The organism is Paenibacillus sp. FSL H7-0942, from assembly GCF_045040715.1.
In the GTDB taxonomy this organism is placed as follows: domain Bacteria; phylum Bacillota; class Bacilli; order Paenibacillales; family Paenibacillaceae; genus Paenibacillus; species Paenibacillus amylolyticus.
This window is the reverse complement of sequence record NZ_CP150279.1, coordinates 5,363,439-5,421,109: the sequence shown is the minus strand read 5'-3', so window position 1 is coordinate 5,421,109 and position 57,671 is coordinate 5,363,439. Positions and strand designations below refer to the sequence as shown.

Genomic DNA, 57,671 nt, shown 5'->3' with positions numbered 1-57,671 from the left:
CAAGACCGGAGTGGATGGGACGTCAATCGTCTATGATAGCCGAACTGTATTCCTGATTAATGTCAGAGTTACGTCATGTACTTCAAAGTCAAAACCGTGTATGATATTCACTGCTGCGCGAAATGATGATACATACATAATGAATTTGCGGCTACAGAGAGGGGAATAGAACAAAATGAAACACGGATGGATGACCAGACGTCTTGGCATGGAGCCAGGAGACCAGTGGAAGAAGGAAGTTGTGGCGGGAGCCATTTCCTATTTTGCCGTGGTCTATATCGTTATGGTCAATGCTACAATTCTTTCCGATGCCGGGATGCCATTACAGGCAGCCATGGTTGGAACACTACTAACGTCCATTGCAGGCTGTTTGCTCATGGCATTTGGCGGAAAATCACCGATTATCGTAGTACCCGGAATGGGGATTAATGCATTTTTCACGTATACACTTGTACATTCCATGAAATTAAGCTGGCAAGAAGCGCTGGCCGTTGTAACCGTTACAGGTATACTGTTTGCCATTGTTGCGTTTACGTCACTATACAAAATGATCAGCGAAGCAATCCCGAAAAATCTGCAGCATGGCATTACGGTCGGGATTGGTTTGTTTCTGACATTTATCGGTTTGCAAAAAAGTGGAATCGTTATCGCACATCAGACCACGTTTGTTGCGATTGGGCATTTCAATGATCCCAATGTCATTACAGCCTGCGTTACGCTGGTGCTTGCCTTGATTTTATTTATACGTAACGTACAGGGTGGACTTCTGATCAGTATTCTGGTCGGGACAGGCCTTGCCTATGTACTTGGTGCAGTGAGCCCAGGTGAATCCGTATCAGCGATGGATGCGCTGCGTCAATACGGTGGGTTGTTTGGCGAATTATCTTTGATGAAACTGGCTGATGTTGCGTTCTGGATCGCGGTATTTTTGCTACTGCTAATTGTGGTGTTCGAAAATATCGGATTAATTACCGCTCAGACACAGATGATTGGTCGTCCAGAGCGGTTCAAAGGAAGTCTACGCGCACTATCCATTAGTACCGTATTGGCAGGCGTATTCGGAAGCAGCCCTCCAGTTGCTGCAGCCGAGACTACAGCCGGAATTGCAGCAGGCGGTCGCACAGGTTTGACTCCGCTCGTTACAGCCGTGTTATTCGGAGCTACTTTTTTCTTCATCCCGCTCCTCGGTTACATTCCGGACAGTGCAATTGCGCCCATTTTGATCATTATTGGTGGCCTGATGGTACAAGGTGTGAAAGATATGGATTTTGGTGACTTCACAGAGGCATTTCCAGCATTTCTGATCATGGTCATGATTCCATTTACATATAGCATCGTGGACGGTATGGCGTTTGGATTTATTGCCTATCCATTAGCGAAGCTGGCAGCAGGTCAAGGTAAACAGGTGCCTGTGGTCATGTATGGCATTTCCATCCTCTTTTTAGCCAACTTTGTGTTGCATGGAGTTTTGTAATAACAAAAGGCAACGTCATGTAAGTTCATACGTATGATCTCTGGTGAGCAGATGGAGAACGGGAGGAACGGGAATGGAAGAGCAGCAACAAGCAGGGCAGAATGAACCGAAGGTAGGAAAAAAGGGATTTAAGGACTTCGTCAAGCTTATCGCCTCCACGAACCCGCCAAAACTGATCTTGATTCTGGCCCTCATCTTAACCCTGATTCAAACAACAGCCGGACTGATCGTGCCATTGATGACCAAAGGTCTGATTGATGGATTAACCACTTCGGCATTGAACAAATCTGTTATTTTGTTATTGCTTGGGGCATTTGTGATTCAGGCGATTGCCTCGGGTATTAGCATTTATATGTTAAATTACGCCGGACAACGGGTGGTCGCAACACTTCGCACCAAGCTGTGGAACAAGGTATTGTCGCTGCGAATGCCGTATTTCGATCGGAATCGTACAGGCGATACGATGAGCCGGATTACGAATGATACAAGCCAGATCATGACGTTGATCGCGGATTATCTGGTTTCCTTTGTATCCAACATCGTTGCTGTTGTGGGTGGCGTGGCATTACTATTTTACTTGGATTGGGTGATGTCGCTCATTATTCTGAGTCTGGTGCCGCTTACGCTGTTGATTCTGTTGCCGGTCGGGAAGAAAATGTACAAGATCTCCAAGAAGCAGCAGGATGAGATGGCTGGTCTTACGTCCGTGCTCAGTCAGGTTATTGGCGAGATCCGTTTGGTGAAAGCTTACGGAACGGAGAAACAGGAAGTGGAAGCAGGAGATTCCCGGATTCGTAAAATGTTTGCTTTTGGCTTGCAGGAAGCGCGCATTCTTGCTCTGATCGGTCCTTTGTTTACATTTGTCATGACTGCCGTTCTAGTCGTTATTCTGGGTGTGGGGGGAATGCGCGTAGCGTCTGGACTGTTGTCGCCTGGTGAACTGGTTGCGTTCATTTTACTGTTGTTCCAGGTCATTATGCCAATGGGACAATTCACGACGTTATACTCTCGTTTGCAAAAAGTCGTAGGTGCAACGGAGCGCATACAAGCGATCCTTGCCGATGAGGAAGAGCCACATGACAGCACTAAGGTAGCGCCAAAAGGAAATGAGACGATTGCATTCCATGATGTACATTTTTCCTATGTTACAGGTGAGGAAGTGTTGCACGGAATCAATTTGACGGTACCTACACAAAAAGTGACAGCCATTGTCGGTCCAAGCGGTAGCGGCAAATCAACACTGTTCTCTTTGATGGAGCAGTTTTATATGCCCGATTCAGGCCATATTTCATATGGAGGACAAGCCATAACGGATTATTCTTTAGCCTCCTGGCGCAGCAAGATTGGGTATGTATCTCAGGAAAGTCCACTTATGGCGGGTACGATCAAAGACAACATCACGTACGGATTAGGTCGTGAGGCCACGATGGATGAGATCCGACGAGCTGCTGAGATGGCCTATTCTGCCGACTTTATCAACAAGCTTCCACAGGGCTATGATACGGAAGTGGGCGAGAGGGGAATCAAGTTATCCGGGGGCCAACGTCAGCGGATTGCTATTGCTCGTGCCTTACTGCGCAGTCCGGATATTCTTATGTTGGATGAAGCGACATCCAGTCTGGACAGCACCTCGGAGTATGAAGTACAGCAAGCATTGTCCAATCTGATGGAAGGAAGAACTACGATCGTGATCGCGCACCGATTGTCCACAGTGGTGGATTCCGATCAGATTGTTGTATTGGAGCATGGGCATGTTACCGGAACAGGAACGCATACGGAATTAATTAGCAATCATCCGGTATACCGTGAATTAGCGCAGAAACAGTTTGTGGCACAGGAAGGCAATGCAACTACAGTACAAAACGAAGAGTAATTCTCATTAATGCAGGGTCTCCGTAATACCCATGAGGTATTTCAACGGAGATCCTTTTTCTTTTTCTAAAATTCCTCATATTGACAGTAAGACCAACATACTCTATATTATAGATACCGACCGTTGGTATGTATAAGGAGGAACTTATGGCCAGAAATAAATATCCTGAGCAGACACTGGACCTGATTCTGACTGTCTCAACTCAAATGTTTACCGAAAAGGGATATGAAAAAACCAGTATTCAAGACATTATAGATGAATTAGGTATGTCTAAAGGTGCGATATATCATCATTTCAAATCCAAGGAGGATATCCTTAGTGCAGTGATGGAGAAGGAGCTCGGGCGGGCAGAAGACATGTTTATGGAACTCATCCAGAACACGCATGCTCCGAATGCCAGACAGAAGCTCATCAGTATTTTGGAAAATATTATCGTTGATCCTGGAATCCAGTCTAACTCAATAGATCAGGTTCTTAGCACTCAGATCAAGAATCCGCAGTTTGTACTCGGTGGAATCAGAAAAGGTGTTCTGAAGGATGCACGAATTATTGCCAATATTATGGAACAAGGCAAGGAAGATGGGTCCATTTCAGTCGAATATCCGCTGGAGTGTGCTGAAATCTTCATGCTGCTTGTTAACATTTGGATCAACCCTCTTCTATTTGGCAGAGATCAGGAGCAGACATTGGAAAGGCTTAAGTTTTTGCAACACATGATGAAGCTCTTGGGAGCAGATATCGTTAGCGAACAGCTCATTCAGCGAATTACGAATCGCCATGCCGGCACAGGAGGCTATGCGGAGGCGGAATAAACATACACCTGATTGTTTGAAATGGAGAGGGAGAAGATGTTGAAAAGTAGTGAGCTTGCCATATGCAAGAGCATAGACATTGATCAATCCATTCATGATATACAGTTAAATTGGTTGTCAGGAGATATCAGAGTTCTTCCGAGTGTGGATGAACTGATCCACGTCATACAATTTGCGGATGCGTGCTTTTCCAAGCGGAGGCTGATGCAAGTTAACATACGAGGGGATACCTTAATCATTGTGGACGGGAGAAAAAGGAGAGGCCTCGTTGGAATAAATATTGGTAGAACAGCATTGGAGATTCAGCTTCCTGATCGGGTTTTTGATCGTATTTTACTAAACTCCACAGGAGGACACCTCCGGTTGAATCGGCTTCTGGCCACTCGCTGTCAATGTAAGATCACCTCAGGTCGTGTAGACCTATCAGGGAGGATGGATGAGCTTGAACTGTGCGCATTGGCATCGATAGTGAAAGGGCAGCACCTTAGTGCAGATAAATTCAATCTTCAATCCAGTTCAGCCAAGATCGACATATCAGGGGAATTCCGTCACTTGCAGTATACAACTACAGGCAGAGGATTGAATATGGATTGTCTCAAGATGCCGGAGAGCTTGCATTCCGTATCCACAGGATCAAAAGTAGTGGTTTCCATTCCAGATAACGAAGGTTTCCGAATTTTACTTAAAAGAAGATCAGGAGCGTTAAAAAGCGAATTTGATTTAACTCCCCTTCATGGGGACAGCAACTGTCTAATACACAAAAGTGGAAAAAGTGAATTCCAAGTGGATATTCGAGGAGGAGCTTTTCATCTAAAATCCAGGAAATGAGAGACTGTTCGTGTGTACTGAAAACAAAGGGGGGCGGTAGGTATAATGGCTGGTTGGATTGTAGGGATTAGTTTTTCCACCATCGTACTGCTAATCGGGATTTACGGCGCATTAAACAGCAGGCGCAGGCTGGCCAGAAACAATTGGGCCTGGTGGTTTATTCTGTTTGGTTGTTGTGCGCTTGTCAGTGCCATCATTAATTATCAATTCAGATGAGCCTCATATAATACAAAAGTAAGCCTACAAAAACGGATGTGGCTTTCAATTGCCCTATGTGATATAGTAAGTATCCTTTTGTATTTCCAGATCTAGGAGATACAGAGCAAAACATATTCTTAGGAGGTAACTGAAACATGTCAGACAGCTTTCAAAGTGCCTATCAAGAAGAAGAGTACAGGTTAGAGCGAACGATGGAGGAAGTGGATAGTCAGCTGGAACGACTGCAGAACATTCCGGTGTATACCGGCCACGACTTCACAGAACAAGTGCTGGAAGCTGGACGCGAAGAGCGCCGCACCGCCTTGTCCAAGAGCGCGCAGCAACCCTATTTCGGACGCTTGGATTTCGAAGAACAGGGCAGTGGTGCACGGAAACCGCTGTATATTGGCAAAATCGGCGTAGACCGCGAAGAGGTGGGAGAGCATCCGCTTGTCATCGACTGGCGTGCTCCTGTCGCGAGCCTGTTTTACTCATTTACCGGAGGGGAAGCCTCCGCTACGTATGAAGCCCCGGAAGGGCTTATTGAAGGTCTCGTATATCTGAAACGAAACGTTGTCATTCGGCAGCGGATATTGGAACGTGTGGCGGATACATATAACCGTGACAGCGACCAGCCAGCGGTATCTGATGAATTCCTCGTTTATCGTCTGGGAGAGAACAAGGATAACAAACTGCGTGACATCGTATCCACGATTCAGGCGGAGCAGGATCTAATCATTCGTGCGGCGCGAAATACCGCATTAATCATTCAAGGTGTGGCCGGATCAGGGAAAACAACGGTTGCCCTGCATCGGCTTGCCTTTTTGCTATATCAGTATAAGGAGCAGGTATCTGCAGAGAAAATGGTTATTTTTGCACCCAACCACATGTTTCTGGATTACATCTCGGATGTGCTTCCGGAACTCGGAGTAGGTGATATCCAGCAACGGACATTCCCGGATTGGGCGATGAACCTGCTGGGGTTGGATATGCCTTTGGCGAATACGTCGGATACATTGAACACCTGGTTCGAAACTCCAGATGCACGACCTGAATTGAATGATGATGTACCTGGACGTTACAAAGGATCCATCCGTTTCATGGAGCTTATTCGAGAGTGGCTCTCGGGCATGGAAGCGGATTCCGTACCGGATATGGACTTCAGTCCATGGGACGGTAAGGTGCTCAGCAAGACGGAGATCGAGAACTGGTTCGGTGAGGAATATAAACATTATCCGCTGGCCAAACGCAAAGAACGGGTCATGGCGAGAGTTCACCGCTGGATTGAGATGGAACTTAAGAAACCGATGCCAGAAGCTGTGCGCAAAGAACGCAAGAAAAAAGCGTCTACTCGTGAGAAAGCCTATGCCAAAAAATGGCCTCAATACGAGCCGCTTACGTTATATAAACAGTTGTTCAAAGCTGCAAAGGGTGGCTCTGTGCCAGCCTCGCTCAGCGGGCTTATTCCAAAACTAGTCATGAAACAAACGGCAGCAGATCTGAAGCAGGATATCGTCCGTGAAGAGGATCTGCCTGCATTGGTATACATTCATACATTGGTCCATGATATTGAGGGTTCGGAGCGGTTTGATCATGTCGTGATTGATGAAGCGCAGGACTTTTCCCCTTTTCATGTGGCGTTATTGGATCAGTTCGTCAAAGGGCATTCCTTCACCATACTGGGTGACTTGTCTCAAGGCATTCATGAGTACCGTGGTGTTCATGCGTGGGAAGAGATGAGTTCTCTATTTCCTGAGGAACAGAATGCATACTTTGCATTGACCCGAAGTTATCGTTCGACGATGGAAATTATCGATTATGCCAATACGATTCTGGAACGTGGCGTCAAGAGCGGAATTACGGCGATTCCTGTTTTCCGTAGTGGTGATCCGGTTCGGACGTTGGCTTATGGAGGCGAAGGGCGGACGGCGAGTCTGGAGCAGGCTTTGAAGTTGTTAACAGTCAAAGACTACCGAACCGTCTCCATCCTGACCCGTACACTGCATGAAGCAGAGGTACTTCACCGTGACCTACAGGCCGCAGGATGGGATCTGAACCTGATCGATGGTGGCAAAAAGCAGTACACGGGTGGACACTCCGTTTTGCCGGTCTATCTGTCCAAAGGGTTGGAGTTTGATGCCGTTATTGTGGCAGACGTAGACCAGAAGCATTATTTGCCAAATGCGGGTGATGCAAAGCTGTTGTACGTTGGTTGTACACGGGCCTTGCACGAGTTGTGGTTGTTCCATGACGGTGTACTGCCGATCTATGCGGCTGCAACACATAATCCCGATGGCGAACCCGTAACCATTCAGGGTTGGCCAGAGCTTGGTTAGATAGAGTTTACTTATACAACAAAAGGCATGACGTTCATGGGAAAGTCCCATAAGCGCATGCCTTTTGTTGCTTTTGTGCGAAAATCGCTTGAGTTTCCAAGGAAGAACGATGGGGGAGTTCAAGTTTATGTTACGCTATTTCTCATTCTGGATGAGCGACGGTTCACCAGGAATATGCCAATACCAATAAATAAACCGCCTGCTAATGCAAACCACTGAACGTGTTCTCCTAGTAAAATCCAACTCGATAATACACCAAAGAACGGTGCCAGAAACAGATACGAACTGGTCTGGGCTGGGTCACTATTCTGCAGCAGATAAAACCAGAGTGAGAACTGAATGATGGAGCAAACAAGCGTTAACCAGAGCAGCGCCATAACCGAGGTGGTATTGATCGTAAAGTGAGGCTGTTCAGTCCATACGCTCAGCAGAAGCAACGCAGCACCTCCAGCAAGCATCTGATAGGCTGTTAAGACAAAAGTATCGTAGCCATTGCCCCAGCGTTTGATGAGCAATGTGGACACGGCAAAGGAGATCGCACCACCAAATCCAATCCAGGTTCCAGGACTAAAGCTCATCTGCCATCCAAAAGTTAACATTATCCCGATGAAACCGAGTATAACACCGATCCACTGACTGAAACGGTAGGTCACTCTATATAAAAGAGCACTGAGGATAATGACCAGCAGCGGATTGGTAAACGTAATAATGGCGGATTCACCGGATGTAATCCAGTTCATGCTGTAGTAGGCGCAGCCCATCACTCCTGCGGATTGGAACAGGCCAATGAGGATTATTTTCAACCAAGACTGCCATCCAGTAGGCAAAGGACGTTTACGAAGGAACAAGGCCATCAAGCCACCTGCCAGTATATAACGTATGCCCATGAGCAGGAAAGGTGGGGCATATAACATGCCGATCTTGCCAACTGGAAAAGAAGTACCCATGATTAGCGTTGTCAAAATGATCAATAGTGTATATTTCAATGGTTTGATGATCCGGGTATCTTTATCATGAATGGAGCTCATAACGTCTGTCCGCTATCTATAGTAATTAGCTGCCCGGTCATAGATTGCTGTTCCAGCGCAGCACAGATCATGTGTGCGATATCTTCAGGTGAGGCAATATGCTGTAATAACACTTCTCCGCCGAGACGATACATTCGCTCCTCGTTTCCAGCCCACCACCTTGTAGCAACTGCGCCAGGGACGACGGCATTCACCCGAATGTGTGGTGAGAGTGCGTGCGCAAGTGATAAAGTTAGACCGTGAACGGCCGCTTTGGAGACGGCGTAAGGGAGGGAGGAACCCGAGCCCGTACTGCCTGCGATGCTGCCCAAATTCACGATAGAACCACCGCCAGCCTGTCTCATGCCTTCCGTCACTGCACGAGCGCAATGAAACATGCCTTTCACATTCACATCAAGCAGCTCATTCCAGACGTCATCTGTAACAGACTCCAGATCGTGCATGGGGATATGGTGCGTGATTCCAGCGTTATTTACAAGTGAAGTGATCGGGCCATAGGTTTCAGTTATTGTAGTGACCATCCGCCGGACATCAAGATCATTGGCAACATTAGCTTGAACGGCGAATGCATGGCCTCCCGTATCCAAAATGTGTTGAACAGTCTCGTTTGCTGCATCTTGTGAGCGGGAATAGTTGACAGCGACCAAGGCTCCGCGTTCAGCGAGCAACTCACTTACAGCACGTCCTATACCTGTTCCACCACCTGTGATCAGAGCAACTCTATTTTTCCAGTATGTCATGCTGAACACTCCTTATCATCATCCAGTCAGATGACTGGTTTGGGATCTACATGAATTGTAGTCCGGTTTACACATGAAGTATAATGATTGGTAATGAAGCGGATATCATTTTGAATGATGTCAGAGTGGGGGGACCATGGAGAGCGGGGATCTTAGAATATTTCAGTGTGTTGCACAGGAAGGGAATCTGACCAAAGCTGCTTCTAAACTGGGGTATGTTCAATCCAACGTAACGGCACGAATCCGGCATCTGGAAGCAGAAGTAGGTACAACGTTGTTCATTCGTCATAACCGAGGTATGACGTTATCTCCAGCCGGAGAAATGTTGCTGACCTACGCAGATAAAATTATTGGTTTGCTGAATGATGCTTCCAAGGCACTTCGGGCGACGAGCACACCATCGGGTCCAATGCGAATAGGGTCTACACAAACTGCAGCGGCCGTGCGACTACCTGAACTTTTCGTCAGATATTATAAACAGTATCCAGATGTCTCCTTGTCACTGGTTACTGGCAATTCGCAGATGCTTATGGATCAGGTTATTGGGTATGAATTGGAGGGAGCATTTATAGGCTGTCCCTGTGATCATCCTGATATCGTTTCTATTCCCGTATTTGATGAGGAACTATTTGTTGTCTATTCTGGTATGGGTCCTACGGATGAAGATCTAAAGAGTAAACCTATTCTTGTCTACAGCATGGGGTGTTCCTATCGTCAGGTTTTGGAGGAATGGTTAGAGGTGGGTGGTGTTACCCGTCCAGTAATTATGGAATTCGGAACCCTTGAAGCGATTATTAGTGGAGTTACGTCCGGTATGGGAATTTCCTTATTACCAGAGATTGTGATTAGGCATCAGATCAAAAATGGATTATTGCGCACGCATACACTCCCCGTAGGTATGAATCGCATGATGACTCATTTTATTACTCGCAAGGATGCCTTTGTCAGCAGTGCGCTTCATGCATTTATGGCTATGTTACCGCGAGAGTATGATATGATAGAGAGTGGAGAACCATCAGAAGTATAATTGTATGCAAGGCAAGGCAATCCGTTAAGGAAGTGATGAGCAATGGATTTATTTTCGTTTCAACAGGACTCAAAACCACAAGCTAGACTGCTCGCGGACCGCTTGCGGCCAGAGCATCTGGATGAATATATTGGACAGGAACATATTATTGGACCGGGGAAATTACTCCGGCGCGCCATCGAGGCTGATCAGATTTCGTCCATCTTGTTATACGGCCCTCCGGGATGTGGCAAGACAACCTTGGCACATATTATTTCCCAGCAAACGCAAGGACAGTTCGTACGTCTGAATGCAGTGGAAGCTTCCGTCAAGGATGTGCGTGAAGTCATCGAACAGGCCCAAACGAACAAACAGCTGTATGGAACCAAAACCATTTTGTTCCTCGACGAGGTACATCGATTTAACAGTTCACGTCAGGATGCGCTATTGCCAGCGGTAGAGAAGGGCACGATTATTTTTATCGGCGCAACAACAGAGAATCCCTTTCATTATGTCAATGGAGCCTTGATGAGCCGTTCCACCCTGTTCCAGCTAGAATCGCTAAATAAGGATCATTCCCTAATTGCAATGCGCAGAGCATTGAGTGATGCGGACAAAGGTCTGGGGTTCATGGAGCTGCAGGCGGACGATGAGGCGCTTGAACATATTGCTACGATGGCCAACGGGGATATTCGGCGTGCGCTTAATGCGCTTGAACTGGCTGCTTTGACCACGCCACCGGAGAAGGATGGGTCCATTCATATTACGCTTGGTGTGGCTGAAGAGTCTATTCGACGCCCCATTGTGAAGGCGGATGAATCCACCCAGTATGATGTGCTGTCTGCATTTCACAAGAGTATTCGGGGTTCCAGTGATGCGGCGCTGTTCTGGTTTCTATACGCGGTGGAGAAGCTCGGCATGGACCCGATGACCTTCATTCGGCGCCTGATTGCAGCAAGCAGTGAAGATATTGGACTTGCGAACCCGCAAGCCATGACTCAGGCGATTGGAGCACTTGATGCGTACCGGAATAACGGCTGGCCCGAAGCCAAGCTGAACATTGCACAAGCGATTTTGTTCGCGGTCGAAAGTCCAAAATCCAATGCGGTGTACACCGCCATTTCCAAAGCCATGAACGCGATTGATGAGGTAAAATCGGCAGAAGTTCCGCTTCACTTGCGAGATACGCATTACTCGGGTGCCGTGAAGCTTGGACATGAGGGTTATCAATATCCACACAACTATCCGGGGCATTACGTGAAACAAGAATATTTGCCAAAGCAGCTCTCACGGAGAGTATTCTATGAGGCAACGGAGCAGGGTAACGAATCGAAGATCAGGCTGAACCAACAGCGGCGCAGAGATCTATAAGATCAGTCAGATTACTCGGGAGATGCACACAACATGAAAGAGCTTTTGTATATAGGGGCGGGTGGATTTCTCGGCACATTAACCCGATATGCTATACAGTTAGCGATACCAACTGTCCATGGGGGGTTCCCATGGGCAGTGCTGTTAATCAATGCGATGGGCAGCCTTTTTTTGGGTTGGTTCTTTACCATAGCTGTTCCAGGCAAAATAACACCACAACTTCGACTGGCGATTGGTACAGGTTTTACTGGCGCATTTACGACATTCTCCACGTTTACACTGGATATTGTTCGTTTATCCGAAGGGGGCGAATGGATCAGTGCCGCTATTTATATGATCGTGAGTCTGTTGGCAGGATTGTTGCTCTGTGCGCTGGGAATGAGCCTTGGACATCGTATGTTGGGAGCACAAAAACAAGAGGGTGATGCCTCATGATCCTGTGGATTGGTTTTGCAGGTGTGCTGGGTGCGGTACTGCGTTACAGTCTGGGAAAATGGGTCTCTGGCTTGCTGGGAGCGGCTTTTCCGTGGGGAACATGGATTATCAACATCAGTGGTTCACTGCTGCTTGGGTTGTTATACGGGTGGCACCAATCTGCAATGATCTCAGATGGAATCTGGGTGATTTGGGGAACCGGATTTTGCGGTGCGTACACCACGTTCTCTACCTTTGGTTATGAGACGTTAGGACTTATGAGTCGACAACGATATGCAAGCGGGGCACTCTACGTTGTCAGTTCGGTTCTAGTTGGGGTGTTGGCCGCCTGGGCAGGAGTCTGGTTGACTGCATAACGAACTATTTTTTATTTTTTTGCAAAAATAAGCAGGAAAAAAGCCATCCTTCATGGTATACATGAAAGACGGCTTTTTTTATAGGGATACACGGTATTGTGTATAATCCGCATTTTAATGGACAAGCTCTATTATTGCATTGCGGGTACAGGTACTTTTTGCACCTGATCGATCGTACCCCCACCCAGGCAAACCTCTCCGTCGTAGAAAACAACGGCTTGTCCTGGCGTAATGGCTTTTTGCTGCTGGTCAAATTGTACATCCACACTTCCATCTTCTTGCCAGGTCAATGTTACACCTTGATCCGGCTGACGATAGCGGAACTTGGCAGTACAACGGTATGGTACATTAGGCATGTGCTCTGCACCAGCAATCCAGTTCACACCCGTTGCGGTTAGACCTGTGGAGTACAGGCTTGCATGGGCATCGCCCTGAACAACAAGCAGTTGATTCTCCTCCAGATTCTTGTCTGCAACGAACCAGGGTTCACCATTGCCGGAACCACCAATGCCAAGACCTTGGCGCTGTCCAAGTGTGTAGTACATCAGACCGTCGTGGCGACCTTTGACTTCACCGGTTGCGATATCAACCATGTCTCCGCCTTTGGCAGGCAGATAGTTACTCAGGAACTCTTTGAAATTACGCTCACCGATGAAGCAGACACCTGTGCTGTCTTTTTTCTTGGCGGTATACAAACCAGCCGCTTCTGCGATTTTGCGTACTTCCGGTTTGGGCAGATGACCAATCGGGAACATGGCTTTGGACAGCTGGTTCTGATTGAGTGCGTTAAGGAAATAGGTCTGATCCTTATTGTTGTCCACACCACGAAGCAACTTGAGTGTGCCATCTTCTTCAATCAGGCGAGCATAGTGTCCTGTAGCTACATAATCTGCGCCGAGATCCAGAGCTTTGTTCAGGAATTCACCAAATTTGATCTCACGATTACACATGACATCCGGATTTGGCGTGCGACCCGACTTATATTCATCAAGGAAATAGGTAAATACTTTATCAAAATATTCTTTCTCGAAGTTGACAGTGTAGTAAGGAATGCCGATCTGTTCACATACGCGGCGTACATCCTCTGAATCTTCTTCAGCGGTACAGTGGCCGAACTCGTCGGTGTCATCCCAGTTTTTCATGAAAATGCCGATGACATCGTACCCTTGCTCTTTCAGCAGCAGTGCGGTAACGGAAGAATCGACACCTCCGGACATGCCAACGACGACCCGTGTATTTTCAATTGTTTTGGACATCGTTATCACCATTTCTATATATAAATGTGTTTCGTTTCTTATTCTAGCATAACCGGACTCAAGATACGATACACCCGGCCAATTTTGGATAGTGTCCACCACAGACGCACATTTTGGAATATCGTCAATCTTTCTTTTCCATAAAGCATGCAGATATGTTAACATTAGCTGAGGGTTATGATCGGAATACGGAGGATTAGAAGGTTTATGCTAATCTCAATGCATCTCCGCTGTGGACAGATCGTGAAACAGACGGTCATGGACCATAGGATTAAATATAAAGTTTCCAATCGTTTCTGAAAATTGAAAGAGGTGACTCCTTTGAAAATATCGACAAAAGGCCGTTACGGCCTCACAATCATGATGGAGCTTGCTGCCAGAATAGGCGAAGGCCCTACATCACTTAAAAGCATTGCTGAGCGCAACCAGCTCTCGGAGCATTACTTGGAGCAACTGATTGCTCCACTGCGTAATGCAGGACTGGTGAAAAGCATTAGAGGTGCTTACGGCGGTTATATCCTTGCGGGTGATCCTGCAACCGTGACTGCAGGCGATGTAATCCGTGTACTGGAAGGGCCAATCTCTCCAGTAGACTTCACGGAGGAAGATGATCCAGCGAAGCGTGATCTGTGGTTGCGTATTCGTGACGGGATTGCGGAAGTATTGGATTCCACAACACTGAAAGACCTGATTACCTTCCAGGATCAGGACAAAAAAGACAGCTACATGTTTTACATTTAACAATGACTGCGATGAGCATGACATGGTAACATACTTGAGCCCCCATTTGGGGGCTTTATCCATGCCATAACAGAAAAATAAGATAATTTAACATATAACGGGGTGAAGATAAATGAAACGAATTTATTTGGATCACGCCGCATCGACACCTATGCATCCACAAGTCGCAGAAGCGATGATGAACGTCATGACAGGACAATTTGGCAATGCATCAAGTATCCATGCCTTTGGGCGTGAGGCCAAACGGACTGTCAGCGGAGCAAGGGATGTCATTGCGGCGTCTTTGGGCTGTTTCCCGGACGAATTGGTATTCACCGGAGGCGGCACGGAGAGCGACAATCTGGCAATCTTTGGAGCAGTCTCATCCAGGCAGGATAAGGGGAAACACGTCATTACAACCGCAATTGAGCACCACGCTGTCTTGCATACGTGTCAGGAATTGGAGCGGCAAGGTTATGAAGTAACCTATCTATCTGTGGATCGTCATGGACGAATAAATCTGGATGAGTTGCGAGAGGCCATTCGACCGGATACGGTGTTAATCACCATGATGTATGCCAACAATGAAGTAGGCACGATTCAGCCGATCCGCGAGGTGGGTGAGCTTGCCCGTCAGCATAATATCCTTTTCCATACCGATGCAGTTCAGGCTCTGGGCAGTCAGAATATTTCCTGTAAGGATCTGCCTGTGGATCTGATCAGCTTCTCTGCGCATAAAATCAACGGACCTCAGGGCGTGGGTGCACTCTATGTACGGCGAGGAATTGTGCTGGAAGCAAGAGCTCACGGTGGGTTGCAAGAGCGTCAGCGTCGCGCTGGTACGGAAAATATCGCAGGTATTACCGGATTTGCAGAGGCTCTCAAGATTGCATCAGCACAGACGGAGGCGCATCGCCAGCATGATTTGGAATTGCGTAAACTTTTGTTGGAACAGCTTGAAATTCATGTGGGGACGGAGCACTTTCACGTGAATGGACACCTGGAGCATACGCTGCCAAACATCCTGAATATCAGCTTTCCGGAAGTGTCCACAGAGACGATGTTAATGAATCTGGATATGGAAGGGATTGCTGTTGCAAGCGGTTCTGCCTGCACTTCCGGTTCACTTGAAGTCTCTCATGTGCTCAAAGCGATGAAACTGCCTGAAACATTTTTACACTCTGCGATTCGATTTAGCTGGGGATTGGGTAATACTACGGAAGAAATCATGATAACCGCCGAAAAAATTGGAACCATTCTTGGACGACTGCGTAATAGACCCTAAGGGGAACTTTACACATGGAACAGAAGGAGGGAAGAAGTTCCATTTCATCGGTTGGATAGAAGCGGTTTTGATGAACGGCGTCTGATTGCCACTCATCAACTTTGGGCATACCTAGCAATAGCGCCGCGCCTATTTAATGATAAGAAGATGAGGGGGACCCAGCGATGAAGCTTCAGGAAATGATCGGACTTGCCGTTTTTGATGTTGAGGACGGGAAGCAGGTCGGTAAAATCCAGGATTTCATTGTGAATGATGATTGGGAGATCGAAGGCATTGAGCTTGAGAACAAAGGTCTGTTTACCAATCATGTCAAAATCGTGCAGTGGCAAGATATCGTTGCCTACGGCGAAGATGCCGTCATGATCCGTAATCAACAGGCTGTCCGCAAGACGGGAGCCGACGACATAAAATACACGTACCTCCTCGGTCGGTCTAAATTGAAGGAGATGTCCGTGCTCACCGAAGAAGGTTTGCTGCTCGGGCGTGTCTCCGATGTTTATTTTGACCAAGAGTTGGGAAATACAATAATAGGGATTGAAATTACGGACGGTTTTGTGTCCGATCTGATCGAGGGCCGCAAATGGCTGCCATGTACAAGCGATATGTCCATCGGGGAAAGTGCCATTATGGTGCCGTCTCTGAGTGAACAACGCTTGGAAAATGCCATTCATTCTGTTAATGGATAGGTGAATGAATATGAAATGTCCAAACTGTAGTTCCAAAGATATCGGGAAAATTGGTTCCCACCAGTTTTATTGCTGGGGATGCTTTATCGAATTAACGGTGAACGGTGAGAAAATGTCTGTATATCAGGTGGAAGAAGACGGTACGCTGAGTTCCCTGGATGATCTGTTTTTCGGGGACGAGCTGCCACAAGACTTCCCTCATCTTCACGCTTCTTCTTAATAAGCAGAATAACTTCCTCTATATGCGGTTTCATGACAATGTCTGTCATGGGAGGCTGTCGTTAATTGTTGGCAGATGTATATAGATGCGGTTACATAGTGGTTCGGCTGGTGTATGGTTGATTATATGCTAACCCGTACTGCAAAATGCGCTTCCTTTTCTGATGAAGGAGGCGTTTTTTTTGGTTTAAGAAAAAATGTTCGGATTACTCCTTTCCACTTTTGCGCTGGGTTAATAAATATTACCTTTCCTACATATACTGACTCTCAGAGCCAGTCCAAAAGGAGAGATGCAAGTGGAGCAATTAACCAAAAACAAGCTGTTCCGTTACGCGATCTGGCTGCTGCTCGGATTGATCATTTTATATTTTATCTGGCTGCTGCGGCCTTTACTGCTTCACATATATGTGTTCCTGAAAACAGTGCTGGCACCCTTTATCGTAGCCCTTATCATATCCTATGTACTTAATCCGATTGTCAGCATGCTGGGAGGGCGCAAGGTGCCGCGTACGATTGCGGTACTACTCATATATGCCTTTTTCCTGACCTGCCTCGGTGTCATTCTGATGAATGTCATTCCGGTATTGATTGAACAGCTAGGGGAACTCAACGAGCATATGCCGGAACTGTCCATGCGTGCCCAGAGCCTGATGAACAATATGGATCACAAATTAATGCCGCCAAGTGTGCGAACAGGCATGAACAGTTGGTTTTTTCAGATGGAGGATCGACTAACTCAGGGAATTACTGTGCTCATGGACAATATCGGGGCGACCATTAATGTGTTATTCAATGTGTTTATCGTGCCATTTCTGATCTTTTATATGTTAAAAGACTTTGAGGTATTTGAGCGCACCATTGTGGCGTATCTGCCGCGTTCACGTCGTAAAGCGATTGTCTCGGTGATGAAAGAGATCGATACTGCACTGGGGAACTACATTCGGGGACAGTTTATTGTCTGTGTCATTGTTGGTATCTTTGCCTACATTGGTTATATCATCATTGATATGCCGTATGCCCTGCTACTTGCAAGCATTGTAGCTGTGTTTAACATTGTGCCCTACTTGGGGCCGTTCCTTGGAGCTGCTCCTGCTGTGGTCATGGCATCAACTGTATCGTTTAAAATGGTACTACTTGTTGTCATTGTGAACACACTGTGCCAGGTGTTGGAGAGTAATGTTATTTCTCCTCAGGTGGTGGGACGTACGTTGCATCTGCATCCACTTTCGATTATATTTGCACTGCTCGTCGGAGGTGAACTGGCAGGCATTGTAGGTTTAATTTTGGCAGTACCCGTTTTTGCCGTGCTGAAGGTGATTGTGCAACACTTTTTCGCCTATTACATCAAACGAAGGACCGACTAAATAGCAGGGTTAAAACATCAACGAGGCCGCGTTGACACCCGCTTGTGCTACCGATATAATGAGTGTGTATGTTGAGAACATGAAATCGATGATGAAATAAAGTACGCCGAGGGTTCCTTTCCTCAGAGAATAGACTTCATCGGATCAGGGTGAGCCTGAACTGATGGCTGGAAGAGTCTTGAAAGATGAAGCGGCGGAAAGCTAATTTCGGAGTGCAGGACAACCCTGCCGGGAGCGACCGTTATTTCGCATGAACGAGGAGATTGTTTGTTTGTCCGGGCAGCAAGGGATGAACAGCAATAACCAGGGTGGTACCGCGATAACATCGTCCCTGATTATTCAGGGGCGTTTTTTGTGTTTATTTTTACAAAAACAATGTTGACCAACCGGAGCGAATACGCAACGGACTATTATAATTTAATGGGGGCATCCAGTATGAAAGCCAGTGAAATCCGGTCCAAATGGATAGAGTTTTTTGCAAGTAAAGGTCACAAAATCGAGCCAAGCGCATCGCTCGTACCTCACAACGATCCTTCCCTTCTGTGGATCAATGCAGGTATGGCACCGCTCAAACCATATTTTGACGGACGTGAGAAGCCGGAGAACCCGCGTCTAGCGAACTCCCAAAAATGTATCCGTACCAATGATATTGAGAATGTTGGTAAAACGCGTCGTCACCATACGTTCTTCGAAATGCTCGGCAACTTCTCTATTGGAGATTACTTCAAGGAAGAGACCGTAACATGGGCTTGGGAATTCTTGACCAGCAAAGAGTGGATCGGATTCGATCCGGAACGTCTTTCCGTAACGGTATATCCGGAAGATGAAGAAGCTTTCAAACTGTGGAACGAAAAAGTAGGACTGCCTGCTGAGCGTATCATTAAATTGGATGAAAACTTCTGGGATATCGGCGAAGGCCCATGTGGACCTTGTACCGAGATCTTCTATGACCGCGGCGAAGCTTACGGAAACGACATGAGCGATCCTGAAATGTATCCAGGTGGGGAAAACGAACGTTACCTGGAAGTATGGAATCTGGTATTCTCCCAGTTCAACCATAACAAGGACGGCAGCTACACACCGCTTCCTAACAAAAACATTGATACAGGTGCAGGTTTGGAGCGTTTTGCTTCCATTCTGCAAAATGTGGATTCCAACTTCGACACAGACCTGTTCCAACCGATGATTCAAAGAACAGCCGCTCTTGCGGGTGTGAAATATAACGACAGCGTAGAGATTGATGTTGCATTGAAAGTCATTGCCGATCATATCCGTACGGTTGCTTTTGCAGTAGGTGATGGCGTTCTGCCAAGTAATGAAGGACGTGGATATGTCATCCGTCGCTTGCTTCGCCGTGCAGTTCGTTATGGAAAAGTGCTTGGACTTGACCGTCCATTCCTGTATGAATTGACAACAACCGTTGGTGAAGTGATGGGCATGTACTACCCTGAGGTAGTAGACAAACAGGAGTTCATCGCCAAAGTAATCAAAACCGAGGAAGAGCGTTTCCACGAAACACTAACAGATGGTCTGGCTATTCTGGCTGATATCAGCGGCACAGCCAAATCCGAAGGACGCACCGTTATTAGCGGACCTGAAGCTTTCAAGCTGTATGATACGTACGGTTTCCCGTTTGACCTGACAGAAGATTATGCAGCAGAGCATGGTCTGACTGTGGACCGAGAAGGATTTGATGCTTCCATGCAGAAACAACGTGAGCTTGGACGTGCTGGGCGTCAAGAGAACGAGAGCATGAAAGTTCAAGGCGGACCACTTGCTGATCTGGAGGTTAAAAGCGAGTTTGTTGGTTATACTGACCTGTTGACGGAAGCAAAAGTGGTAGCCATCGTAGCCGGTGATGCCCTTGTTGAATCTGTAGGCGAAGGACAGACGTGTCAGGTTGTTCTGGACAAGACTCCGTTCTACGCGGAAAGTGGCGGTCAAGTGAGTGATCAGGGCTTGCTGCGAGGTGCTGGTGTATCAGCGAAAGTACAAGGTTTATTCAAAGCTCCACTTGGACAACATGTACATCTGGTGAATGTGGAGTCTGGTGAACTGCGTGTAGGCGATGTGATTAATGCCGAAGTAGACTCAGCGAAACGTGGCGACATTATCAAAAACCATACGGCTACCCACTTGCTGCACAAGGCACTCAAAGATGTGCTCGGAACACACGTAAACCAGGCAGGATCGCTCGTAGAGCCACAGCGTCTGCGGTTTGACTTCTCTCACTTCGGTAGTATTACGCCGGAAGAGTTGACAGAGATTGAACGTCAGGTGAATGAACAGATCTGGAATCGTCTGAACGTGAACATCGAGCTGAAAGCTATTGATGAAGCTAAAGAAATGGGTGCAATGGCCCTGTTTGGCGAAAAATATGGAGATATTGTACGTGTTGTTCAAGTCGGAGACTACAGTTTGGAACTTTGTGGCGGCTGTCACGTAAATAATACTTCAGAGATTGGAATCTTCAAACTGGTGAGCGAGAGCGGAATTGGCTCCGGCGTACGCCGGATCGAAGCTGTAACTGGTCGCGGCGCATATCTGTATGTGGAAAGCCAGTTGGAACTGCTTAAACAATCAGCAGCACTGCTCAAAGCAAATGTGGCTGATGTACCTAAACGGATTGAAGGTCTGAACCAACAACTGAAAGAAGCAGCCAGAGAGACTGAATCCCTGCAAAGCAAGCTCAGTGCCATGGAAGCGGGTCAATTGACCGATCAAGTGGTACAAGCAGGAAATACACAATTGCTGGCAGCACGCGTAGATGCTCCGAACATGGATGCGCTGCGTACAGTGGCAGATGAGTTGAAAGTAAAATTGCCTAACGCGGTACTCGTATTGGGTGCTCCAGCGGACGGCAAAGTGAATTTTGTTGTAGCAGTACCTGCTGAACAAGTGAAACAAGGATTACACGCAGGCAAAATCGTCAAAGAAGTCGCAGCAGTATGCGGCGGCGGTGGCGGTGGACGTCCAGATATGGCGCAAGCCGGAGGTAAGGATGCGACCAAGCTGGATGAAGCGCTGAAACTGGCGGTTTCGCTGGTTAGCGGGCATAATGCATAAATCCATTGAACGGCTTTCAATCGTCAAAAAATAAATCGAAATGGTTCTGTTCGTTTATTTTTTGTACCCGAGAGCGTGTGGAATCGAATGATGCAATATGCTGAAGCCAGTAAAGGACAAGCAAAAAACACAATTGCCTTATCCTTTGTTTACTTGTGGCAGTCAGAATATGTTATTATATAAACAGAAATCAATTCGGCAGGACATGGTCCCCATGTTCATGCAGGAGCGAGGTGTCATCAATGGACTCCATGGATAAGACGGTTAAATTTAATGTGAAAGGTGACGAACAGGAAGCATCATCCAAAGAGATTCTTCTCACGGTATATGATGCATTGGTCGATAAGGAGTATAATCCGATTAACCAGATTGTTGGGTATCTGATTTCCGGAGACCCGGCATACATTCCTCGTCACAACAACGCACGTAGTCTGGTCCGTAAAAAGGAGCGCGATGAGCTGATTGAAGAGCTTGTACGTTCCTATCTGGCCAATCACCGGTAATGTACGCCGCTTCCGCTGTGTTGCAGCCTTGCAGGCAGCGGGAAATGAACCGACAGAAGACAGCCTGAAGCTTGAGAAGGCGATTATTCGTAATCGACCTGAGCAGGCCCCAGGATGGGAGAGCATGGATGAAAATATTAGGTTTGGACTATGGGGACCGAAGAATCGGAGTTGCCGCGAGTGACGCCTTCGGTTGGACTGCCCAGGGATTGGAAGTGCTAGAACGCCGCCGTGATGAAGGCGAGTTCGCTCGGATTGCCGAACTTGTGCGTGAGCATGAGATTAGTGAGATCGTAGTCGGACTTCCCAAAAACATGAACGGCACCGTAGGACCGCGCGGTGAGATATGCATTGCTTTTGCCGATCGCCTGCGGGATGAACTGAATTTACCTGTTCACCTTTGGGATGAACGGCTGACAACCATGGCAGCAGAACGTACGCTGATTGAAGCGGATGTCAGTCGGAAAAAACGCAAGCAGGTTGTGGACAAAATGGCCGCAAGCTTGATTTTGCAAAATTATTTGGATGCCAATAGTAGAAGGTGAGGGGGATCAACAATGGCTGAAGATCAACTGGGTATGGAAGAAGAAGCGGAAATTATTTACATTGCGGATGACGAGGGTAATGAAGAGGAATTTGAAGTCATCATGAAGTTTGAAGTAGATGGTTCGGAGGCCAAGTACATGATGGTTGCTCCGGTTGAACCTGAAGATGGCGAAACGGATGTATATGCATTCCGTTATGAAGAAGAGGGCGACGATATTAAACTTTTCGTCATCCAAGATGATGCCGAATGGGATATCGTCGAGGAGACGTTTAATACATTTCTTGCTGAAGATGAAGAGGAAGCGAACTAAATGACGGAATATAGCCGCAAAGACCTGAAATGGACAGATTCACTGCGTCTGGCATTCGGTGCTCATGTTGAGCTCGAGGAAGAGAACGGTAAATCACAACCGTATGACTTGTTGGCTGAGTTCGAAGTGAACGGTCAGCAGTACGCGGTGCTCCGCAGTTCGTTGCGACCTTATGACGAGGTTGAACTTCTGCGGGTATCACCTGGAAGTGAAGACCAGATCATGCCAGAGTTAGTTACGATCGACGATGACGATGAGTGGGAGAACATCTCGGAACTGTATGATGAGTGTACACTCCCCATTGACGAAGATTAAATCAGCTTCAAATTGAAGAAACCGGGAGGGCGGAGAAGTCCGCTCTTTTTGGTTGTGTAAAGGAGTTGTTTCTTTTTTGAAAGGGAAAGCAATTGTAGTCATACTGCTTATCATTGTAGTTCTTGTCGGAGGCGCAGGCGGTTACGTGTGGAGTATGATGCGTCCTGTGGAAGCTTCTACAGAACCGGTCGTATTCGAGATTAAGAGCGGATCGGGAACTTCGAAAATCGCGGATCAGCTTCAAGAAGAAGGCCTTATCCGAAGCGGGTTAACCTTCAAAGGGTATTTAAAGTGGAAGAAACTAGGTTCTAATTTCATGGCGGGTACATATTCAATGAATCCTGGCGTGACATATGATGAGATTGTTAGCAAGCTGAGTAGTGGTGAAGTTGTACCGGAAGAAATGGTGAAATTTACGATTCCGGAGGGTTATAACGTTCTGCAAATGGCGGGTAAGCTTTCTTATGAGCATGTTGTAGATCGGGATGAATTCATCAAGCTGGCCAATGATCCTTCGGCCTTTGATGTAGATATCATCAAAGACATTCCAGTGGATGAAGAACTTCGCTACGTATTGGAAGGGTATCTATTCCCGGAGACGTATGAGCTGAAAAAGGGAAGTTCCACGCATGATGTGATGCAACGGATGCTGGAAGAATTCCAGACCAAGATTAATTCCATTCCTGATTTGGAAGCCAAGCTCCAGGAAAAGAACCTTTCCCTACATGAACTGCTGACGATCGCGTCACTCGTGGAGAAAGAAGTTGTAGTGGACGAGGAACGTGCTCTGGTTGCAGGTGTAATCTACAATCGGATCAATCAGGATATGAAGCTGGAGATTGATGCTACCGTGCAATATCTGCTCGACAGACCGAAGGAACGATTGTTTTTCAAGGATCTAAAGGTGAAAAGTCCCTATAATACGTATCTGAACAAAGGCTTGCCACCCGGTCCAATTGCCAGTCCAAGTCTTCCGTCCATTGAGGCAGCGCTAAATCCGGAAGCTTCGGAGTATCTGTTCTATGTGACAAAAAAGGATGGCTCGTCTGGACATCTATTTGCCAAAACGTATAAGGAACACCAGCAAAATATAGCCAAAAGTAAGGCTGCGCAATAAGCGGAGGGGATTATATGAGTAAGAAACATGAACTGCTCGTTACAGCAGCGAATGTGAAAGAGGCAGAAGTGCTGCTCCAGGCTGGAGCAGATGCTCTGGTCATTGGAGATGATCGATTCGGCATGCGTCTTCCAGGCAACTTTAGCGTGGAAGAGACAGCAGAGGTGGTTGCCATTGCAGCCAAACATCAGGCGCGTGTGTATGTATCCATGACTAATCTGATGTCCAACGAACTGTTGAAAGAATTGCCTGAATATGTTCAAGCACTTGGCAGAATCGGTATTGATGGTGTGGAGTTTAATGATCCATCCGTGCTGGCTACCATGAAGGAATACGCTCCACATGTGAAGCTGCACTGGAATGCGGAGATGACTTCAACGAACTATGCGACGGCTAACTATTGGGGAACCAAGGGAGCTAGTCGAGTTGTACTTGCCCGAGAGTTGAATATGGACGAGTTGACGGAAATGGTTCCTTTTTTGAAGGTGGAAGCTCAGGTTCAGGTGCATGGCATGACGAATATTTATCATTCCAAGCGCAGTCTGGTACAAAGTTACATGGCTCATCAAGGGCGGCCGGTTGAGGGACATCTGGGGAAAGAGCGGGGATTGTTCCTGATCGAGGCTGAACGTCGGGATGAGAAATTCCCGATCTACGAGGATATTAACGGTACACACATTATGAGCTCAGAGGATATATGTATCCTCGAAGATCTTCATCTGTTGATGGAGGCGGGTGTGCACAGTTTCAAAATTGAAGGTATGTTAAAATCACTCACCTACAATGAAGCTGTTGTACGTGCATATCGGACAGCGATTGACAGTTATGTAGCCGATGCTGATGCATATGCGTTCTCTGAAGAGTGGCTCGCTGAGGTGCGGAAGTTACAGGACCCTGAACGTGAATTGTCGTTTGGATTTTTCTATAAAGAACAAGTGTATTAATAGACGAGGTGAACAGAATGGAAACAGTGGCGGTACAGCGGAAGTTCTCGGGGAAACGTAACCGTCTGGACAAACCGGAGCTGCTAGCTCCGGCGGGTAATCTGGAAAAACTGAAATTTGCAATCCATTATGGTGCAGATGCCGTATATATCGGTGGACAGGCCTATGGACTGCGTTCCAACGCGGATAACTTTAGCTTTGAAGAGATGCGTGAAGGTGTGGAGTTTGCCAAAAAGTATGGAGCCAAAGTGTTCGTAGCGACGAACATCTATGCACATAATGAGGATGTTGAGGGTATCGAAACGTACCTGCAAAACCTCTATAATGCGGGGATCTCTGCGATCATCGTAGCCGATCCGGCTATCATTGAAGTAGCCCTTCGTGCTGTGCCAGGTCTTGAGGTACATCTAAGTACTCAACAATCCACACTTAACTGGCAAGCCGTGAAGTTCTGGAAAGATGAAGGACTTCCACGTGTTGTTCTCGGACGTGAGACCAGCTTTGAAGAGATCGAAGAGATCAAGGCCAATGTGGATATCGAAATTGAAGCCTTTATTCACGGGGCGATGTGCTCCTCGTATTCCGGACGTTGTGTGCTCTCCAATCACTTTACGGATCGGGACTCCAACCGCGGCGGCTGTTGCCAATCTTGTCGCTGGAAGTATGATCTGTTTGAGGATGCGAGAGAAGATACGGTGTGGGTCAGCGAAGAGGACATGCAGATGAAGGCCCCTGCGCCATTCAAACTAGGTGAGAACCAGCTTCCCCTTTTCCAGGAACAAGATAATTCATTCTCCATGGGATCTAAGGATCTGTGCATGATTGGCCATATTCCCGAGTTGATTGATGTGGGTGTGGACAGTTTCAAGATCGAAGGACGTATGAAATCGATCCACTACGTGGCAACTGTGGTTAACGTCTACCGTCAAGCTATTGATGCCTATATGGCGGACCCGGAAAATTATGTTCTGAAACCTGAATGGGTTGAAGAAATGAACAAAGCGGCAAATCGCCCGCTGAATACCGGATTTTTCTATGATACACCAGACCATGAAGATCATATCTATGAACCGGAAGAAAAGGCCGTACCTTTTGACTTTGCTGGATTGGTCATGGGGTATGATGCTGAAACAGGAATGGCAACCATTCAACAGCGCAATCACTTCAAACCAGGACAGGAAATCGAATTTTTCGGTCCGGGAGGTCACTTTTTCAAACAGGTCGTCGGTGAAATACAGGATGAAGAAGGCAATGTTCTAGATGCTGCTCGTCACCCGTTGCAACTGATTAAAATGAAGGTAGATCAACCGGTTTCGTACTTCGATATGATGAGAAAAAAGAAGTAGGCTCAAATACCTACAATGTGTCAATATTGTATTATGATTTAACAACATAGTGTTATGAAATTTACATGGGGACCTCCGTTTATCGGCAGATGGGGGTCTTTTTTTTATAGAAAAATAGGAATAAAGTTGTAAAATATTTCTGGAAAGTGAAAGGGGAACGAAGAAAGCTGTCGAATACTACATATTTATAGGGGAGAGAAAGAAAAATCCAACAAGTAAATAACTGGCAGGTGAATGGGAATGGTTCAAAAGAAGCAGAAAGACAGTGGGGAGCAAGTGATAAAATCCGAGCAGGTTAACCCTGAGCAGGTTCAGAAAGTGAAGAAAGAAAAAGTAGGTAAAAGTAAAATTACAGGGAATGGGAAAAAATTACTTAAGTTTGACCGTAGTAAATTGAAGCTGGGCTGGATCAAGACTGATTGGGTGAAGAAACAATTTAAAAACCGGGATTGGAAAAACCTTGGAGGGTCTTCTTTCCAACAGATTAAGAAGGCAAATCCGGTTAAATCCGTAGGGGTTAAACTGTTTTTAATCTTTTTTGCGGGAATTATGATTTTTGTAGTAAGTTTAGGTCTATTATCCTATTCGAAGGCGAAAGGTACGATAGAGAAAAATGCCTCGCGTGCCAATCAGGAGACCATTGATCAGACCAAACAAAAAATGGACATTATTTTGGAGAGGTTTGTGGATACATCCACACAGATTTTCTTTGATCCGGAAATGCAGTCCTTGCTACAAAAAATGTCAGATACGAATTTGACTGCGTATGATACATTCGTGAACTCAAGTTCAATCAACAAGCAACTGTCCAATGTTGCATTTACAAATAAATCTATGGAAGCGATTTATTTGGTACCTACGGACGATACAAAGTCCATTATGGGTACCGGCAGCAACAGTTCATCCATGGGCAGCATTCGCCAGGAAGCATGGTACAGTGAGTTAATTGAGGCGGGCGGTTATCGCTGGCTTCCAACAGAGGTCAAAGAAGATGGCTCAACGCCAACGTTTAAAATTGCACGTTCCATGAAAAACTTGCAGGGGACGACTCAGTCGTATGTTCTGGTTATTGAACTGAAACTGGAAGTTTTGGAGGAACAATTGAAATCGCTTGATCTTGGGCCAGGAGCTATTCTTCAACTAATTGCTCCGGATAATAAAGTGGTTGCATCCTCCATCTCGGATCGTACAGGACAAGAAACAGAGCTTGCATTTGTCAAAGAGTTGACCGAACCAGCAGGTAGTACAAATACGGAGTATACGGTAGATGGCAAATCTACGGAAATGCTGGCTGTATACAGTACGATGGATACATCCAGTTGGAAACTGGTTGGTATGATACCTACCTCTGTTTTGGTTCAGGACGCAAAAGGCATTCTGACTCTGACCCTGTGGATGGCGCTGATTGATGCGGGGATTGCAGTATTGATCGGGATCTGGATGGTGCGTATGATCGCTCGTCCACTCGGCAAATTGAAAGACCTGATGCAGGAAGGTGCGAAAGGTAATCTTAAAGTTCGTACACCATATAGCTCCCAAGATGAAATTGGTCAGCTCTCGACCGCCTTCAATCTGATGATGGAGCAGATCACTAAGCTGGTTGAACAAACCAATCGTTCTGCACAGGAAGTATTGGATACGGCCACTGAGCTGAGCAGTGCATCCAAGAAAACGGCTGTGTCTGCTTCGGAGATTGCTGTAGCTACAGAAGAGATCGCAGGCGGTGCAGGCAGTTTGGCAACCGAAGCGGAACGTGGCAATGAATTAACTGACAATATCTCTCGTCAGATGCAGAGTGTAATCGCTGCTAATGAACAGATGGGTGATTCTGCTCGTCATGTAGAGAAGTCCAGTCAGACAGGAACACAACATCTGAATCAGTTGATGACCAAAACCCAGAAGACAGAAGAAATGATTGGTGCACTGGTGAATAAGGTTGATTCGCTGAAAGAGAGCACTTCCTCTGTTCTGAAAGTGCTTGAAGTGCTGCAAAACATAACGAAACAGACAAATATCCTTTCCTTGAATGCAACCATTGAAGCAGCACGTGCCGGTGCAGCCGGACGCGGATTCATGGTGGTTGCTGATGAGGTTCGTCAGCTCGCGGCTCAATCCAGACAATCCATTGAGATGGTTGGAGAGATTACAGACAAAATCATGACTGAAATGAATGAGACCGTGGATGCTTTGTCGGCAGCCTATCCGTTATTCAAAGAACAGATGGATGCGGTTAAAGACACCAACGTCATCTTTGCTTCCGTACAGGAACAGATGGGTGCCTTTGTGGAACGTCTGGGCATGGTGACAGGTTCTATTGGAGATTTGAACAAATCTCAAGGTACGTTGTCTGAAGCCATGAGCAATGTCAGCGCTGTAGCTGAAGAATCTTCTGCAACGTCCCAAGAAGTAGCTTCCTTGAGCAGTGAACAGCAAAATATCAGTAACCAGCTGGTCAATCTGTCTGGCAAACTGGAGAATGTTTCTACTGAACTGAAAGAAACTTTGTCACGCTTTACGGTGTAACAAGCCAAGGTTGAAATGAGGAGAACCTGTCCCGCACATGGGACAGGTTTTCTTTTTGTTTACCGGATAATTCCAAGCCATATCAGCAATAATATGTCAAAACGACAAAAGGTGAGATTGGGATGCATCTCCTTGCGAAACGGCGAATCTATATAACTTGTATTCTTCTAACTCTTGTCTTTGGATTGCTTATATTACGATTGGGATGGGTTCAGATCGTTCAGGTGAATCAGACGATGCCTGGATTTCACCGAACGGTACGTGAAATGTCTGTATTGCAGCGTGAACGCGGGGTGATACTTGACCCGGGGCGGGGACAATTTACGGATTACAAGGGTGAGGCGTTGACCGGTAAGCTGCAATGGGGACTGGTTCTTTTTCCAAAGGCAAGTCCATTAGAGAAATTACGCAAGGATGGGGCATTAGAAGGCTCCGAGATGATAAAGTTGGCAGCTATATTACATACCGATCCGGATCAATTGAAGAAGGAATGGAATCAGGAAAGTATACCTCATTTTTGGACAGCAGGTACACATCAGCCTGTTCATTTGACCGCTGCTCAGGTGGAGCGCCTACGTAGTTTGCACCTGCAAGGAGCGGGCATCTATCCGATGATGACAAGGTACCTTCAGGGGCATACAGGAATGCAGTGGATGGGTTATCTGGCTGAACAGCCTGAGTCCTCCAAAATTCTGACTGGGCATCAGGATGAAGTGAAACAGCCATTTGCCATGAAATCAGGAGCAGCTGGACTGGAGAGGACACTTGAACCCCTTTTAAGGGGAATTGGTCCTACGCTTGTATCACGCATGGTTTCGGGTGGTGGGGAGATTATCCCTGATATTCAGCCGCACGTCATTGCACCGGCCAATAGCCATTATCCTTTACGTGTAGAAACCACAGTGGATGCTGAGTTACAGCGTGGGTTGGAGGAGTTGACGCAAGAATCTGGATTACAAGAAGGGGCCATTGTTGTGTTAGATGCTGCTAACGCAGATGTTCGCGCCATGATCTCCCGTCCTTTCTATCAGCCACAACATGTGGACCCCAAGCAATCGGCCTGGGGGAATCGTGCAGTACAGGGAGCCGTACCGGGTTCCATTTTCAAAATTGTCACTGCGGCTGCTGCTTTGGAGTATCATGCGGTTTCTAACGGAGAAGAATTCCATTGCGGTGGTGAGTACGGAAGATACGGGTTGTCTTGCTGGAAGGAGCATGGGCATGGAGACCTGAATCTGGAGCAAGGATTCGCTGAGTCTTGCAACATCGTATTTGCGGAAACGGCGCGCAGGCTGAGTATGGAACAACTGGAGAACACGGCTGATCGTCTGGGACTCGCGCGTCCGATTGGCTGGGAGGGGAAGCAGATGGCAGGAATGCCTGTGTTACGACACTTTGATCATGAGGATCACGGGCGTGTGAGAACAGAGGCTGTTTCTTCTGCTGATGAAGGTGCGAAAATACAGACAGCAATCGGCCAGCGCGATGTCTTGGTCACGCCGCTGCAAGCTGCCAATCTGATCGTTACACTGTTACATGATGGAAAAGTTAGTGCCCCACGTCTCGTTAAGCGCATTCGATATGCGGATGGTGGCACCATGCTGGAGATGCCCTTGCATGATTCACCTTCAGCATCAGGACAGATTGCTCCCGCAACAGCGCATAAACTGTTATCCTGGATGAATAAGGTAGTCCGTGAGGGAACAGGAAAATCCCTGCAGCGTGCACGGTGGCATGTTGCAGGGAAATCAGGTACAGCTCAAGTACAGAAACATGGAGAGAAGCGCAACAATCAATGGTTCATTGGTTATGGACCGGTCGAACAACCCAAATATGCTGTAGCTGTTCTTGTCCAAAATGTCTCTCCTGACAGCCAACATCAGGCGACGGCTCTCTTCAGGAAGGTGATGGACTATCTGGCGGAGTCCTCATGATCCTTCGCAGGAACGGTACGTTGTACAGTAGACTCGGCAGAATTCGCTGAAGCCTTACTAACGGGTGGGTCCATGACCAATGGAGAGGATTCAAATTCATCTTTTGGCAGGTGAATCCACTTTTGCAAGTATCCTTGTTGTAACAGTTCTTTCAGAAGGATCAGAAGCACTGGAGATAACACTACACCAGCCAGGCCAAAGATCGAAAGGGAGATCAGCATAAACGAAAGCATCAAGTACGCCGAGGATACACCAATCGAGTTACCCGATATTTTTGGTTCCAGCAACTGCCGTGTCAGCATCGTTACTGCCAGAATCACAATCAGGCCAATCGCCAGGCTACTATTGCCAATAATGAATAAGTAGACGATCCATGGAATAAACACAACAGGAACGCCAAGCAAGGGTACCAGATCAAAAACCGCACAGACTGCTGCGATGGTAAAGGCGTTAGAGGTTCCCAAAATCAACAAACCTGCATAAATCAATACAAACGTAATGAGCATCATGATCATCTGTGCCTTCAGATACGAGCGGATTGTCTTGAACACGTGATTACGCATGAATTCAATAGCTAACTTTAATGTTTTGGGCGTTTTCGCACGGGCGAACTTGCGCCAGGATTCAATCTCGATACTGAGGAAAAATGCCAGAATAATCGCAATTCCGAAGTTCGTAATAAACGAAGAGAATGAACTGAGGAAACCTACGACGAATTGCGCTCCGCTAGTTACCCATTTGGACAGGAACCCGGTCAGTGTTGCAAAATAATCATTCGCTTTTTCCATAACTCCATCAGGGAGAGCGTCTGACTTGTCCTGAATGAATAACACCAGATTGGTGAATTCACGTTGTATCATTTCAATGTATACGGGAAAATTATCTTGAAGATTGGAAATTTGTGAAATGATAATCAGGCCTACCCCAAAAAAGGCAGCGACAATCAATGCAAGAAACAACAAGACGGAGATGGCGGCTCCAAGCGTCTTGGGCAATCCTTTGCGATGTAAAAATTTGGCCAGCGGTTCAATCATCCAATACACAATGAATGATAGAAAGACCGGTGCAGCCACATGGTATAATTGACTGAAACCGTACATGATCACATACACGGTTAATACGAGCAATGCGATGTCAAAGACAGTTCGCCCGTATTTTTTGTAAAGCGGTAGCATGGACATGGCTCCTTTGATGGCAATAAATAGATTGTATTTATTGTACACGATAGCTATCTTTTTGGGAAAACAGGATTCAAGAAAAGTCTGAACTATGATAAAATTAAAGGCGGTTTATTTTTGATAGTGCCATAGTGCACCGTAATTCGGCAGGAGAAGTGGGGAGCTTGCAACATGACAACGATACTTCATAGTATTTTACTGTGGTTATTGTATCTTTCATCTTTTTACGCCTTTATTCCAAGTTTGATCAGTAGGCTTTTTGGTTTTCGTGTATTTCGACGGGGAAGAAGTGATACACAATTTGCATTAACGTTTGACGATGGACCAGATCCACATTATACGCCAAGACTGCTCGATCTGCTTCGTCAGCATCAAGCAAAAGCCACATTTTTTGTCGTTGGAGAACATGCAGCGAGTCATCCTGAACTCATACAGCGCATACATGAGGAAGGTCATCTTATTGGCATTCATAATTATATTCACAAGACGAACTGGCTCATGCGGCCACGTACCGTTCGCGATCAGATTCAGCGAACAGGTCAGATTATTCATGAAGTAACCGGCGTGAAGACTTGTTATTATCGTCCACCGTGGGGGATTATGAATTTGTTTGATTTTTTCAGCAAGAAAGAACGAAAGATTGTACTGTGGTCTTCCATGTTTGAAGATTGGAGAAGCCGAGTAGGTGCCCAGAGATTGACTGAACGGATGCTGAAGGAACTGAGAGGCGGAGAGGTCATGCTGCTGCATGATCGAGGAACGACCCTTGGTGCTGATGCACACGCGCCGGAGCAGATGCTTCAGGCGCTGGAAGTCGTATTACAGGAAGCTGAACGGCTAGGCCTGCAAAGCGTACGCGTTGATACGTTGATGGGAGGTATCATAGTGAGCGAATCTCAGAACAAAACGCAATTACAGACACCACTGAAGCTATGGAAACGAATCGTTGTTGCCTTATGGCTGGGCTGGGAGAAGTTGTTCCACTGGGTATATCATCTACGGACGGCTTCGCCAGAGGACCCAATGCTACACTTCAGATCACGTGTATATCACGGAGCACGGGTGGAGATGAATGATGGCCATGTCATTCAAAATGGAGATCCGGTAATAGAACTACATTTTGACAATCAGAAATTGTTTGAACTTGGAGTGACGTCACGTTCCAGTATGCATTTGGCTATTCGCATGATTCGGACGATGGAACAGCAATTGCCGGATTTGGCACGCATGGTGGCACTCGAACCTGAGTTACGCTCTGCCAAGGCGATATACGGTGTGAGTATGATTAACAGAGGCCCAGAAAAATTCGGATTTACCATACAAGAATTGCCTCCTGGACCGTTCAGTGCTGCATCCAAAGTATACTTGAAGCTGCTGTTAAGTGTAATCCACCCGGCAGGAACCAAACGTTTGAAACAGCGTACTGAACAACTGGTACCCAAGATGATTGCCATGCCGCTGGATCTATTATTGGAACGTTACGGTCAACATACGATGCAGGTGGCAGCAACGGTAGAAGAATCCAGAGATGAATCGTTGTTAATTGAACAAGAGATACTGCCAGAGCGGAACTAAACGGACTGATCACACTTACCAGCAAAAGAAAAGGGTTGCCCTTCGCCAGATTTGGCAGAAGAGCAACCCTTTATTTATTAGTGAATTAGATACTCAGTACGCCACCGTTGCTTGCATTGGTAACCAGTTTGGAATAACGAGCCAAGTAACCGGTTTTTACTTTCGGTTCAAAGCCTTTCCAACCTGCGCGACGACGTTCAAACTCTTCGTCACTGATGTGCAATTCGATGATACGGTTGTTCAGATCCAGCTCGATGATGTCTCCTTCTTCAACAAAGGCGATTGGACCACCCTCAGCTGCTTCCGGAGAGATATGTCCGATACTGATTCCGCGGGATGCTCCAGAGAAGCGTCCATCGGTGATCAGACCAACTTTGGCACCCAATCCCATACCTACGATCTGGGAAGTAGGAGCCAGCATCTCAGGCATACCTGGTCCGCCTTTTGGTCCTTCATAACGGATAACAACAACATGTCCTTCTTTTACTTTGCCGTTAGCAATACCTTCGAGCGCTTGCTCCTGGGAGTCAAAGCAGATGGCAGGACCTTTATGGTATCCGCCAACCGAAGCATCAACTGCACCAACTTTGATGATAGCGCCTTGTGGTGCAAGGTTACCAAACAATACAGCCAGGCCGCCTTTTTCGGAATGCGGGTTATCCAGGTGGTGAATGACATTTGTATCCTGAATTTCTTTTCCTTCAACGTTCTCACGGATTGTTTTACCTGTTACTGTAATGCAGTCACCATGAATTGCGCCTGGTTTCTTGAGCAATTCGTTCAGCACTGCGCTTACTCCGCCTGCATTATGAACGTCTTCGATGTGAAGATCGGAAGCAGGTGCAAGTTTCGCCAGATGTGGAACGCGGTTCGCTACTTCATTAATACGTTCGATTGGATACTCGATACCTGCTTCATGAGCCAGTGCCAACGTGTGCAGTACTGTATTCGTAGATCCACCCATCGCCATATCCAGTGCAAACGCATTATCGATCGCTTCTACAGTTACGATATCACGTGGTTTTAAGTCCATTTTGATGAGTTCCATCAATTGGGTAGCGGATTGTTTAACAAACTCACGACGCTCAGGAGCAACGGCAAGGATGGTTCCGTTACCTGGCATAGCCAGTCCCATCGCTTCTGCCAGACAGTTCATGGAGTTTGCCGTAAACATACCGGAACATGATCCACATGTTGGACAGCCGAACTGTTCAAGTTCAAGCAAGCTCTTGTCATCGATTTTACCTGCTTGGTAAGCACCTACACCTTCAAATACGGATGTCAGGGAAAGAGCTTTACCATTGCTGTCACGACCAGCTTTCATTGGTCCACCACTTACGAACAGGGTAGGGATGTTTACACGAAGTGCACCCATCATCATGCCTGGTGTGATTTTGTCACAGTTCGGGATACATACCATGCCGTCGAACCAGTGTGCAGATACAACGGTTTCCACGGAATCCGCGATAATGTCACGGCTTGGCAGCGAGTAACGCATACCAATGTGTCCCATGGCAATACCATCATCTACTCCGATGGTGTTGAATTCGAATGGAACGCCACCGGCTTCACGAATAGCATCCTTTACAATTTTACCGAATTCCTGAAGGTGGACGTGGCCGGGCACGATATCGATGTATGAGTTACATACGGCAATAAACGGCTTGCCGAAATCCTCTTCTTTAACGCCCGCTGCGCGGAGCAAACTCCGGTGTGGTGCACGGTCAAAACCTTTTTTGATCATATCGGAACGCATCTTCTTGGCTGACATGGTGTATTCCCCCCAAATATATAATATTGAGCAACATGAATGGAAAAGTAAATGGCAGTGCATCTGTCGTTTAATTTCATCCGTACTCTAAAAAAAAGGACCGGCATGCCGGTGTCGAGCTCCCCGTAGTTTGTGAAATTCTTTGCTGCTTTAAACCCGTGAACACCCGGTTTTTCTATTGAGTCTATCACAACCGTCGTCATATTTCTACAAACAATAGAAAGAAGCCTCAAACCATTTTCATGGAATTAGACTTCTTGATTTGCGGGAAAGCTATGATCATGTTTCGATGTGGCGAGCGGAATTCATTAGTTGCTTCCGCCTTTGCGTCCAATCTCACGATAGAATTCCTTATTATGAGTTTCGGAGGTTGCTTCTCCGCCCTTGCGACCAATCTGCTTGTAAAAGTCAGTATCATGGGCATCTGAAGTCGCTTCGCCACCCTTTTTTCCAATCATCTGGTAGAAGCTTCGATCATGGTTCTTGGAAGTCGCTTTGCCACCTAATCTGCCAGCTTCCTCACGGCTCATCTTGTGTTCTGACGTCGGTTGACGTGCCATTACAAATCACTCCTTACAACGATAAGTTGTTTTTTGTAGCGCGTATCCCTAATTTACCACCTTATTTCCAGCCTGAAACAATTCACTAGGATAGAATCGATGGTGAAGAGATCCGTCAGAGCATTAGGCCGACCGTTTAAACACCTCATGTCGATTGAAAGAAAATCGGGATATATCCGGTTCAATTAAGGGTTGGAACGTGTGACGTACAGCCGGCAGAGCCAGTGTGACTGCGAAGAGTATGGCAATGACAAGTATGACTGGAATATACGCCGAGCTTCCCATATAACTGTAGACTCCGGACCAGATTGCGAGACGAACGAGAAACCCATGCAGCAGGAACACATAGAGTGTGCGTCGTCCAAGGTCCGTCAGTCTGGAAGTCAAGGAAGGTACCCAAGCCAAGAACAGTGCTGCAGATGCGATTTCCAGCAAGTAGACACCCACCCGGAAGATGCCGGCATACCATTCGTGGTGACCCAATTCGGCGTACGTCATGCTGCCGAGTAACCATCCGGATGAAATATTTAACCCCCCATACCCAATCCATACCAACAGTGCTGCAGAGAGGATGGCTGCGGTTTTTCGCCCCCAACCGGATAATAAACGTGAACGGATAGTTGCTCCATAGTCATAACCGATGACAAAAAACGGCAGAAATACAAACGTACGGCTGAAGCTGAGCCAGAACCCGTCGATGGGCAAATACCCGGCAATTACACCGAGCGCAATCGATACAATCAGCCGATATATCGGTTTCCAGGAAATCGTCAGACGAAGCAACAGTCGCCAACAGAAATGACTCGCGAGAAACCATAACAGCAAGTAAGGTGCAAAGAAGGATAGCCGCATATGGGGTGTGTGGAATACGGTAAAGTCCATCAATGCGTATAAGGACTGAAACAGTACATACTGTAGTGCAATCTGCTTCAGGACGTTTCGTCCAGATGCACCTTGGAGTGAGTGTGTCGCAAAATACCCGGTTACCCATACAAAGAGTGGCATGTGAAACGTATATATCCACAGGAACAGAGCTTCTGCACCTGCAAAACGTGTAATGAGTGGTTCAAGTGCATTACCAGCTAGGACACAGACGATAAGCATAAAGCGCAGATTGTAAAAGAAAGATTCCTGATCATCCCGGATCAGTGTCTGATTTTTCATGGTGTAGCCCCCTTATAGACCCTGTTTGCAAGGTCATTTGCATCTGTAATAAGGGTAATATGGATGTTCATTATCTATTGTGATTTAATTCACATTAGTAAGCGTTATCTTTTATCAAAGCTGTGACAACAAAATGAACGCAACGGGATTGACAACGGTTGCATAGAGGATGACAATAGAAAAAGAAGATGAGGGAATGTAACTATAAGGAGGGAAGAAATCATGTCAACGAGTCCCTATCCAAGCCCGGAAATTATTACGTTTGGGGAGAGTATGGGTTTGCTGACTGCCAAGGATACAAGAGGGCTGGAATATGCAGCCTCACTGGACAAGTCTTTCGGGGGTGCTGAGAGCAATCTGGCTATTGGCGTATCCCGCCTGGGGCATACCAGTGGTTGGTTTGGACGTTTGGGCAATGATCCGATCGGCAGTATGATTCTGAAAGCCATTCGCGGTGAAGGCGTAGATGTATCCCGGGTAAGGTTGAGTGATCACGAGCCCACTGGTTTGATGATTCGTGAGAACGCTTCCGGGAAAGCCTCGGTGCATTATTATAGGAAGTTATCTGCTGCAAGTGCGATCACACCTGATGATCTGGATCCTGATTATATTGCCGGGGCGAAGATATTGCACGTTACGGGTATAACGGCAGCGATAAGCCCGTCCGGACTTGCTACGGTAGAGGCTGCCATACATATTGCCAAACAGGCAGGTGTGAAAGTAAGCTTTGATCCAAATCTGCGTCTCAAACTATGGTCTGCGGATGAGGCCCGTCCGGTTATACTGCGTTTAGCTGAACTGGCGGACTACTTTTTACCGGGTCTGGACGAGATGAAACTTCTATATAACGAAGAAAATGATCAAAAAGTACTTGAGCGTTTATCTGCCATGAATGCTGTGTGCATCGTGAAGGGTGGCCCTGATTTGACCTACGTATTGGCGAATGGTACCCTAACTGAAGTTCCGTACTTTAAGGCGGATAATGTTCTGGATACGGTAGGAGCAGGAGACGGATTCTGTGCGGGATTTTTATCGGGTTTATTAAAAGGATACTCCCCGCAGGAAGCAACCCGTCTCGGCAATTTGACCGGTTCCATGGTTATACAGGCTATTGGCGATTGGGAGGCGCTCCCGACGTGGGGGCAGGTCGAGGCCAAGCTGAACAACGTTGCTCATGTTGAGCGTTAGTCGCTGCTGAAATCATATATGGCTCATCTTCGTTCTTAAATGTAAGGCTTGTATACACAACCACCACATTGACAAGGGAGAGAATGAAATGAAGAAGCTTCAGCTATTGCAAAAGATTACGGACAATGGGGTTGTGGCAGTTCTGCGTGCAGATTCTGCTGATCAAGTCATTGCCATGGCCGAGCAAGCGATTGCGGGTGGCATTAAAGTTATCGAGATTACGATGACAGTACCCAGTGCACTCAAAGCCATTGAAAAATTAAGCCGTGTATACCATTGGAACACACAAGATCCAGAGAAATTCGCGATTATTGGTGCGGGAACGGTGCTTGAACCGCAAACGGCAAGAGCGGCTATCATGTCTGGTGCCGAGTTTGTAGTCGGACCTTCCCTGAACCCGGATACGGTTCAGATCTGCAACCTGTATCGAATTCCGATTCTGCCTGGTGTGATGACGATTGCTGACGTTCAACGCGCATTGGAACTCGGCGTGGACATTGTGAAGTTGTTCCCGGGTAACCTGTATGATCCTTCGATTATCAAAACGATGAAGGGCCCTATGCCGCAGGCGAATTTCATGCCAACTGGCGGGGTATCCTTGTCTAATCTGGGGGATTGGATCAAGGGTGGAGCAGTGGCTGTAGGGATTGGTTCCGACTTGACATCGGAAGCTGTGAAGACGGGTGACCTGAGTCATGTCCGTCGCAAAGCGGAACAATATATGGATGCTTACCGCAAGGCCAAGGCTGAATAATATTTTTCAATTCGTAGAAGGGGAGCCTGATAAACAAAGGCTCCCAATTCTGTGAGCCGCGGCACCTGCGGAAGTGAAGAAAGGTGATTAACGTTGAGAAATCGGTATAATACAGGGCGCAAGAAGAGGGGCATCGGGAAATTCCTGCTCGTACTTCTGGCGCTCATTGTCATTGGATGTGGATTTGTTGCGTGGAAATTATTCACACCATACGGTCCACAGGAAACAGCCCAAACGGCTATGGAAACAGCCAATCCGGTGACGGTGAGTGAACAAGAGAACTGGATTGATTTTGTGCCAGACAAACCGACGGGGAAAAGTGTACTTTTCTATCCTGGTGGACTGGTAAAACCGGAAAGTTATGCACCACTTGCGCATGAGCTGGCTGCTGCGGGTCATCACACGATTATTGCCAAGATGCCAGTTAACCTGGCAGTGCTTAAGCCAAACTTGGCAGATGAGATTCTGGCCGCATATCCAGAAGAACAATTTGTTATGGGTGGACACTCTCTCGGCGGGGCCATGGCTGCACGTTATGTAGCCGCACATCCAGATGCACTTCACGGGATCTTCTTCTTGGCATCTTACCCGGATGAAAAAGGAAGCGCAAAGTCACTTGGAATACCTGCTTTATCTATTCTGGGTACTAAAGATGAGGTCGTGAATGCTACGAAGTATCAGAGTGGACGAATGTATCTTCCAGAAGACACGGTATATTACACCATTGAAGGTGGTAACCACGCCCAGTTCGGTGATTATGGTCATCAAAAAGGAGATGGCGAGGCGGAAGTGAGTGGAGAAGAACAGCTGAATCAGACGGTCAAGACGGTACTGGCTTGGTTAAGTACCATCAAGTAGATTTTGATTATTCTGCATTAAGGGTTGAATGCATTTATAGCATAACTTAATGGAGGTGATATGGATGACCATGCTTCAAGTGAATGGAGTGCAGATCCCATGTAAAGGGATCCTGTTCGATAAAGATGGAACACTGCTGGAATTCCTTCAGCTATGGGGGCCGTGGGCAGAGACGTTGCTGAGTCAGTTACAAGCACGTATGAATGAGCTTGGAGCTTCATTTACGGTTGAACGGGAGCACGTCTTAGGCACCATTCATAATGCAGAAGGTCACATTGTCGGCTATGATCCGCAAGGCCCGCTGGCCATTGCGACTGTGGATGAGTGCACGGGATTGCTTGCCGGGCAACTATATGCAGCAGGCATACCATGGAATGAAGCGATCACAACGATACGCAAATTTTCAAGTGTAGCCATGAGATCGGTAAGAGAGCGCAAATCCGCTGAACCAATGTCAGGATTGCTGGATTTCTTGCAGAAATGCAGGGCAGCAGACATACCACTGGCGGTCGTCACTTCAGATAGTACAGCGGCAGCAGAAACACATCTGGATTGGATGGGGATTCGTTCCTTTTTCATATCCATTGTGGGCTGTGATCGGGTGACCCAGGGCAAACCGGATGGAGAAGCAGCACTCTTGGCTTGCCGTGAATTACATATCGATCCTGCGGAGGCAGTTGTAATTGGAGACAGCAATGGGGATATGCAGATGGGGCGGCACGCAGAGGTATCCTATACGCTCGGTTACGGTCCGCAGTTAGATCAAGGATCTCACCTGGTTGATGCCCATGCCATTATTCGTCATTATAATGAGATAAGCGTGATTTTATAAGTCACCCTGGCTTGGTTGAACGATATAAAAGGAGGAGAGAGGATGAACGCAACAGAACAACTGGCTGCATGGATTCAGGAAAGCTCCCGGATTGTTTTTTTCGGAGGGGCCGGGACTTCAACGGAAAGCGGGATTCCCGACTTCCGCTCGGCTGCGGGTCTGTATCAGACGGAGCAGCATTCGCCTTATCCACCGGAAGAGTTATTAAGCCGGCATTTTTTTGATCAACATGCCGATATTTTTTATGATTTTTATCGAGGTAAAATGCTTCATCCAGATGCGGAACCGAATGGGTGCCATCGACTATTGGCCCGTCTGGAGCAGGCGGGAAAACTTCAGGCAGTGATCACGCAAAATATCGACGGACTACATCAGAAGGCAGGTAGCAGCAATGTTTTTGAACTTCACGGCTCAATTCATCGTAATGCCTGCATGGATTGCAAGCAGTTTTATACGCTGAATGATATTATACAGTCCCAATATACCGTGCCTCGCTGTACCACATGTGGTGGTGTGATCAAACCGGATGTGGTGTTGTACGAAGAGGAGCTGGATCAGACGACTTTGTATCGTTCCATTGATGCACTGTCTTCTGCAGATCTGTTACTCGTGGGAGGCACGTCACTGACGGTATATCCGGCGGCCCAGTTAATTACGTATTTTCAGGGAAAACATACCGTTCTGCTCAACGCTACACCTACCGCTTACGACCGCAGGGCTGATTTGCTGATTACAGAGCCGATTGGCGAGGTAATGAATAATGTGGACCAGCTTCTTGGTTGAACGTATGGACTGAATAACCGCATTCTCCGGTATAGACTGGATACAAGAGGCGGAACCTGGGGAAAGAAGGGATTCATAATGGTCTACGTAGCAAGCGATACTCGCTATGAAACGATGAAATATAACCGCGTTGGACGTTCAGGTTTGAAACTGCCAGCGATTTCACTGGGGCTGTGGCATAATTTTGGCGGTATTAATAACGCTGAGAATGGCCGTAATATGATTACCCGATCATTTGATCTGGGCATTACACATTTTGACCTTGCCAACAACTATGGCCCACCGGCAGGTTCGGCAGAGCAGTTATTTGGACAGGTACTGGCCCAGGATCTGAAACCTTATCGTGATGAACTGGTGATCTCCACCAAAGCGGGGTATTATATGTGGCCCGGACCGTATGGCGAGTGGGGTTCACGCAAAAATCTGGTATCCAGTCTGAATCAGAGCTTGAAGCGTATGGGCCTGGATTATGTGGATATTTTCTATTCACATCGTTATGATCCCGAAACACCTTTGGAAGAAACGATGATGGCACTGGATCATATTGTTCGCTCAGGCAAAGCCCTTTATGTAGGGATCTCCAACTATCCCGCAGAGCAGACGAGACAGGCTGCCGAAATTCTGAAAGGTCTGGGTACGCCCCTGTTAATCCATCAACCGAAATACTCGCTGCTGGACCGCTGGATTGAAGATGGTTTGCAGGACGTGCTGGATGAGTATGGAACAGGCAGTATTGCATTCTGTCCATTGGCACAAGGTGTGCTCACGAACAAATACTTGAATGGTATCCCGGAAGACTCACGTGCCAAAGGACCGTCGGTATTCCTGAATGAAAACAACATCTCTCCAGAGACGCTCCGCAAAGTGCGTGCGCTGAACCAGATTGCAGCAGCCCGTGGTCAGAGTTTGGCCCAATTTTCACTCTCATGGGTGCTGCGTAATGGCAGGGTAACTTCCGCGCTTATTGGCGCAAGTCGTCCTTCCCAGATTGAAGAGAATGTGGCTGCACTCAGCCAATTGGATTTCTCTACAGAGGAATTGGAACGGATTGAATCCATCCTGTCTCCAGAGCCTGACGACAAATAAATAAAGTGTAAAAGGTGCATCTTAGCCATAATGGCGGAATGCACCTTTTTTTGTCGTACGTGTTCCGTCCGTTGTGTTGCTCACCGTTTGATTTGTTGAGCATTCTGCTGTAACCCCTGATGTAGTGGACGGGACAGTATTTTCTCTCGATACAAGCTAGGCGCTTCACCGTGAAATCGTTTGAACTGTTTGGAGAAATATAGTGCGTCTGGCAGTCCAACCGATGCAGATACCTGTTCGATGGACAGATCCGGGCGTTCTCTCAGGAGTTGGCGCGACTTGTCGATCCGTAGTTTTAGCAGATAGGTGACTGGGGAAAGTCCAGTTTCCTGTTTGAAAATACGGGATAAATACGCGCGGTTGTATCCAAGACTCGCAGACATTTGTTCGATGGAGACAGGGTAGGCATATTGGGTAGACATATATTGAATCATCTGTTTCACCGTACGTCGGATGGAGGATTCACCGGGAATTAAGGTTTGACCCTGCGAAAGGTGATTCTGTGCTTCGGCTAGAATCATATATAACGTACCCAGTGATGTGAAATGGGAGCTTTCTTTGCGCTCCGCAAAAGCATCCTGCATCACGGATAGCCAATCGGATATTCCACAGGATGGTCCAGCATGAAAAACGGACTTCTCCGGGCGGAATCCAGCCTCCTCGGCATGCTGGGCAGCCTGGCTGCCTGTGAAGGCGATCCAGCGGTATTGCCATGGGTTGCGGGCATGGGATTGGTAGCTCACCAGTTGCCCGGGATGAATGAGGAAACAATCACCTGCGGATAACTCGTAGGTGTGCAGTTCGGTACGGAACGTACCCGCCCCTTTTTCTACATAATGCAGCAGATAATAATCAAACAATTTAGGACCGAGGGCGTGACCCGGAAGGGTCTGGCTTGCTCCGGCAAACAGGACATGCAGTGCGCCTTGTTCATAATAGACCGGATTGGAGGCAACCGAATAACTGAGTGCTCCGCTTTTACCGGAAGGTGATTCCTGTATTTTTTCGTTAGAAGATGCAAGGGATTCTTTCTTGGGGTTGGATTGATCTGACATGGTCGTTTCCTTCTTTCCGGGATGCTCCGATCATTATACGCCTTAAGGTCACATTTATCCATATGAAACACACATGGTTGCATTACAAGAGGCACCGCTTTCTTATATAATAACATTAAGAAAACCACAACAACGAGGCGAGGTGCACCAGCAGTGAACGTAACTGAATTGAAACAAAAGTTTATTGAGAAGTACGGAGAGAGTGAAGCGGACATCCGTGTATTTCATGCCCCTGGGCGTGTGAATCTGATCGGTGAGCACATTGATTATAACGGTGGCTACGTGCTTCCGGCAGCACTTGAATTCGGAACAACATTGATCATTCGTGAGCGTGAGGACAACAAGTTGCAACTGGCTTCCACGAACATGTCTTATGAAGGGGTACTAGACACTTCCTCCATCGGTAAGGAAAAAACCGGAGAATGGACCGACTATCCTGTTGGTGTCATGGTTGAATTGCAGGGCAAAGGCGTGAATGTAACAAAAGGCTACGACTTCTTGTACCACGGGGAGATTCCGAACGGGGCAGGACTTTCATCATCTGCATCTCTGGAGGTACTCACCGGATTTGCGATTCAGTCTCTGGAGGGTGTATCGGATATTGATACGGTTCAACTGGCGCTTTTGTCCCAGAAAGCGGAAAATGAGTTCGTAGGCGTCAACTGTGGAATCATGGATCAGTTCGCTGTCGCAAACGGTGCTCAGGATCACGCGATCCTGCTGATGTGTGACACACTGGAATACGAAAAGGTTCCTTTCCGTACAGGCTCCTACAAATTGGTCATCGGTAACACGAACAAACGCCGCGGTCTGGTGGATTCGGCCTACAATGAACGTCGCTCCCAATGCGAGCAGGCACTTGCCATCTTGAAGGAACAGCTGCCTGCACTGAATTACCTGGCTCAATTGACGCCGGAGCAGTTCTTAACACTACAGGATCAGATCAAGGATGAGAAAGTAAGACAGCGTGCACAACATGTTGTGGAAGAGAACGCTCGTGTGCTCGCATCAGTCGAAGCATTGCAGGGTAACGATCTGGAAACCTTCGGTAAGCTGATGAACGCTTCTCATGAATCGCTTCGTGACTTGTACGAAGTAAGCTGTGATGAGCTGGACGTTATGGTTGAAGAAGCTCAGCGGATTCCAGGCACGCTTGGTGCTCGGATGACTGGCGCAGGATTTGGCGGTTGTACCGTATCACTTGTGCATGAGAATGATGTCGAGCGTTTTGTAAGTGAAGTGGGCGCTGCATATGAAGCGCGTACCCGTCTCAAAGGTGATTTCTATGTATGCGGTGTAGGTGATGGTGTTAAAGAATTGAAGGAGGCGAAGTAAAATGGCAATTTTGGTGACAGGTGGAGCAGGGTATATTGGATCTCATACGGTAGCAGCATTGTTGGAACGTGGGGAAGAGGTTGTTGTACTGGATAACTTGCAGACAGGGCATCGTGAAGCGTTGCTCGGCGGTAAGTTGTATGAAGGGGATCTGCGTGACAAAGAAATTCTGGCGAAGCTGTTCGCTGAGAATTCAATCGATGCAGTCATTCACTTTGCAGCCAACTCACTCGTAGGCGAGAGTATGAAAGACCCGGTTAAATATTATGACAACAACGTGTTTGGTACACTCTGTCTGTTGGAAGCGATGAATGCAGCGAACGTACGCCGCATCGTCTTCTCCTCTACAGCAGCTACCTACGGTGAGCCTGAGAAAGTGCCAATCGAAGAGAGTGATCGTACAGAACCAACCAACGTATACGGCGAAACAAAGCTGATGATGGAGCGCATGATGTCATGGTTCGATAAAGTTCAGGATATCAAATACGTTTCCTTACGTTACTTCAATGCAGCCGGTGCTCATGACAGCGGCAAAATTGGTGAAGATCACCAACCAGAGAGTCACTTGATTCCACTTGTACTGCAAACAGCATTGAAACAACGCCCGCACATCGCCGTGTTTGGTGACGACTATGCAACAGAAGATGGCACATGTATCCGTGACTATATCCACGTGAGCGACTTGGCTGATGCACATCTGCGTGCAGTAGATTATCTTCGCAAAGGTGAGAACAGCAATGTGTTCAACCTGGGTAACGGTACAGGATTCTCGGTAAAACAAGTGATCGAAACAGCTAAAAAAGTGACTGGCCTGGATATCCCGGTTGTACAGGAGCCACGTCGTGCAGGTGATCCGGCTGTGCTGGTAGCTTCATCTGCAAAAGCAAGATCTGTCCTGGGTTGGAATCCAAAATGGACCAATCTGGAAGATGTCATTCAAAGCGCTTGGAGATGGCACCAATCACGTCCTGACGGCTACGGAAAAAACTAGGAGGCGAACACCTTATGTCACAGACTCATATTGCAGCAGGTGCCACAGAGCGGACACCGGAGCAGCAGGAAGCACTGCATGCCATTGAACGTCTGGTTGCATTTGCCTTGCAGAAACAATTAATCGAGGAAGCGGATTGGGATTACAGCCGCAACCTCTTGCTGGAACAATTCGGATTCTCAGAGCCTTATGCCGGAGCGTTGGACACGACAGTGCCCGATGGCCCACAGGCGATGCTGGATACGTTGATCGATTATGGATTCACTATTGGACTCATTCCTGAAAATAGCGATACATTCCGTGATTTGCTGGATGCCAAAATCATGGGCCATTTGATGGCACGCCCATCTGAAGTGGTACGCACATTCCGCCACACGGAGCAGACGGAAGGCATTGAGGCGGCCACATCTCAATTCTATGACTTGTCGATTAACTCCAACTACATTCGGATGGATCGGATCTCGAAGAACGTCTACTGGACACAGGACACGGCCTATGGAGACATGGAGATTACTATCAACCTGTCAAAACCGGAGAAAAGTCCAAAGGAAATTGCCATGGCGAAATTGCTTCCGCCTCCGGTATATCCAAAATGCCAACTGTGTCGTGAAAATGTAGGTTACGCTGGTCGGGTGAATCACCCGGCCCGCCAGAATCTGAGAGTTATTCCGTTGGAGCTTAACAACGAGCCTTGGTTGTTCCAATACTCGCCGTATGTGTACTATAACGAGCACTGCATCATTTTCCATCATGATCATGTGCCGATGAAATTAACCAAAGATACACTGCGCAGACTGCTTGCCTTTGTCGGGGAGTACCCACACTACTTTATCGGATCTAACGCGGATCTGCCGATTGTAGGTGGGTCGATTCTGACACATGACCATTTCCAGGGTGGACGTCATACATTCGCTATTCAAAATGCACAGCCAGAGGCGGTCTTCCGCCATGCGGATGCACCTGGACTTACATTGAGTCTCGTGAAATGGCCAATGTCCGTAATGCGTCTGGCTTCACACGATCCTGCAGAGTTGCTTGAAGCGGGTAACGCCGTATATGAAGCGTGGAAGGTCTACAGTGATTCTGCTGTGGATATCGAAGCATTCAGTGAAGTGGACGGGGAACAAGTACCACACAATACGGTAACACCAATCGTTCGTCGCAGTGCAGATGGTGGTTATGAGATGGATCTTGTATTACGTAACAATCGTACGAATGATGTGCATCCAGAAGGCATTTTCCATCCGCACCGTGAAATGCACCATCTGAAGAAAGAAAACATTGGTCTGATCGAAGTGATGGGGCTTGCCATCCTGCCAGGTCGTTTGAAAGAAGAACTCGACAGTATCGCGGATATTCTCGCTGGAGATGCCAAACTTGCTGAAGCCGCCAAAGCTTCTGATCATGTGTTGAACAAACATCTGGGCTGGGCGGAAGAATTGATTGAACGGTTTGGTCCTAACCTGGACAAAGAACAAGCCGTTGCCATTGTACAGCAGGAAGTCGGCTTGAAATTCGCCGAGATTCTGGAACATGCAGGGGTCTACAAATATGATGAAGCAGGACGCCAGGCTTTCCGTCGTTTTGTGAGCAGCATGGGATACACTGAATAGACAGGTAGAACGATGAACACCAGCCCATAATACAAGGGCTGGTGTTTTTTTGAATATGATTTTTAACGGAGTTGTGAGCCAGTCGTTTGTTCTGTTGGAATTGAACGATAGATCAGGGCAGCCAGCTCGGCTCGGGTTAGGGAGTCATCCGGCCTGAACTGTCCGTGATATCCCACAACCATTCGAGTCTCGGCCAGTGTGGCTATGTAGTCGTGAGCCCAGTGGGAGGAGGGCACATCCTCAAAAGAACTCGTTTGGATCAGCGGCAGGTCCAGCGCGAGTACCAGAATTTTTGCTGCCTCAGCACGTGTAAGTACAGCATCCGGATGGAAGAAATCATTTAAGCCGTTCGAAATATGGAATCCATCAATAAGGCCAACCTCCTGTAGTCGAGATATAGCATCAAAGTAGGGATGTGTCGGCTCTACATCTTCAAAGGGAGTAGCCTTTCGGATTATTGGTAGCTCAAACGCTCCGTTGATTATACCAGCCATGTGTTTACGCAAGATTGGCTGATTAGGCCTGAATGTGGCATCGGGATATCCCTCTATCAGTCCACGTGCAGCGATACTTTCAATCATCAAGCGTGCCCAATGGATTGAAATATCACTGAACACAACTGGGGTCAAAGGTGTTGTTGGTTCTTTAGGTTTAGGTTCAACTTTAAGTTTAGGTTCGGTTTTAAGTTCCGTTCCTGTATCAGGTTCCTGGGATGATGCGTCAGTAATAGAGCTACTTGTCCAGAAAGAAGGACTGCCACCATGGTTTTCAGAGCTATCAGTCTTTACCCATTTGGCATATAGTGTTATGTCCCGACTTACAGTATCTCGGTCAAAATTCCAGGGAAGAGATAATGCCGAATCTATGTACCATCCATCAAATGAAAACCCGCTCTTGCTGGGCTGAGTGGGAGGCGCTATTGCTTGATTATTCCTAGTAATAGTAGAGGAAACGGGGCTTCCGCCTTGAGAATCAAAAGAGACGGTCAAAGTTGAAATGGGATCGTCCTTATTCGTATCTTTGGACGCAGTTGTCACTGAACTCGTCCACTTGGCGTATAGCGTGATGTCCCCAGTCACGGTATCTCTGGCAAAATCCCAGGGAAGGGAGTATACCGAATCTATGTACCAGCCTTCAAACAAAAACTCGTCCTTGGTAGGCTGAGTGGGAGGTACAATGGTTTGCCCATAAGTGGCTTGAGTGACCGCAACCGGGGTCCCTCCATTGGAGTCGAAGGAGACGACCATATTCAATTTTTGAAAGGGAATGCTATAAAAGTTAGCGAAGTTTTGAGCCTCTGAAGGATCAAAACCCGTAATAATAAGGGATGAGTTACCATCAAACGCTAAGAAACCAATTGACAAGACACTAGCTGGAATGAAGACAGACGCCAACCGATTGTCCGCAAATGCCATCGCCCCAATAGAGGAGACACTATCCGGAATGACGACAGAAGTGAGTTGATTGTCCATAAATGTAGCATGTCCAATGGAAGAGACACGATTTGGAATAACAATGGAAGTCAGCTGGTTAGATGCAAACGCCCAGTATCCAATAGTTGAGACATTCTCTGGGATAACGACAGTAGTCAGTTTATTGTTTGTAAATGCACTATTTCCGATCGACATAACAGTTTCGGGAATAACGACAGAGGCCAGTTGGTTGTTAGTGAATGTGGAGTTCCCAATTGTGGATACACTGTCCGGAATGACGACAGAGGTCAGCCGGTTGTATGCAAATGCCAAGTCTCCAATAGTCGTGACAGTCTCTGGAATGACGATAGAAGTCAGTTGATTGATTTCAAATGCCCTTTCTCCAATAGTGAAGACGGTATGCGGAATAACTACAGAAGTCAAATGATCGCTGTAAAATGCTTTTTCACCAATAGAAGTAACTGGTTGACCGCCAATGGTTTCGGGAATAATGACATCTTTCGAAGTGCCCACATAGTCGTTTATTGTGATTCCATGAGCATTAGCGCTCGTTATGAAGTCTTTTTCTTTATTCGGCTCAGCATACATAACCATCTGTCCCCAGGGTACGAGGAACATTAGCAGAGCAAAGACGAAGATGCTTGCTTTTTTCAATCCAATAACCTCCTTATATTTATATTAAGAATTTTGAAGTTCTTTTGGTTACAGTACAACTGTTAGATGATATTAACAATACTGAATCTCCAATAGGTGACCCGAGGGGACATGGGGGCGCGGTATTTGAATGACGGCACTCATATTCGTTCTCAGAAATGGAAGATGTCAGTTCCCGCATGTATAATGGTGGAAAGCCATTGAATACATAACTCAATGAAGAAACGGGGACGAACAATTGGAAAAGAAGGCATTGAATATTCCGTTGATTACAGATGCTGAGGAACTGCAAGGCATGGTGGGTGAACCGCATGAACATGTGCGTAACAAGGCAATTTCATTTGTGGATTCACATGTTCAGAACTTTATATCCATGTCACCATTATTTTTCCTCTCCACCTCCGATCGTGATGGAAAAAGTGATGTGTCACCTCGGGGTGATGGAGCAGGATTTGTGAAAGTCTATGATACATATCGGCTCGTTTATCCCGAACGCCCAGGCAATCGGCGGATAGACTCGTTGTTGAACATGTTGTCGAACCCTGGTATTGGTATGCTCTTTTTGATTCCGGGTATGAATGAAGTGCTGCGTATTAATGGCACAGCATCCATTACCAAGGATGAGGAATTCATCGCCAGTATGGGCTGGAGTGGTAAAACCATAGGTGCGGCTGTCATTGTAGATGTGGAAGAGTGTTTTATCCATTGTCCGCGGGCATTCAAACAGGCTGGATTATGGGCCACAGAAACATGGGTGGATGCTGAAAATTTGCCTTCATCTAGCGAGATGTTTCGAGCTCATTTGGAGATTAACGGGTTGTTATAAAGTGAGCGACTATCGATTTGTTTTTCTATAAACAGGGTACTATAATTGGAGTTGCACAAAAATACTAAACTCCATTGGAGGCGACAATAGATATGAGATCTTTCCAATTCTATAATCCAACCCGGCTGATTTTCGGCAAAGGACAACTGGAAGCATTAAAGACAGAAGTGCCGAAATACGGTAAACGGGTTCTGCTTGTATATGGTGGCGGCAGTATCAAACGCAGTGGTCTGTACGATCAAGTGATCGGTTTGCTTAAGGAAGCTGGAGCAGAAGTGACTGAACTGGCAGGTGTGGAACCTAACCCACGTCTTTCTACGGTGCATAAAGGGGTAGACCTCTGTAAAACAAATAACATCGACCTGATCCTCGCTGTAGGTGGCGGCAGTGTACTGGACTGCTCCAAAGCTATTGCTGTAGGTGCCAAATATGATGGCGATATGTGGGATTTTGCTCAGCGCAAAGCCGTTGCACAGGACGCTCTTCCACTCGGTACCGTATTGACCATGGCGGCAACTGGTTCGGAGATGAACTCCGGTTCGGTTATTACGAATCAGGATACACAAGAAAAATTGGGCTGGGGTAGCGCATACTCATTCCCTGCATTCTCTATCCTGGATCCGGTGAATACATACACTGTTCCGCTGGACCAAACGGTATACGGCATGGTGGATATGATGTCCCACGTATTGGAGCATTACTTCCATCTGGATGCCAATACACCGGTTCAACTCGGCTTCTGTGAGACGATTCTGCGTACTGTCATGGAAGCAGCGCCACGTCTGGTTGAAGACCTGGAGAACTTTGAACTGCGCGAAACAATTCTGTATTGCGGAACAATGGCACTGAATGGCGTGCTGAATATGGGTCTCGCAGGAGATTGGGCAACACATAATATTGAACATGCGGTTTCCGCAGTGTATGATATCCCACACGGCGGTGGACTTGCAATCTTGTTCCCACACTGGATGAAACATAACCTGGACGTGAATGTGGATCGATTCAAACGTCTGGCAATTAATGTATTCGAAGTGAACCCTGAAGGCAAGTCGGACAGACAGATTGCCGAAGAAGGTATCGATGCGCTCAGCAAATTCTGGACATCCATTGGTGCACCTAACCGTTTGGCTGATTACGATATCGATGATAGCCAGATCGACGTAATGGCAGACAAAGCGATGCTGTTTGGCCCATTCGGTAATTTCAAGAAACTGCAACGGGAAGATGTTGTATCCATCTACACGGCTTCTCTGTAATTCTATAATCACTGACAAGTGAACGGACACATCCTGTTGTCCAATAAACCGCAAGTCTCCTTCATGGGGGCCTTGCGGTTTTTTCATGTATTCGGGCTGTACACGTGAATGATGGAGGAACATGAAGCAAGAAGAACAGAATGTCGTGATAATACCCATTATCGGGTTCAGAATACATTTGAGGAAAGATTTTGAAACATTTTGATGTTAGCTACGTATTTATTTACATGTGGAATGCCCAGTTAGGATGAATTTGCGGCAGAGAGAGGAGGAACAGGGGATGGAGACAATTTATTGGGGGTGTCTGATCGGAGGAGCAATATTTGCGGTTGTCAGCCTTGTGCTTGGTGACTTGATTGACGGCTTGCTGGACGGAGCCTTCGAAATGCCAGGTCTTGATTTTTTCAAACCCGTTGTGTTAGCTGGTTCCATTACAACCTTCGGTGGGGCAGGCATTATGTTAACACGTTATAGTTCATTAAGTGCGATGTCGGGTCTAATATTATCCCTGCTTATAGGTATTGCTGCAGCCATGCTGGTATTCTTCGCATATATCAAACCGATGCGTAACAGCGATGTCTCGATTGCGTTTTCAATGAAAGAGTTATCTGGGAAAATTGGGGAAATCACCATTCCGGTGCCGGAAAAAGGTTTTGGCGAAGTGATGATTCGTTTTGCTTCCGGCAGTACGATTCAAACGGCATCCAGTTTTGAACACCTCCCCATTGCGGCGGGAGCCCGTGTTGTCGTAGTGGATGTTGTAGATGGTGTACTGCGTGTGTCGGAATGGGATGAAAATGTACTTAAAGATTTATAAAGTATTCTTATCACCTAAGTAGTTTAAGCACTCATCATGAATGAATAAGGGGAGAGATGTGGAATGGATAATTTGAATTTGAATTGGGATGTATTGCTGATTCCTATAGTTGTAGTCGGTGTCATTCTAATTTTAGGTTTGGCTTTCTGGGCGAGATACAAAACGGTTGGACCGGATGAGGCGATGATCGTTACGGGATCATTCCTGGGTAGCAAAAATATCTCCGATGATGATTCTGGACGGAAAATTAAAATTGTTCGTGGTGGCGGTGCATTTATCCTGCCGATATTCCAGCAATCCGAATTTATCTCCTTGTTATCCCATAAGCTGGATGTCTCCACACCTGAAGTGTACACGGAACAGGGTGTTCCGGTTATCGCTGACGGTGTCGCTATTATCAAGGTAGGGGGCGCTGTAGAGGACGTTGCTACGGCAGCTGAGCAATTCATCGGTAAACCTGTAGAAGCGCTGAGAAGCGAAGCACAGGAGGTTCTGGAGGGACATTTGCGGGCCATCCTCGGTACAATGACGGTGGAAGAAGTATATCGGAACCGGGATCGGTTTGCGCAAGAGGTTCAAGGCGTAGCAGCTAGAGATCTGAAGAAAATGGGCCTTCAAATTGTCTCATTTACCATCAAGGATGTTCGTGATAAACAGGGCTACCTGGATGCTCTCGGTAAACCGAGAATTGCGGCAGTGAAGCGAGATGCTGAGATAGCTGAAGCGGAAGCGATGCGTGATGCACGTATTCAGAAGGCCAATGCAGAAGAGCAGGGTCAAAAAGCAGAGTTGCTGCGTGATACCAATATCGCTGAGGCAGCCAAAGAGAAAGAACTGAAAGTAGCCACGTTTAAGCGGGATCAGGATACAGCCAAAGCGGAAGCCGACCAGGCTTACCATATCCATGAAGCGCGCGCGAGACAGACCGTGGTGGAGGAAGAAATGAAGGTTGAACTCGTTCGTAAAGAACGTGAGATTGACCTCCAGGAAAAAGAAATCGTCGTACGTGAGAAACAATACGATGCTGAAGTGAAGAAAAAGGCAGAAGCGGATCGTTATGCGGTAGAGCAGGCTGCCGAAGCGGATAAAGCCAAAAGAATGCGTGAAGCTGATGCAGTACAGTATTCCATCGAAACACATGCCAAAGCAACAGCTGAACAGAAGCGACTTGAAGGTCAGGCCATGGCGGATGCGGAACTTGCCAAAGGTACAGCAGATGCAGAAGTTATTCGTTTGCGTGGTCTTGCAGAAGCAGAAGCAAAAGAAAAACTGGCCGAAGCGTTCCAGAAGTTTGGCGAAGCAGCTGTACTCGATATCATTGTCAAAATGCTGCCTGAACTGGCTGGTAAAATTGCAGAGCCAATTGCATCCATTGATAAACTGACGGTGGTAGATACAGGTAAAGGTGAAGGTGCAGCACGAGTGAGTAACTATGTTACTGAACTTATGGCGACCGCTCCAGAGATGCTCAAAAGTGTATCCGGCATCGATGTAGAGCAGCTGATTAAAGGCCTTACGAAGTCTAAAACACCTGCGCCAGTTGCAATTCAACAGAGCGAGGCTGTTACAACTCCTTCTATAATCGACAAGATTGTGGAAAGAGCTGGAGTTGACGAGTAAGAAGCACTTCGAATCTTGCATGGTTGCTCTATTGACCTTAAGGCGAATTTTTGTTACTTTTTAAGCGAGACGTCCGGCGCGGTTTGCCCGCTCCGGGTGTCTTTTCGTTCGTAACAGGGTGTGACTTAATCACACCTAAGATGGTGTGAAAAAGAGGTGCAAACAATGAGCAACTTGCATGTAGATAAAGCGCTAAATAATAATGTAATCATTGCACAGCATCCAGAACACGGGGAAGTCGTTGTTATTGGTAAAGGCATTGGCTTTAACCGAAAACCGAGTGATCACATTCCATTGATGGCTGTGGAGAAAATGTTCATTTTGAAAAACCAGCAGGAGCAAGAGCAGTACAAACAGCTTCTTCCACAGGTGGATGAAGCACTGATCGAGATTATTAACGAAGTTATTACGTATATTGCAGAGCGTACGGACGTTCCTCTGAATGAACATATCCATATTGCATTAACCGATCACATTTCTTTCGCGTTAAAACGCAAGGAGCAGGGCATTATCATACAAAATCCATTTTTATATGAAACCCGCGAGATTTATCCTGAAGAATATCGAATGGGAGAATACGCTGTTCGTCTGATCAAAGAGAAAATGGGTGTAGATCTGGGGATGGATGAGATTGGTTTTGTTGCCCTCCATATCTATAGCGCAATGACCAATCAAAATATATCCCAGGTACGTGAGCATTCACAATTGATCACTGATTTGGTGAACCTGGTGTCTGATCAACTCGATTATTCGTTTGAAACGGAATCGCTGGATTACTCTCGTTTGCTGACGCATCTTCGTTTTGCCCTTGAGCGTGTTCGCCGTGGAGACAAAGTGGAAGAGCTTCATAAGTTGGATTCCCTACTTAAGTTAGAGTATCCCGAAATGTACTCGCTTGCATGGAAACTGACCAAAGTAATGGAGAAAAGACTGAAACTGCCGGTTTATCCTGCAGAGGTAGGTTATCTGACCATTCATCTGCAAAGGCTGAATCAGCGGAAGGAAGAAGAGAATAAGTGAGATCATTCCAGTGATGGAATGTGGAATTTATTTTTTTGGTGTAAAGGCTTGCAATAGATTAGAACTGGTGCTACAATGGTTTCCGTAATCAAGCAACTGAATAAACATAAGCGACGTGTTACTGACTCGATCAGGCATGAGTTAATTAAAGTGTGATTGTTCTTTCCTTGCACAGGGTATGCTATACCCCAAGGTTGGCACAGTTTACTTTATTAATTCATGCCTTTTTTGTGTTCCCTTGCTTGCATCACAACATATAAATTAGACGAAAGGGAGAAACGACGCGATGTTCAAAAAGCTTTTTGGTGTATTGCAAAGAGTAGGTAAAGCTCTCATGCTGCCTGTAGCCATTCTACCTGCGGCAGGTTTGCTGCTCGGAATTGGTAACATGCTGGTTAATCCAGATTTCTTGCAATATGTAACGGCGCTCGACACCCCTTGGGTGAACTCGATCGCAACAATTATGATGAACGCAGGTCAGATCGTATTTGATAATCTGGCATTGCTGTTCGCCGTCGGCGTAGCTGTCGGATTGGCTGGTGGCGAAGGCGTTGCAGGTCTTGCAGCGATCATCGGTTACCTGGTCATGAATGTTACATTAGGATCTGCAGTAGGTGTTACTCCGGCAATGATCGGTGAAGTACCGGGTTATGCCAGCATCTTGGGTATCCCAACATTAAGTACAGGCGTGTTCGGAGGTATTATCATAGGTATTGCCGCCGCGCTGTGTTACAATCGATTTTTCAAAATCGAACTGCCGTCTTACCTCGGTTTCTTTGCAGGTAAACGTTTCGTTCCGATTATCACATCGGTAGTATCCCTTGTAATCGGGTTGCTTCTGGTGATTATCTGGCCTCCGATTCAAAATGGACTGAATGCTGTATCTCACTTCATGGTAGATACAAGTCCGACCTTGTCGGCGTTCATCTTTGGAGTTGTGGAACGGTCATTGATTCCGTTCGGTTTGCATCACATTTTCTACTCCCCATTCTGGTTTGAGTTTGGTGAGTATGTGAATAAAGCCGGAGATGTTATTCGTGGGGATCAGAAGATTTTCTTCAGCCAGTTACGTGATGGCGTTGCTCTCACAGCAGGAACATTCCAAGTTGGTAAATTCCCGTTCATGATGTTCGGTTTGCCAGCAGCGGCACTTGCGATGTACCATGAAGCAAGACCGGAGCACAAAAAGTATGTTGCAGGGATCATGGGTTCAGCTGCGCTGACCTCGTTCCTGACAGGGATTACAGAGCCACTTGAGTTCTCGTTCCTGTTTGTAGCACCAATCCTGTTTGCAGTACACTGTATCTTTGCAGGTTTGTCTTTCATGACCATGCAAATTCTGGGTGTAAAGATCGGTATGACCTTCTCCGGTGGGTTCATTGACTTCCTGATCTTCGGGATTATTCCGAACCGTACACCTTGGTGGGACGTTATTATTGTCGGATTGGTTCTTGCGGTGATCTATTACTTCGGTTTCCGGTTTATCATTCGCAAATTCAATCTCAAAACACCAGGACGTGAAGATGCAACGCCTGAAACCGAATCTGGCGGAGGCTCTGGTTCAACGGATGACCTGCCACATAACATTCTCGAAGCTTTCGGTGGCAAGGAAAATATCAAACATCTGGACGCTTGTATTACTCGTTTGCGGATCGAAGTTAATGAGAAATCCAATGTGAAAAAAGATCGTTTGAAACAATTGGGTGCATCTGGTGTCCTTGAAGTGGGTAATAATGTTCAAGCCATCTTCGGAACACGTTCCGACACGATCAAATCTCAGATGCAGGATATTATCGCAGGACGAACACCAGCACCAACGCCAGCAGCTGCCAAACCAACTCCTGAAGAGGAAAAGGCACAAGGTGAGCAAGGCGAGCGCATTGTTGCTGAGGATATCGTCATGCCAGTCAATGGTGAATTGCTGGACATTACAAACGTACCTGATCCGGTCTTTGCTGAGAAAATGACAGGTGATGGGTTCGCAATTTTGCCACATGATGGTACGATAACTTCTCCTGTGTATGGTAAAGTGTTTAATGTATTTCCAAGCAAACATGCCGTGGGCATCATGTCCGATGGTGGCAAGGAAGTGCTTGTTCATATAGGTGTTAATACGGTGAAGCTGAAAGGTCAAGGCTTTAACGTACTGGTACAGGAAGGTGATCTGGTATCGGCAGGTCAGCCGATTATGGAAGTGGATCTGGAGTATGTCAAAGCAAACGCTCCTTCGATCATTTCTCCAGTTATTTTCACCAACCTGCCAGAGGGCTCCACGGTAACTCTGAAGAAGAGTGGAGTGCTGAAAGTTGGCGAACAGCCAATCATTGAGATAAAATAAGAAGTGTTACGACGATGGCAAGCAAGTGTAAATATATGCAATGCCTAAACCAAACTACCGAAAGTGAGATGATTGTAATGCAACAAACATTCAGAATTACAGACGAAGATGGTATCCACGCACGTCCGGCGACAGCCCTGGTTAATACAGCAAACAAATTCAAAGGTGCAGAATCCTTTGCAGAAGCTAACGGTAAAAAAGTAACTTTGAAATCTATTCTGGGTGTTCTTTCCCTCGGATTGGAACAAGGCGACACCATCAGCATCATCGTTGAAGGCGAAGGCGAAGCTGAAGCTCTTCAAGCTTTGACTGACGTTATGGTTAACGAAGGGTTGGGCGAAATTAATGCTTAATGTCTCCGGGATCGCGGCT

The 57,671-nt window shown here is 46.9% G+C and carries 51 protein-coding genes and 1 pseudogene (1 of these 52 only partly in view); 43 read left to right on the top strand and 9 right to left on the bottom strand.

Annotated features, from left to right (window positions below):
• The first annotated feature begins 175 nt into the window (after positions 1-175).
• The 6 genes from MHI48_RS23860 to MHI48_RS23835 all read left to right on the top strand — a co-directional run bounded on the left by MHI48_RS23860 (position 176) and on the right by MHI48_RS23835 (position 7,521).
• On the top strand, positions 176-1,474 hold the full coding sequence (locus tag MHI48_RS23860) for an NCS2 family permease (RefSeq protein ID WP_076329182.1): 1,299 nt from the start codon (positions 176-178) through the stop codon (positions 1,472-1,474).
• Between the two features lie 73 nt (positions 1,475-1,547).
• Entirely contained in the window at positions 1,548-3,347 is a 1,800-nt protein-coding gene (locus tag MHI48_RS23855) for an ABC transporter ATP-binding protein (protein ID WP_076329181.1), read from the top strand.
• A 146-nt stretch (positions 3,348-3,493) separates the two neighbouring features.
• Positions 3,494-4,159: a TetR/AcrR family transcriptional regulator gene (locus MHI48_RS23850; RefSeq protein WP_076329180.1), complete on the top strand. Its 666-nt coding sequence runs from the start codon at positions 3,494-3,496 to the stop codon at positions 4,157-4,159.
• 21 nt (positions 4,160-4,180) lie between these two features.
• Positions 4,181-4,987, top strand: coding sequence for a DUF4097 family beta strand repeat-containing protein (locus MHI48_RS23845; RefSeq protein WP_405142001.1), 807 nt, complete (start codon positions 4,181-4,183; stop codon positions 4,985-4,987).
• Between the two features lie 45 nt (positions 4,988-5,032).
• Positions 5,033-5,203 (top strand): hypothetical protein, encoded by a 171-nt coding sequence (locus MHI48_RS23840; RefSeq protein WP_179086561.1) that lies wholly within the window; start codon positions 5,033-5,035, stop codon positions 5,201-5,203.
• 137 nt (positions 5,204-5,340) lie between these two features.
• Positions 5,341-7,521, top strand: a complete 2,181-nt coding sequence (locus MHI48_RS23835; RefSeq protein WP_076329178.1) for a UvrD-helicase domain-containing protein — start codon at positions 5,341-5,343, stop codon at positions 7,519-7,521.
• Positions 7,522-7,646: 125 nt separating this feature from the next.
• On the opposite strand, the gene MHI48_RS23830 is transcribed toward MHI48_RS23835, so the two are convergent.
• Both MHI48_RS23830 and MHI48_RS23825 read right to left on the bottom strand, forming a co-directional pair.
• Positions 7,647-8,549: a DMT family transporter gene (locus MHI48_RS23830; RefSeq protein WP_076329177.1), complete on the bottom strand. Its 903-nt coding sequence runs from the start codon at positions 8,547-8,549 to the stop codon at positions 7,647-7,649.
• Entirely contained in the window at positions 8,546-9,289 is a 744-nt protein-coding gene (locus MHI48_RS23825) for an SDR family NAD(P)-dependent oxidoreductase (RefSeq protein ID WP_076329176.1), read from the bottom strand. Before MHI48_RS23825 ends, MHI48_RS23830 begins: the two co-directional genes overlap by 4 nt.
• Positions 9,290-9,425: 136 nt before the next feature.
• On the opposite strand from MHI48_RS23825, the gene MHI48_RS23820 reads away from it, so the two are divergent.
• The 4 genes from MHI48_RS23820 to crcB are packed head-to-tail and all read left to right on the top strand — an operon-like array spanning position 9,426 to position 12,457.
• Complete coding sequence (locus MHI48_RS23820; protein WP_047844075.1) at positions 9,426-10,316, top strand: LysR family transcriptional regulator; 891 nt, start codon at positions 9,426-9,428, stop codon at positions 10,314-10,316.
• A gap of 42 nt (positions 10,317-10,358) precedes the next feature.
• Positions 10,359-11,666 carry a replication-associated recombination protein A gene (locus MHI48_RS23815; RefSeq protein WP_036616934.1) on the top strand — a complete coding sequence of 436 codons (1,308 nt, stop codon included), beginning with the start codon at positions 10,359-10,361 and terminating at the stop codon, positions 11,664-11,666.
• Between the two features lie 33 nt (positions 11,667-11,699).
• Positions 11,700-12,101, top strand: coding sequence for a CrcB family protein (locus tag MHI48_RS23810; RefSeq protein ID WP_076329175.1), 402 nt, complete (start codon positions 11,700-11,702; stop codon positions 12,099-12,101).
• Entirely contained in the window at positions 12,098-12,457 is a 360-nt protein-coding gene (gene crcB / locus MHI48_RS23805) for a fluoride efflux transporter CrcB (RefSeq protein ID WP_076329174.1), read from the top strand. The genes MHI48_RS23810 and crcB overlap by 4 nt, the downstream gene beginning before the upstream one ends.
• A gap of 131 nt (positions 12,458-12,588) precedes the next feature.
• Here crcB and mnmA read toward each other — a convergent pair whose 3' ends face one another.
• Positions 12,589-13,713 carry a tRNA 2-thiouridine(34) synthase MnmA gene (gene mnmA, locus MHI48_RS23800; RefSeq protein WP_047844071.1) on the bottom strand — a complete coding sequence of 375 codons (1,125 nt, stop codon included), beginning with the start codon at positions 13,711-13,713 and terminating at the stop codon, positions 12,589-12,591.
• A gap of 321 nt (positions 13,714-14,034) precedes the next feature.
• On the opposite strand from mnmA, the gene cymR reads away from it, so the two are divergent.
• The 15 genes from cymR (at position 14,035) to MHI48_RS23725 (ending at position 30,592) form a co-directional block, all read left to right on the top strand.
• Positions 14,035-14,454: a cysteine metabolism transcriptional regulator CymR gene (gene cymR, locus MHI48_RS23795; RefSeq protein WP_017686811.1), complete on the top strand. Its 420-nt coding sequence runs from the start codon at positions 14,035-14,037 to the stop codon at positions 14,452-14,454.
• A gap of 112 nt (positions 14,455-14,566) precedes the next feature.
• Positions 14,567-15,718, top strand: coding sequence for a cysteine desulfurase family protein (locus MHI48_RS23790; protein WP_076329173.1), 1,152 nt, complete (start codon positions 14,567-14,569; stop codon positions 15,716-15,718).
• Positions 15,719-15,882: 164 nt separating this feature from the next.
• Entirely contained in the window at positions 15,883-16,404 is a 522-nt protein-coding gene (locus MHI48_RS23785) for a PRC-barrel domain-containing protein (protein ID WP_017686814.1), read from the top strand.
• A gap of 10 nt (positions 16,405-16,414) precedes the next feature.
• Positions 16,415-16,624: a hypothetical protein gene (locus tag MHI48_RS23780; protein WP_017686815.1), complete on the top strand. Its 210-nt coding sequence runs from the start codon at positions 16,415-16,417 to the stop codon at positions 16,622-16,624.
• 295 nt (positions 16,625-16,919) lie between these two features.
• Positions 16,920-17,987 (top strand): AI-2E family transporter, encoded by a 1,068-nt coding sequence (locus MHI48_RS23775; RefSeq protein WP_036674522.1) that lies wholly within the window; start codon positions 16,920-16,922, stop codon positions 17,985-17,987.
• A gap of 435 nt (positions 17,988-18,422) precedes the next feature.
• Positions 18,423-21,053, top strand: a complete 2,631-nt coding sequence (gene alaS, locus MHI48_RS23770) for an alanine--tRNA ligase (protein WP_076329172.1) — start codon at positions 18,423-18,425, stop codon at positions 21,051-21,053.
• Positions 21,054-21,295: 242 nt separating this feature from the next.
• Complete coding sequence (locus tag MHI48_RS23765; RefSeq protein WP_036616950.1) at positions 21,296-21,556, top strand: IreB family regulatory phosphoprotein; 261 nt, start codon at positions 21,296-21,298, stop codon at positions 21,554-21,556.
• A 128-nt stretch (positions 21,557-21,684) separates the two neighbouring features.
• Positions 21,685-22,101, top strand: coding sequence for a Holliday junction resolvase RuvX (gene ruvX, locus MHI48_RS23760; protein ID WP_036616953.1), 417 nt, complete (start codon positions 21,685-21,687; stop codon positions 22,099-22,101).
• Between the two features lie 12 nt (positions 22,102-22,113).
• On the top strand, positions 22,114-22,413 hold the full coding sequence (locus tag MHI48_RS23755; protein ID WP_017686820.1) for a DUF1292 domain-containing protein: 300 nt from the start codon (positions 22,114-22,116) through the stop codon (positions 22,411-22,413).
• The gene (locus MHI48_RS23750) at positions 22,414-22,728 is read left to right on the top strand and encodes a DUF1292 domain-containing protein (protein ID WP_047844066.1); all 315 of its coding nucleotides are present in this window, start codon (positions 22,414-22,416) and stop codon (positions 22,726-22,728) included. It abuts the gene before it with no gap.
• Positions 22,729-22,804: 76 nt separating this feature from the next.
• A complete protein-coding gene (gene mltG, locus MHI48_RS23745; protein ID WP_243391439.1) occupies positions 22,805-23,845 on the top strand; it encodes an endolytic transglycosylase MltG in 1,041 nt (346 codons plus the stop codon).
• Positions 23,846-23,859: 14 nt separating this feature from the next.
• Entirely contained in the window at positions 23,860-24,789 is a 930-nt protein-coding gene (locus MHI48_RS23740) for a peptidase U32 family protein (protein ID WP_047844065.1), read from the top strand.
• 17 nt (positions 24,790-24,806) lie between these two features.
• Positions 24,807-26,135, top strand: a complete 1,329-nt coding sequence (locus MHI48_RS23735; RefSeq protein WP_076252944.1) for a U32 family peptidase — start codon at positions 24,807-24,809, stop codon at positions 26,133-26,135.
• Positions 26,136-26,369: 234 nt separating this feature from the next.
• A complete protein-coding gene (locus tag MHI48_RS23730) occupies positions 26,370-28,658 on the top strand; it encodes a methyl-accepting chemotaxis protein (protein ID WP_076329171.1) in 2,289 nt (762 codons plus the stop codon).
• A 122-nt stretch (positions 28,659-28,780) separates the two neighbouring features.
• Positions 28,781-30,592: a penicillin-binding protein 2 gene (locus tag MHI48_RS23725; protein WP_076329170.1), complete on the top strand. Its 1,812-nt coding sequence runs from the start codon at positions 28,781-28,783 to the stop codon at positions 30,590-30,592.
• Here the strand turns inward: MHI48_RS23725 and MHI48_RS23720 are convergent.
• Complete coding sequence (locus MHI48_RS23720; RefSeq protein ID WP_076252941.1) at positions 30,571-31,767, bottom strand: AI-2E family transporter; 1,197 nt, start codon at positions 31,765-31,767, stop codon at positions 30,571-30,573. The genes MHI48_RS23725 and MHI48_RS23720 overlap by 22 nt on opposite strands.
• Positions 31,768-31,941: 174 nt before the next feature.
• Between MHI48_RS23720 and MHI48_RS23715 the strand changes: the two genes are divergently transcribed.
• Entirely contained in the window at positions 31,942-33,345 is a 1,404-nt protein-coding gene (locus MHI48_RS23715; protein ID WP_076329169.1) for a polysaccharide deacetylase family protein, read from the top strand.
• A gap of 85 nt (positions 33,346-33,430) precedes the next feature.
• Here MHI48_RS23715 and ilvD read toward each other — a convergent pair whose 3' ends face one another.
• From ilvD to MHI48_RS23700, 3 genes and pseudogenes are all read right to left on the bottom strand, one after another.
• Positions 33,431-35,116 (bottom strand): dihydroxy-acid dehydratase, encoded by a 1,686-nt coding sequence (gene ilvD / locus MHI48_RS23710; protein ID WP_036616973.1) that lies wholly within the window; start codon positions 35,114-35,116, stop codon positions 33,431-33,433.
• 317 nt (positions 35,117-35,433) lie between these two features.
• Positions 35,434-35,676: pseudogene (locus tag MHI48_RS23705) on the bottom strand (KGG domain-containing protein); the annotation flags it as partial.
• 123 nt (positions 35,677-35,799) lie between these two features.
• The gene (locus MHI48_RS23700) at positions 35,800-36,840 is read right to left on the bottom strand and encodes an acyltransferase family protein (protein WP_076329168.1); all 1,041 of its coding nucleotides are present in this window, start codon (positions 36,838-36,840) and stop codon (positions 35,800-35,802) included.
• A 222-nt stretch (positions 36,841-37,062) separates the two neighbouring features.
• Between MHI48_RS23700 and MHI48_RS23695 the strand changes: the two genes are divergently transcribed.
• From MHI48_RS23695 to mgrA, 6 genes are all read left to right on the top strand, one after another.
• Complete coding sequence (locus MHI48_RS23695; protein ID WP_076329167.1) at positions 37,063-38,028, top strand: sugar kinase; 966 nt, start codon at positions 37,063-37,065, stop codon at positions 38,026-38,028.
• An 88-nt stretch (positions 38,029-38,116) separates the two neighbouring features.
• On the top strand, positions 38,117-38,782 hold the full coding sequence (locus MHI48_RS23690) for a bifunctional 2-keto-4-hydroxyglutarate aldolase/2-keto-3-deoxy-6-phosphogluconate aldolase (RefSeq protein ID WP_017686833.1): 666 nt from the start codon (positions 38,117-38,119) through the stop codon (positions 38,780-38,782).
• 93 nt (positions 38,783-38,875) lie between these two features.
• Positions 38,876-39,640 carry an alpha/beta fold hydrolase gene (locus MHI48_RS23685; RefSeq protein ID WP_076329166.1) on the top strand — a complete coding sequence of 255 codons (765 nt, stop codon included), beginning with the start codon at positions 38,876-38,878 and terminating at the stop codon, positions 39,638-39,640.
• A gap of 64 nt (positions 39,641-39,704) precedes the next feature.
• Positions 39,705-40,472, top strand: a complete 768-nt coding sequence (locus MHI48_RS23680; RefSeq protein ID WP_076329165.1) for an HAD family hydrolase — start codon at positions 39,705-39,707, stop codon at positions 40,470-40,472.
• 42 nt (positions 40,473-40,514) lie between these two features.
• Positions 40,515-41,255 (top strand): NAD-dependent protein deacylase, encoded by a 741-nt coding sequence (locus MHI48_RS23675; protein WP_076329164.1) that lies wholly within the window; start codon positions 40,515-40,517, stop codon positions 41,253-41,255.
• A gap of 78 nt (positions 41,256-41,333) precedes the next feature.
• Complete coding sequence (gene mgrA, locus MHI48_RS23670; RefSeq protein ID WP_036616991.1) at positions 41,334-42,341, top strand: L-glyceraldehyde 3-phosphate reductase; 1,008 nt, start codon at positions 41,334-41,336, stop codon at positions 42,339-42,341.
• Positions 42,342-42,421: 80 nt separating this feature from the next.
• Here mgrA and MHI48_RS23665 read toward each other — a convergent pair whose 3' ends face one another.
• A complete protein-coding gene (locus MHI48_RS23665; protein WP_245838414.1) occupies positions 42,422-43,396 on the bottom strand; it encodes an AraC family ligand binding domain-containing protein in 975 nt (324 codons plus the stop codon).
• A 153-nt stretch (positions 43,397-43,549) separates the two neighbouring features.
• Between MHI48_RS23665 and MHI48_RS23660 the strand changes: the two genes are divergently transcribed.
• The 3 genes from MHI48_RS23660 to MHI48_RS23650 are packed head-to-tail and all read left to right on the top strand — an operon-like array spanning position 43,550 to position 47,335.
• The gene (locus MHI48_RS23660) at positions 43,550-44,731 is read left to right on the top strand and encodes a galactokinase (RefSeq protein WP_076329163.1); all 1,182 of its coding nucleotides are present in this window, start codon (positions 43,550-43,552) and stop codon (positions 44,729-44,731) included.
• A 1-nt stretch (position 44,732) separates the two neighbouring features.
• Positions 44,733-45,722, top strand: coding sequence for a UDP-glucose 4-epimerase GalE (gene galE / locus MHI48_RS23655; RefSeq protein ID WP_076329162.1), 990 nt, complete (start codon positions 44,733-44,735; stop codon positions 45,720-45,722).
• A gap of 14 nt (positions 45,723-45,736) precedes the next feature.
• Entirely contained in the window at positions 45,737-47,335 is a 1,599-nt protein-coding gene (locus MHI48_RS23650; RefSeq protein WP_076329161.1) for a UDP-glucose--hexose-1-phosphate uridylyltransferase, read from the top strand.
• Between the two features lie 62 nt (positions 47,336-47,397).
• On the opposite strand, the gene MHI48_RS23645 is transcribed toward MHI48_RS23650, so the two are convergent.
• Positions 47,398-49,422, bottom strand: a complete 2,025-nt coding sequence (locus tag MHI48_RS23645; RefSeq protein WP_405141989.1) for a leucine-rich repeat protein — start codon at positions 49,420-49,422, stop codon at positions 47,398-47,400.
• Positions 49,423-49,660: 238 nt separating this feature from the next.
• On the opposite strand from MHI48_RS23645, the gene MHI48_RS23640 reads away from it, so the two are divergent.
• From MHI48_RS23640 to ptsP, 8 genes are all read left to right on the top strand, one after another.
• On the top strand, positions 49,661-50,248 hold the full coding sequence (locus tag MHI48_RS23640) for an MSMEG_1061 family FMN-dependent PPOX-type flavoprotein (RefSeq protein WP_235193972.1): 588 nt from the start codon (positions 49,661-49,663) through the stop codon (positions 50,246-50,248).
• A gap of 92 nt (positions 50,249-50,340) precedes the next feature.
• Entirely contained in the window at positions 50,341-51,504 is a 1,164-nt protein-coding gene (locus MHI48_RS23635; protein WP_036616999.1) for an iron-containing alcohol dehydrogenase, read from the top strand.
• 280 nt (positions 51,505-51,784) lie between these two features.
• Positions 51,785-52,321 carry a hypothetical protein gene (locus MHI48_RS23630; protein WP_017686844.1) on the top strand — a complete coding sequence of 179 codons (537 nt, stop codon included), beginning with the start codon at positions 51,785-51,787 and terminating at the stop codon, positions 52,319-52,321.
• Positions 52,322-52,384: 63 nt separating this feature from the next.
• On the top strand, positions 52,385-53,941 hold the full coding sequence (locus tag MHI48_RS23625) for a flotillin family protein (RefSeq protein WP_036617002.1): 1,557 nt from the start codon (positions 52,385-52,387) through the stop codon (positions 53,939-53,941).
• Positions 53,942-54,106: 165 nt separating this feature from the next.
• Complete coding sequence (glcT, locus tag MHI48_RS23620; protein WP_036617005.1) at positions 54,107-54,961, top strand: glucose PTS transporter transcription antiterminator GlcT; 855 nt, start codon at positions 54,107-54,109, stop codon at positions 54,959-54,961.
• 286 nt (positions 54,962-55,247) lie between these two features.
• Positions 55,248-57,299, top strand: coding sequence for a glucose-specific PTS transporter subunit IIBC (gene ptsG / locus MHI48_RS23615; RefSeq protein WP_036617007.1), 2,052 nt, complete (start codon positions 55,248-55,250; stop codon positions 57,297-57,299).
• 77 nt (positions 57,300-57,376) lie between these two features.
• Entirely contained in the window at positions 57,377-57,652 is a 276-nt protein-coding gene (locus MHI48_RS23610; protein ID WP_036617010.1) for an HPr family phosphocarrier protein, read from the top strand.
• On the top strand, positions 57,645-57,671 hold the start of the coding sequence (gene ptsP, locus MHI48_RS23605; RefSeq protein WP_047844045.1) for a phosphoenolpyruvate--protein phosphotransferase. 1,686 nt of this gene lie beyond the right edge of the window; 27 of the gene's 1,713 nt are visible here — the first part of the coding sequence; the start codon lies at positions 57,645-57,647; its stop codon lies off the right edge, out of view. The genes MHI48_RS23610 and ptsP overlap by 8 nt, the downstream gene beginning before the upstream one ends.

Excerpts from the sequence above, each read along its gene's own strand:
- MHI48_RS23695 (WP_076329167.1), top strand. The coding sequence starts at position 37,063 with ATGTCAACGAGTCCCTATCCAAGCCCGGAAATTATTACGTTTGGGGAG.
- MHI48_RS23625 (WP_036617002.1), top strand. The coding sequence starts at position 52,385 with ATGGATAATTTGAATTTGAATTGGGATGTATTGCTGATTCCTATAGTT.
- MHI48_RS23635 (WP_036616999.1), top strand. The coding sequence starts at position 50,341 with ATGAGATCTTTCCAATTCTATAATCCAACCCGGCTGATTTTCGGCAAA.
- ruvX (WP_036616953.1), top strand. The coding sequence starts at position 21,685 with ATGAAAATATTAGGTTTGGACTATGGGGACCGAAGAATCGGAGTTGCC.
- MHI48_RS23715 (WP_076329169.1), top strand. The coding sequence starts at position 31,942 with ATGACAACGATACTTCATAGTATTTTACTGTGGTTATTGTATCTTTCA.
- MHI48_RS23720 (WP_076252941.1), bottom strand. The coding sequence starts at position 31,767 with ATGCTACCGCTTTACAAAAAATACGGGCGAACTGTCTTTGACATCGCA.
- crcB (WP_076329174.1), top strand. The coding sequence starts at position 12,098 with ATGATCCTGTGGATTGGTTTTGCAGGTGTGCTGGGTGCGGTACTGCGT.
- MHI48_RS23630 (WP_017686844.1), top strand. The coding sequence starts at position 51,785 with ATGGAGACAATTTATTGGGGGTGTCTGATCGGAGGAGCAATATTTGCG.
- MHI48_RS23675 (WP_076329164.1), top strand. The coding sequence starts at position 40,515 with ATGAACGCAACAGAACAACTGGCTGCATGGATTCAGGAAAGCTCCCGG.
- MHI48_RS23810 (WP_076329175.1), top strand. The coding sequence starts at position 11,700 with ATGAAAGAGCTTTTGTATATAGGGGCGGGTGGATTTCTCGGCACATTA.
- alaS (WP_076329172.1), top strand. The coding sequence starts at position 18,423 with ATGAAAGCCAGTGAAATCCGGTCCAAATGGATAGAGTTTTTTGCAAGT.
- mnmA (WP_047844071.1), bottom strand. The coding sequence starts at position 13,713 with ATGTCCAAAACAATTGAAAATACACGGGTCGTCGTTGGCATGTCCGGA.
- MHI48_RS23835 (WP_076329178.1), top strand. The coding sequence starts at position 5,341 with ATGTCAGACAGCTTTCAAAGTGCCTATCAAGAAGAAGAGTACAGGTTA.
- MHI48_RS23860 (WP_076329182.1), top strand. The coding sequence starts at position 176 with ATGAAACACGGATGGATGACCAGACGTCTTGGCATGGAGCCAGGAGAC.
- MHI48_RS23785 (WP_017686814.1), top strand. The coding sequence starts at position 15,883 with ATGAAGCTTCAGGAAATGATCGGACTTGCCGTTTTTGATGTTGAGGAC.
- MHI48_RS23790 (WP_076329173.1), top strand. The coding sequence starts at position 14,567 with ATGAAACGAATTTATTTGGATCACGCCGCATCGACACCTATGCATCCA.
- MHI48_RS23700 (WP_076329168.1), bottom strand. The coding sequence starts at position 36,840 with ATGAAAAATCAGACACTGATCCGGGATGATCAGGAATCTTTCTTTTAC.
- MHI48_RS23650 (WP_076329161.1), top strand. The coding sequence starts at position 45,737 with ATGTCACAGACTCATATTGCAGCAGGTGCCACAGAGCGGACACCGGAG.
- ptsG (WP_036617007.1), top strand. The coding sequence starts at position 55,248 with ATGTTCAAAAAGCTTTTTGGTGTATTGCAAAGAGTAGGTAAAGCTCTC.
- MHI48_RS23820 (WP_047844075.1), top strand. The coding sequence starts at position 9,426 with ATGGAGAGCGGGGATCTTAGAATATTTCAGTGTGTTGCACAGGAAGGG.
- MHI48_RS23855 (WP_076329181.1), top strand. The coding sequence starts at position 1,548 with ATGGAAGAGCAGCAACAAGCAGGGCAGAATGAACCGAAGGTAGGAAAA.
- MHI48_RS23735 (WP_076252944.1), top strand. The coding sequence starts at position 24,807 with ATGGAAACAGTGGCGGTACAGCGGAAGTTCTCGGGGAAACGTAACCGT.
- MHI48_RS23740 (WP_047844065.1), top strand. The coding sequence starts at position 23,860 with ATGAGTAAGAAACATGAACTGCTCGTTACAGCAGCGAATGTGAAAGAG.
- MHI48_RS23830 (WP_076329177.1), bottom strand. The coding sequence starts at position 8,549 with ATGAGCTCCATTCATGATAAAGATACCCGGATCATCAAACCATTGAAA.
- MHI48_RS23750 (WP_047844066.1), top strand. The coding sequence starts at position 22,414 with ATGACGGAATATAGCCGCAAAGACCTGAAATGGACAGATTCACTGCGT.
- MHI48_RS23665 (WP_245838414.1), bottom strand. The coding sequence starts at position 43,396 with ATGTCAGATCAATCCAACCCCAAGAAAGAATCCCTTGCATCTTCTAAC.
- MHI48_RS23725 (WP_076329170.1), top strand. The coding sequence starts at position 28,781 with ATGCATCTCCTTGCGAAACGGCGAATCTATATAACTTGTATTCTTCTA.
- MHI48_RS23815 (WP_036616934.1), top strand. The coding sequence starts at position 10,359 with ATGGATTTATTTTCGTTTCAACAGGACTCAAAACCACAAGCTAGACTG.
- mgrA (WP_036616991.1), top strand. The coding sequence starts at position 41,334 with ATGGTCTACGTAGCAAGCGATACTCGCTATGAAACGATGAAATATAAC.
- ilvD (WP_036616973.1), bottom strand. The coding sequence starts at position 35,116 with ATGTCAGCCAAGAAGATGCGTTCCGATATGATCAAAAAAGGTTTTGAC.
- MHI48_RS23765 (WP_036616950.1), top strand. The coding sequence starts at position 21,296 with ATGGACTCCATGGATAAGACGGTTAAATTTAATGTGAAAGGTGACGAA.
- MHI48_RS23680 (WP_076329165.1), top strand. The coding sequence starts at position 39,705 with ATGACCATGCTTCAAGTGAATGGAGTGCAGATCCCATGTAAAGGGATC.
- MHI48_RS23755 (WP_017686820.1), top strand. The coding sequence starts at position 22,114 with ATGGCTGAAGATCAACTGGGTATGGAAGAAGAAGCGGAAATTATTTAC.
- MHI48_RS23825 (WP_076329176.1), bottom strand. The coding sequence starts at position 9,289 with ATGACATACTGGAAAAATAGAGTTGCTCTGATCACAGGTGGTGGAACA.
- MHI48_RS23850 (WP_076329180.1), top strand. The coding sequence starts at position 3,494 with ATGGCCAGAAATAAATATCCTGAGCAGACACTGGACCTGATTCTGACT.
- MHI48_RS23730 (WP_076329171.1), top strand. The coding sequence starts at position 26,370 with ATGGGAATGGTTCAAAAGAAGCAGAAAGACAGTGGGGAGCAAGTGATA.
- MHI48_RS23780 (WP_017686815.1), top strand. The coding sequence starts at position 16,415 with ATGAAATGTCCAAACTGTAGTTCCAAAGATATCGGGAAAATTGGTTCC.
- MHI48_RS23610 (WP_036617010.1), top strand. The coding sequence starts at position 57,377 with ATGCAACAAACATTCAGAATTACAGACGAAGATGGTATCCACGCACGT.
- galE (WP_076329162.1), top strand. The coding sequence starts at position 44,733 with ATGGCAATTTTGGTGACAGGTGGAGCAGGGTATATTGGATCTCATACG.
- MHI48_RS23690 (WP_017686833.1), top strand. The coding sequence starts at position 38,117 with ATGAAGAAGCTTCAGCTATTGCAAAAGATTACGGACAATGGGGTTGTG.
- glcT (WP_036617005.1), top strand. The coding sequence starts at position 54,107 with ATGAGCAACTTGCATGTAGATAAAGCGCTAAATAATAATGTAATCATT.
- MHI48_RS23845 (WP_405142001.1), top strand. The coding sequence starts at position 4,181 with ATGGAGAGGGAGAAGATGTTGAAAAGTAGTGAGCTTGCCATATGCAAG.
- MHI48_RS23840 (WP_179086561.1), top strand. The coding sequence starts at position 5,033 with ATGGCTGGTTGGATTGTAGGGATTAGTTTTTCCACCATCGTACTGCTA.